The organism is Flavobacterium sp. AG291, from assembly GCF_003350375.1.
Taxonomy (GTDB): domain Bacteria; phylum Bacteroidota; class Bacteroidia; order Flavobacteriales; family Flavobacteriaceae; genus Flavobacterium; species Flavobacterium suzhouense.
Map to the genome: position 1 here is coordinate 1 of NZ_QQAR01000001.1, position 57671 is coordinate 57671.

The window sequence follows — 57671 nt, forward strand, 5'->3', positions numbered from 1 at the left end:
AAATATGGGCATAAAAACCCAGACCGCAGCATAGTTTACTTTTGCTTCCTTCTCATTCATAAATTTAAGATTTATCTAAAAACAAATCTAAAGGACCGTAGCGTAGCGAAGTGGAGAAATATTTTACAGAAGACTGGTATTATGGTTGTTTTTTACAACTAAAACTTGTAGCTTTTTTATAAAGTCAGGTTTAATAGGTAGAAATCGATCAATTTCAAACTTAAAGCTTTTAATTTTATCTCCATCATAATACCTAACCTTGTAGATATGTAAAATGAATTCTTTCTCAATAGAGATTACATCAGTAATCAATATCTTTTTTCCTTTTACGACCAAATCGTTTTTATCGATATAAACTACCTCGCGTTTTGTGAAATAAGCTATGCATGCAAAAATGAGCGGTATAATAAATATAAAAGGAGGGAAGTTTTTTGTAAATGATAAATAAATCATCACAAATACGATTGCTACACAAAAAGCGGTATATAGTTTACGATATACAGGCCCGAATTTACCAGATATTCTTTTCATTGTTTTTAATTTTTTAGATTGCTTCCTTCCTAGCAATGACTGTAGCATCCGACCTCGGGCATCCGACTTACTCCAGCCATCCCAAAACCTCAATCTTATCTGATGTCGACATCCCTCCCGGATTACATCCCGGTTTACCTTCAGGGATTTCTTTGCCGATGGCTTTATAGTAGTCCATCCATGCTGGGAAAAACTCATTAGTGCCGGGTTGTTTGTAGGTCATAGGAAAAAGCTGAAAGAACGGTTTTCCGCCATTTGCAAACATAAAAGCGTCGTATATCAGTTCTGAGCAATAATAGCTTCCGTTATCGTAAACATACTCATCGTCATAAGGCACGCCAAGCTGTTTAAGGGAAAAGTCAATTGCCTGTGGGATGAGTTTTGTATACTGTTTTTTCATTCGGCCAATGAGCATTGGCTTTTTAGTATTTTTAGAGAATTTCTCAAGGGTAGAAAGGCGCACGGCATTGCCGGCAGCTTCTATAATATAAATGGTATCATTGCGGTGGTATACCATTCCTATATGGCTAAAGTCTTTGCCTTTGTAGCCTTCGGTTACTGCTTCGATAGCGTCACATAACGGACCGCAGTCCATATCCTGAAAGAGCAGGTCACCATCTTTAAGCGTGGTTTTTTGCTGTGCAAAAAGCGATGTAAAGCTTAAAAGAAAAAGAAGGGTAAACTGTCTCATATTGGCGAAAGTTATTTATGCAGAAACTCCGTCTTCAAAATCCTGGGGAGATATGGCATTGGCAACGTCAAATTCACCAATTTTGGTACGTCGTAATATGGTAAGGTGTGCACCCGAATTCAGTGCTTTACCAAAATCATTTGCCAGTGAACGTATGTAAGTTCCCTTGCTGCATACCACCCTGAAATCTACTTCGGGCAGGGCAATTCGGGTAATCTCAAATTCGTATATGGTAGTCTTGCGGAAAGCGATTTCTACTTCTTCGCCGGCACGGGCGTGTTCATAAAGGCGTTTTCCGTCTTTTTTAATGGCTGAGAATACTGGTGGCTGCTGGTCAATTTCACCAAGGAACTGTTTTACAGTTTCGTGTATCAGTTCTTCGGTAATATGTTCGGTAGGGAAAGTAGCGTTTACTTCAGTCTCAAGGTCGAACGAAGGGGTCGTGCTGCCCAGCATAATAGTGCCGGTATATTCTTTAGGCATACCCTGCAGTTCCATAATACGCTTGGTAAACTTACCCGTACATATTATAAGGAGTCCTGTGGCAAGCGGATCTAGTGTTCCGGCATGGCCTACTTTTAATTTCTTCAGGCCTAAGTGTTTCTTTAGTGCCCATTTTACTTTATTTACAGCCTGAAATGAACTCCAGGTCAATGGCTTGTCAATCAGCACAACTTTTCCTTCCAGGAAATCTTCGGGTGTAGCCACAACAGTATTATTTATAGATTGTAAAATATGCCAGTAGCGCAGCTCCGGCAATTATCCTGTACCAACCCCAAGGCTGGAATCCGTATTTTTTGATGATGCCTATAAAACCTTTAATGGCAATTATGGCAACAATAAAGGCAATTATATTGCCTACAAGGAACATTTTAAGATTCTCGCTGTTTTGTGTAAGCAGCTCATAACCTTTAAGTCCTGTCTGGTGATAGGTTTTAACGAATACCGAATATACCGTTACTGCAGCCATGGTAGGCACAGCAAGGAAAAACGAGAATTCGGCAGCGGTTTCGCGGGTAAGTTTTTGCTGCATACCGCCAATGATAGAGGCTGCTGCACGGCTGGTACCCGGCATCATGGCAAGGCATTGCCAAAAACCTATGGTAACCGCTTTTTTTATTGTGATGTCTTCTTCTTTTACTATTTCAGGATTTTTGAAGAAGTTATCAATAAACAATAGTACAATTCCGCCCAGGATAAGCACAATAGCAATAGGAATTGGATCGCCTAATGCGGCGTCTATCATATCGTCAAAAATATAGCCCAGTGCCAGTGCAGGTACTACGGCACAGGCCAGCTTTACATAAAAACCAAGGCGGCTAAAGTCGAAGAATTTTTTCCAGTATAATGCCACTACGGCCAGTATGGCGCCAAACTGTATGGATACCTGAAACAGTTTTACAAAGTCGTCTTCCTGAATGCCATAATAAGAGCTGGCAAAAATCATGTGGGCGGTAGACGATATAGGTAAATATTCGGTTAAGCCTTCAATAATGGCAAGGATGATGCTCTGGATAAAATCCATTCTGTATTAGTTCTATTGTTTAAAATTCTTGATTGATGCGTCTTCAGGAAAAGTTTCTCCTGTAGTGGTTTTTTCTGCCTTCGCAGGATTTTTAAGGATGGCATAGATAGTAATACCAAAGCCGATAAGTACCACTGTTGGTGCAAGCCTGATCCTTCTGAAGTTAAAGATATCCTCGCTGAATACTTTAGGGTCGTTGCTTCCGCCACCACTCATAAGTATAAAGCCTATGGCAATAACAGCAATGCCTATAAGTAGTATTTTGTAGTTTACCTTTTCAAAAAGGAATTCTGATTTTATTTCGTTGTTCGATTTCATCATTTTTTTGTTTAAGGTTTAAGGTTTAAAGTTGCTCACTCATAGCCTTATAATACGTTGTCTTTCGTCTGTTATCTAATATCTATTCTCTCAATACTAGCATCTCACTACTAATAAAGATCATCCGTTCTAAGGTTCAGGAATCGCTGGGTAGCAAAGAACGTGCTTATCATACTGATAATGATACCGAAGCCCAGTACTCCTGAAAGCACAATGGCTGTAGGGATCCAGTCTTCCCAAATGTTAAGCACAGGGAAAAGTTCGTCAAACCAGTGTACAAGATACAATAGTACGGCGATGCTGAATAATGCGCCGATAATTCCAAGTTTTATACCTCTCCATATAAATGGCTTGCGGATGAACGATTTGGTAGCACCTACCATCTGCATGGTTTTAATGGTAAAACGGTGGTTGTAAATAGACAGCCTTAGCGCGCTGTTAATAAGCAGCATGGCAACCACTGCAAGAATTCCGCTGATAACCAGTATCCAAAAGCTTATGTTCTTGATGTTTTCGTTGGCCATGTCTACAAGGGTGTTGTCATAGCTTACATCGCCTACATAAGGGTTAGAGCGCAGTTCTACTTCAACGGCTTTTATTTTTTTAGGCTGTACATATTCGCCTTTAAGGTGCACATCGTATGAATCCAGTAACGGATTGCTGTCCAGCAGCGTTTCATAATCGCCTACAATGTCGGGATTGTTTTTTGCTGCATCTTCTTTGGATACATATTTGCTGTCTTTTATGTATTTTGAATTCGTTAGCTGTACTCCAAAAGCTTCTTTAATGCTGTCGGTAGCTTCTCTCTTAAAATAAATCGTCATAGGTATGTTTTCCTTCACGTGCGAAGAGATCTTTTCTGTGTTTATTACAAACAACCCAAGGGTTCCCAGTAGCGTAAGCACAATGAAAATACACAGTACAACAGAAAAATAAGAAGAGATTAGGCGTCTTTTCTGGAACTTTTCAAAAGATGTGGACATAGGTTAGATTTTAGCCGTAAAAATAAAGAAACTATTTTGTTTATAGACAGAACTTATGATGACTTTTTCATTTATACATAAAAGTAAGCACAACTTCTTAGTTTATAACGGGCAAAGTTTTGACTTTCGTACAATAAGCGTAAATTTGTGCTCTTCTGAGTGGCAAAGTTACAAAGTGGCAGAGATGCAAAGTTTTTAAAACAGACATAAGCCTAAGTTACTAAGGCCCTAAGCAACTAAGAACCTTTTTAAGAAAAATGAGATACAATCCGAACGAAATTGAAGCCAGATGGCAAAAATACTGGGCTGAGAACGGTACATTCCGTGCCGAGGACGTAAGTGATAAACCTAAATATTATGTGCTGGATATGTTTCCGTACCCATCTGGGGCGGGGCTTCACGTAGGTCACCCGCTGGGTTACATAGCATCTGATATTTATGCACGCTACAAACGCCACACGGGTTTTAACGTACTGCACCCGCAGGGATACGATAGCTTTGGCCTTCCGGCAGAGCAGTATGCTATCCAGACCGGGCAGCACCCTGCCATCACTACTGAAGCCAACATTTCGCGTTACCGCGGACAGCTGGACAGGATAGGCTTTTCGTTTGACTGGGATCGTGAGGTGCGAACATCTAACCCGGAATATTATAAATGGACACAATGGATATTTATCCAGTTGTTCAACTCATGGTACAACTTAGATACTGATAAGGCGGAAGATATCGCTACGCTTATCGCTGCTTTTGAAGCTGATGGCAATGCTAAAGTACATGCGGTTAGCGACGATAATATTGCTGTTTTCAGTGCTGATGAGTGGAAAGGTTATGATGCAAAAAAACAATCGGAGATATTGTTGCAATACAGGCTTACCTACCTTGCTGAGACCGAAGTAAACTGGTGTCCGGCATTAGGAACGGTATTGGCTAACGATGAGATTATAAACGGAGTTTCTGAAAGAGGAGGACATCCGGTTATCCGTAAAAAAATGACGCAGTGGAGCATGCGTATTTCTGCATATGCAGAAAGGCTGCTTCAGGGTCTTGAAGGTATCGACTGGACAGAATCGCTTAAAGAGAGCCAGCGTAACTGGATAGGGAAATCGGTAGGTGCATCGGTGACGTTTAAAGTGCTTACGCCGGGTGAGGCTGAAGATGCTCATAAAGCAACTAAAGGACTTGGTGTAAGAAAGTTTATTGAGGATATGCTTAGTGAAGTTGGCGACGATGATAATCGCCACACTATCGAGGTATTTACTACACGTCCTGATACTATTTTCGGAGTTACATTTATGACGCTTGCTCCTGAACATGAGCTGGTAGCTAAAATTACAACTCCTGAGCAAAAAGCAGCTGTTGATGCCTATGTTGAAGCTACTGCTAAACGTAGCGAGCGTGAGCGTATGGCTGATGTAAAAACCATTTCGGGAGTATTTACAGGAGCTTATGCAGAACATCCGTTTACTAAAGAGCCAATTCCGGTATGGATAGGTGACTATGTGCTTGCCGGTTATGGTACAGGAGCCGTTATGGCGGTACCTGCGGGCGATCAGCGTGATTATGATTTTGCAAAACATTTCGATATTGAGATAAAAGATATTTTTGACGGAGCTGATATTTCTGAAGAGGCTTACGGATCTAAAGACAACGTAAAGCTTAAGAATTCAGATTTCCTGAATGGTTTCGATTATAAAAAAGCGACGAAGAAAGTTATTGAGTCGCTTGAGGATTTAGGGCAGGGACGTGGCAAGACCAACTACCGCCTTCGCGATGCGGTTTTCAGCCGTCAGCGTTATTGGGGTGAGCCATTCCCGGTGTATTATTTAAATGGTATGCCGCAAATGATCGGTACCGAGCATTTGCCGGTGCGCCTTCCTGATGTAGAGAAATACCTTCCTACTGAAGACGGGCAGCCACCATTAGGTAATGCTAAAGAATGGGGATGGGATACAGCTGCTAACAAAGTAGTGGCTACCGACCTAATTGATAATGTAACCGTGTTCCCACTTGAACTTAACACCATGCCGGGTTGGGCAGGTAGCTCATGGTATTGGTTGCGTTATATGGATCCGCATAACGATGCGGCATTCATTGATCCTAAAGCAGAGGCCTACTGGCAGAATGTAGATTTATATATTGGTGGTAGCGAGCACGCTACAGGCCACTTGTTATATAGTCGTTTCTGGAATAAATTCCTTAAAGACAGGGGGTATATTAATCAGGAAGAGCCATTCAAAAAATTGATCAACCAGGGGATGATTCTTGGTATGAGTGCGTTTGCTATCCGTATCAACTTTGAGGGTGAATTGAACAAGATCGTTCCGCCGATATTCATTTCTTCAAAAAGATACTATGCTGAAAGGGAAGAAGCACACGCCGCTTACCGTGGTCAGGTAGATGAGATAATCTCTAAATATACCAATGACGAAGAACTTAAGGCTGCGAAAAAGATATTTACCAATGTTCACGTAGACGTGTCGTTTGTTAATGCATCAGACGAGATGGATATTGAGGCATTTAAAAACTGGAGGCCTGAGTATAATAATGCTATCTTCTTAACCGAGGAAAATGGTAAATATACTGTAAGCCGTGAAGTAGAGAAAATGTCGAAATCTAAATACAATGTAGTTACACCGGATGATATCTGCGACCAGTATGGTGCCGATACACTTCGTTTATACGAAATGTTCCTTGGGCCATTAGAGCAGGCTAAACCTTGGAATACTGCCGGTATTACGGGAGTATCAGGTTTCCTGAAAAAACTATGGAAATTGTATTTTGACGATAACGGACTTATAGTTAACACTAACCCGGGTAGCAAAGAGGCATACAAAACGCTTCATAAGACCATTAAGAAAGTACAGGAAGATATCGAGAACTTCTCATTTAATACTTCGGTAAGTTCATTTATGATTGCGGTTAATGAGCTTACGGCCATGAACTGCCACGAGCGTACGATTCTTGAGCCGCTTGCCATCCTTATATCGCCATATGCGCCGCATATTGCCGAGGAACTTTGGAACAGGTTAGGACATCAGGGTAGTATTGCCCATGTACCATTCCCTAAATTCAATCCTGAATACCTGATAGAAAGCAGTAAAGAATATCCGGTATCTTTTAATGGTAAGACCCGCTTTATGATCGAGCTGCCTATGGATATGAGTGCTGCAGATATTGAAAAAGCTATCCTTGCCGATGAGCGTACAGCACAGCAGCTAAACGGCGGTGCTCCTAAAAAGGTAATCGTAGTACCGGGCAGGATCATTAATATTGTGATGTAGATTTAAAGTGGCAAAGCGACAGAGTAACAAAGTCGCAAAGTCGAGTTGCTTATATGGATATAGAACCGCAGTTTAGGCTGCGGTTTTTTTGTCCTCACCCCTGGCCCCTCTCCACACGAGCGTAGCGAACAGGGGAAGCAAAGGAGAGTGGCTAGAGGTGAGGTATGGTTAAGGTTTATCATAATTCATAATTTATTGTTATTCCTTGTCCCAATTTTACAATTAAGGTGAATTTTTTCCTGCTAAATTTGCGGAATAAAATAGTTCCGCAAGAGCCAAAACCCCTATATTTACAGGTGATTATGCAAAATTTTGGCATACTCTTTGGTTTTTCGAAAACAAATCAATTAAAATCAATCATAATGAAAAAATTAGTATTTGCTGCTATTGCTCTTTTGGGCATGCAACTATCGGTAAGCGCACAAGACACACCAACTCCGCCAACTCCACCTGAGCCTCCAAGACCTTATGCCCAAAGGTATGACGACGATAATCCGGGTAAAGGAATCTATGTTTCTTTTGGTGTTGCAGGAAACGATGGTTTTAAAATGAATTATAGGCTAAAAGCTCAGGGATTGCCGGAGCTTAACTCGACAGCCTTTGAGTCGACTGTAGGTTTTTATCTGATGTTTAAAAAACTGTCTTTCGATTTTGAATTCGTGGGTAGCTATTCTGATAAAAAGGATGCTGTAAACAGGGTGCGTAACTTTAATACAGGAGTTAACTTCCGCGGGCACTATAATATCCTTACCAGTGATAAATTCTTTGTTACAGGTGGTGCCGATCTTGGTTATTCCTTCAATAATTTTAATATCAATACACGCGACAGGGTTATCGACCTTAACGACCTGAACCCTGCCAACAATCCGGGGCACGTAAACCTTTACAACGACCAGTTTATACTGGGTCCATCGGCAGCGTTTGGTTTTTTACAGAACACTGATTACAAAATGAGGCTGAATGTAGGTTACAACTGGGCGGTTCTTACAGGTAAATGGAGATCGCAGTATGGTAATGTAGAAAATACTTTTAGAGAAAACGGGCAGGGGCATTTTTATGCTAAGCTTACGCTAATGCTCGATTAATTAGCTCATACTATAAGAAACCGGTTAATGCCGGTTTTTTTATTGTTCAATATCTAAGGGAAGTTTTATCTTTATGGCGAATAATAAGTATCTGAAAAAATGAAGAAGATCTTTTTGCTTGTTACAGTTGTATTGCTTGCGTCGTGTTCCGCCGATGATAATAACGTTGTGACTAAAAAGCTGTTATCGTCGTTTACCATAACCGAAAGCGGCAGTATATCAACTACCGAATTTGCTTACGACGCTAACCGTAATATAACGGGAATTACTAAAGATGGCATGACTGAATATTCATTTGCTTATAATAAAGGGAACATGATTATTATTTATGATGGTGCGCTGGATAATCCTGATACTAAGCAGCTGTATAATATACTTAACCAAAACAATCAGCCAACGGATTATATAGACAGCGATGGGAAATCGTGGTTTATTACCTATAACTCAACGACCAAAAAGTACACTTTTGAGGGGTCGGGTATTGAAGTATTGCTTAAAAGCAGGGATATCGCATCTGTAAACGATGCCGATGATGTAGTTTTGGCAACGATGGAATATGACGAAGAAAAGCTAGGCTGTTTATATAATGTGCCTACAAATAATGTTTATTTGTTACCATTGTTTACGGAGCTTTACGGTTATATTTCTGCACAGGCCGTAAAAAAGATAACCTTAAACGGAACGGAATATGCCGTAACTAATACGTATGACGAAGAAGGCTATGTTATTAAAATGGTATTAATGACCGAGGGTGGTGCAACCCGCACTATAGACTATAACTACGTAGAATTGTAGTTGCAAAAAAAAGGAGACTCTTTATGTGAGTACTGCCAAAATTTCAGAGTTAAGCCAATCCTGTAAAGATTGGCTTTCTTTTTGATGTATAGTTAGAAACCAAAATTAAAACATAATGATTGGATATTATATAGTAATAGGATTGATTGCTATTGTAAGCTTTGCCGTTAGTGCAAGGCTCAAGAGCAAGTTTGAGCATTATTCTAAAGTAAATTTACGCAATGGCATGAGCGGGGCAGAGATTGCCGAAAAGATGCTTAGCGACAACGGAATTTATGATGTAAGGGTTATCTCTACTCCGGGTAGGCTAACCGACCACTATAATCCTGCCGATAAGACCGTGAACCTTAGCGAAGCGGTATACAATCAGCGTAATGCTGCTGCGGCTGCCGTTGCTGCCCACGAGGTAGGCCATGCGGTACAGCACGCTACAGCTTACCAAATGCTTAAGTTGCGTTCTCAGTTGGTTCCGGTAGTGAGTTTTTCGTCAGGAATGGCGCCATGGATTATTATAATAGGGCTTGGCATGGGAGCCGCTGCACACATAGGTATAGGGTATTATGTGGCTGTTGCCGGACTTATATTAATGGCTGTAACAACACTGTTTACGCTTGTTACGCTTCCGGTGGAGTATGACGCGAGTAACCGTGCCCTTGCATGGCTTAAGAACAAGAATATGCTGGCTCCGAACGAATATGAAGGTGCGGAAGATTCACTGAAATGGGCAGCAAGAACTTATCTTGTAGCCGCTATAGGAGCAATTGCTACGCTATTGTATTTTGCCCTGCAGGTATTCGGCGGATCAAGGGAGCGTTAAAGCGTTGCCCTTTCTATATATAGAGCGAAAAATCCGCTTCGGCAATGCCGGGCGGATTTTTTTTTATTTGTCTGATTCAACTAACTACGGACGTAACACTGCTTACTGGCTGCTAAACACCTTTACCCAGTCTACATACATTGATGAGGTCTTGATTTCAGATTCGTCGAAATCGTCACCGAACATAGTGCCGCCCACGGCAAGGTTAAGTATAATATTTTGGCTTTTGCCAAAGAAATCAGGAATGTACTGCTGCCCGGTTTCGGATGTATTACGGGTTTCTACCACCTCGCCATCAAGCAGGAAGGTAAGGCTGTTCTTTGCCCAGATCACCTCATAAACATGAAAACCGCTGCTCAGGTCTTTAGGGGTTGTTATTTCTTCAGAGGTAAGGTCGTCATTGGTTTGTGGAGTATCGGGCTGGCTACCGTAGTAATAGTTAGTAGTGTAACCATGCTTGTCACCCGTGGCTTCAAGTATGTCAATTTCGCCATGGGTAGGCCATGGGTTGCCATAACTCCAAAAGGCGGGCCACATTCCGTAAGAGGCGGGTAGCTTTATGCGCGCACTAATACGTATTTTTTGTGATGTAGAGGTATGGGCAACCTCATAAATCGACTCAATTCTTCCTGATGTATAGTCAAAGTCAGACAACTCGCTATCTCCCGGCGTTGCAGGACCTGTTACATCTTCTTTTTTCGAGCGGATTTCGAGTATTCCGTTGGCGAGTATAAGGTTTTGTGACTTGTATAGCTGAAGCTCTTCGTTATAGGCGCCACCCTCCCAAACGTTCCATCCGTTTAATCCCGAATCGAAATTGTCTTCATAGATTTTTGAATAACCATCAGCTTCCAGAGCGGCTTCGTCAAGGTCAAAATCATTTTGCGTATTGTTTTTTACCGCATCTTCACTGCTGCTGCAACCCGTTAAGGCCAGAAGTAATACAGCTATTTTCAGGACATTTTTCATGAAGGAAATTTATAGGTATCGTGCTTTATCCAAATGTAAGCATTAATGTTTTACATACGGATAGCGGCACCATAGGTATTTTTCATTTCGGCCATTACAAACATACTGTGGGTACTGCCTATGCTTGTAACCGACCCAAGCTTGTTGAAAACAAAATCCTGATAATGCTTCATGTCTCTTACGGTTACCTTAAGCAGGAAATCATAATCGCCCGAGATGTTATAGCACTCAATAATCTCGTCTATCGCCAGTATGTCTTTTACAAATTCGTTGCCTATGTTGCGGTCGTGCTGTTTGAGCCTTATGTTGCAAAATACGGTAAAGCCCTGATTAAGCTTTTCGGCATCCAGTATGGCTATATATTTTTTTATGTAGCCATTTTTCTCAAGTCTTTTTACCCTTTCAAATACAGGCGATGGCGAGAGGTTCACCATTTTGGCAAGCTCTTTTGTGGTGTGATTTGAGTTTTCGTGCAGTATATTCAGTAGTTGTAAATCGATGGTGTCAATCCCTTCGGCAGAATAATTTTCTTTCATTAGGTTGTAATGATTGTTTTGATAGGTTTTTGTTTTGTTTTAAAGTCAAAACTAAGATAAATATTCTTATTTTTTTACGTTTGTCAGAACTAAAAACTTCAAAATTAAATTTGTCACAGAAAAATATCAAACTAAAAAATCAATTCTATGCTGACAAATACTTTGGGTTATCCGAGAATAGGAAACCAACGCGAACTTAAAAAAGCCTGTGAAAATTACTGGGCAGGGAAAATAACATTAAATGAACTTCAGGATGTTGCTAAAAGCATAAAGCTTACCAACTGGCAACTGCAAAAAGATGCAGGCATCGATCTTATTCCGTCAAATGATTTTTCGTTGTATGACCAGGTGCTCGACCTTACGCTGACTTTAGGCGCGATACCAACACGCTATGCCGGATTGACCAATGGAAATCTTACCGATCTTTATTTTGCAATGGCAAGAGGAAACCAAAAAGATGGTAACGATGTTACCGCTATGGAAATGACAAAATGGTTTGATACCAATTACCACTATATTGTACCTGAATTTTATAAAGAACAGCAGTTTTCGCTGATGTCTGATAAACCGGTTGATGAGTTTCGTGCGGCTAAAGAGCAGGGTGTTATTACCAAGCCGGTACTTATAGCTCCGGTTTCTTACCTGTTACTGGGTAAAGAAAAAGAGGAGGGATTTAACCGTATATCCCTTTTTGAGAGATTACTTCCTATATATATAGAACTTATAGGAAGACTTGTGGATGCAGGTGCCGAATGGATTCAGATGGATGAGCCTTTTCTGGCTCTGGGAACTGATGTAGAAGCTAAAGCATGTATTCTTAAAACGTATGAAGCTATTCGCGAGGCTTATCCGTCATTAAAAATTTTGTTGGCTACCTATTTCGAAGGGCTTGGCAAAAATGCTGCTTTTGCAGCAACGCTGCCGGTTTGTGCCCTGCATATCGATTTGGTACGCAATCCGGAACAGCTGGATAGCGTGCTGCCGGTTCTGCCTGAAAACATAAGCCTTTCACTTGGTGTTGTCGATGGACGTAACATTTGGAAAAATGATTATCAGGAATCGTTAAAACTTATCACAAAGGCAAAAGATAAGCTTGGCGCCAACCGTGTTATTGTTTCGCCATCGTGCTCGTTACTGCATTCTCCCTGCGACCTTACAGCTGAAACCAATGAAGAGGCACTAACTCCAGAAATTAAGCAATGGCTTGCTTTTGCCCGACAAAAACTGGATGAGGTTGTAGTTTTAAAGCAGCTTGCCAATAGCGAAAACATTACGTTTGCAGCTAATGCCCTTAAGGTTAATATAGCAACAATTGAAGCGAGAAAAACATCAACATTGATACACGATGCTGCCGTAAAGCATAGGGTTGCTGCCATTACCGATGCAGATGCTAATAGAAACAGTAGTTTTAATACCCGTAAGCAGTTTCAGGAAAAAAAGTTGAATCTTCCATTGTTCCCAACGACCACTATTGGTTCGTTTCCGCAAACTAAAGAGGTTCGTTCGTGGAGGGCACAGTTTAAGAATGGCGACATTACCCAAAAACAATACGATGCCTTATTGAAAAAGGAAACCGAAGAGACCATTCGCTTTCAGGAAGAAGCAGGTCTGGATGTTTTGGTACATGGAGAATTTGAACGAAACGATATGGTGGAGTACTTTGGTGAAAAGCTAAGTGGTTTTGCCTTTACTAAAAACGGATGGGTACAAAGCTATGGCAGCCGCTGCGTAAAACCACCGGTTATTTATGGCGATGTAAGCCGTCCTGAACCTATGACGGTATACTGGACAGAATATGCGCAGTCGCTTACGGATAAACCTGTAAAAGGAATGCTTACAGGGCCTGTAACCATATTGCAATGGTCGTTTGTTCGTAACGATCAGCCAAGGGATATTACCTGTACCCAAATAGCAATTGCCATTCGTGATGAGGTAACCGACCTTGAAAAAGCAGGAGTAAAGGTGATACAGATTGATGAGCCGGCTATCCGTGAAGGGCTTCCGCTTAAGAAAGAGGACTGGGCACAATATCTTGACTGGGCGATCAGGGCATTCAGGATATCGGCATCGGGTGTGGCAGATGCAACACAGATACATACCCACATGTGTTATTCGGAGTTTAATGATATTATAGAAGATATAGCTGCAATGGATGCCGATGTTATAACCATCGAATGTTCGCGTTCGCAAATGGAACTGCTTGATGCCTTTGCCGATTTTAATTACCCGAATGATATTGGTCCCGGAGTATATGACATCCATTCGCCAAGGGTGCCATCTGAGGAAGAAATGATCGTACTGCTTGAAAAAGCACAGGCGGTATTGCCGGCAAACCAGCTATGGGTAAACCCGGACTGCGGACTGAAAACCCGCCATTGGGATGAAACCAAAAAAGCACTGATAGCTATGGTAGGTGCAGCCAAAGCCCTGCGAGAAACAGTAGCGGTTTAGAAAGTGATATAATAGAAAAACCTCCGCTACAAAGGAGGTTTTCTTATTTGTTAAAAAGATTTTAAGCAGGAGTTAGCAACCTGAAACTATAATTGTATCTGTCTTTCGATCTGTTGTTCGAGTGAGATAAACGTCTCTGTGCGCGATACACCGTCAATAGGTTGTATTTTGGTGTTCAGCAGTTGCATAAGATGTTCGTTATCGCGGCATATCATTTTTATGAGTATCGACCAGTTTCCGGTAGTGTAATGACATTCCAGTACCTCAGGGATCTTACGGAGTTCTTTTACCGCTTCAGAGTTGTTGGCTGCTTTTTCAAGATATATACCCACAAAAGCCATAGTGCTGTAGCCCAATACCTTTGTGTTTACGATAAATTTTGAGCCCGATATTACACCGGAATGCTCCAGTTTGCGAAGTCTTTGATGAATGGCGGCTCCCGAGATACCTATTTTTCCGGCAATTTGCAATATGGGTTTGCGGGCATCTTCCATAAGGTACCGTAGGATTTCCTTATCAATGCCGTCTATTTCTATCTGTAGTGAGTTGATCTTCATGGTTTCAGATTGAAATCAAATATAATGATTTTGATTGATGATTGTAATTTAAAAAATAGAACCTCCCTACAAAAAGGAAGGTTCTGCAGTGTTTGAGTTAGTTATTAAGGTCTTTAGCGTACTACATTCATTGGGTTGTAACCCATGTAGCTGCTCTGTTTTTCATGAAAAACAACCCCAAATTCTTCAAGCTCCTTAAGTATCGGCAGGTAAACCTCTTTGTTAATCGGTAGCTGTACCCCGGGAGTGGTAATGTTTTTGTTTAGTATGTGCAGTGCGGCAATAGCAACCGGTAATCCTACCGTTTTTGCCATAGCGGTATAGGTTTGGTCTTCGCCAATGCATACCATTGTAGCATCTATTTGTTTGCGTTCGCCGTTTAGTTCGTAGCCTATTTTATGGTACATTACGATCATGTCTTTATCCTCAGGGCTAAGTGTCCAGCTGTCAGACAGTATTTTTTCAAGTATCTGTGCAGGTGTGGCATTGCGAAGGCCGACTATCTTTTTTGAATTAAAAAGATCGAGTTCTACCAGTTTTTCCCATTGAATGTCGTCCTGTTCCAGGTTAAGAACATGGCGCAGCTTCAGTTCTACCGAATCAGTAGGGTGGTAAGGCAGGAATGAGTTAATGAAATCCCTGTAGCTCATGGTTTCTGAGTTTTCCATAACATAAGAATCGTCAGTCATACCCAGTTGCACGAACATGTTCCATGATTTTGAGAAGCCTACACGACGAAGGGTTCCGCGGTATAGTGTAAGTGCATCATCAAGGCCATATACGCTGCGGTATTTAAGAGAGTCTCGGTTTGCATACCCCTCAAAACGGCCATAACCTTCCACTTCCATAAATTCAGTCCTTCTGAAAAGTTTGTTGTAAGGAATGTATTTGTAAGTACCTTCCTGTATAAATTTGGCTGTACCTCCCTGTCCTGCAAGTACTACATTGCGTGGGTTCCAGGTAAACTTATAATTCCACAGGTTGTTGTCGCTCTCAGGGGCAACAAGGCCCCCGCAAAACGACTCGAATAGGAGAATCCTGCCGCCCTGATCGCGTATTTCGTCTAATATTTTCATGGCGCTCATGTGGTCTATACCCGGGTCGAGGCCAATTTCGTTCATAAAAATAAGATTGTTTTCTTTTACCAGCTCATCAAGTTCCTGCATGGCAGGGCTAATGTATGAAGCGGTAACCATATGTTTTTTGTAGGTAATGCAGTCTTTGGCAACCTCAAAGTGAAGATGTGCCGGAAGCATGGATATTACAATGTCTGATTTGCTTATTTCGCTTTTGCGTTGCTGTTCGTTAAAAATGTCAAATGCAATGGCGGTAGCTCGCGGATGCCCTTTGATTTTCTTTTGGGCAAGTTCCAGCGATAAGTCGCCTATTGTTAGATGCAGGTCTTCTGTTTGCGATTTGTCAAGCAGGTAATCTATAAGTGACGAAGCCGAGCGTCCGGCTCCGATGATAAAAATATTTCTCATAGCGGTAGGGTAATATCACACGAAAGTAGTAATATGTTATATTTATCAAAAATTTTAAGCGAAAAAAATTACAGAAAGTTCATAATTTTACCGCATAACACTAATATGATGAATAGAAAAATTATTTTGGTTGCTGCGATATTAGGCGCGATAGCCATTGTTTTAGGGGCTTTTGGAGCTCACGGATTAAAAAAACTTATCGAACCGGAATCAATTGCCGTTTTTGAAACAGGAGTTAAATACCAAATGTACCATGCGCTGTTTTTGTTATTTTTAGGAAATACGGCACTGGTATCTGACAAGGTTAAGAATACTATCCTTTGGTTGGTGATAATAGGAGTTGCTTTTTTTTCAGGATCTATCTATTTTTTGGCGTGCAATAATTTGTTTTCTTTTGATTTTAAGAAAATTGGTATTATTACTCCAATTGGAGGATTACTATTAATAGGCGCGTGGATAACCTTATTTTTACATTTAATTAAACAAAAGCGATAATTTTTTCGGAAATTTATAGGTTGTAAAAAAAATATTTTTACTTTTGTCCTTTGTAACAATGCAACTTATATCTAAAAGTATGGAGAATTACGGCCTTTCTACGAAAACGATTTCGTTAGAGAACTTGGGAATAAAGAATGCTAATGTGAGATATCAGCTGACTCCCGATGAGTTACATGATATCACGATTGAAAAAGGCCAGGGAGTTGAAAGCGATACAGGAGCACTTGCTATCAATACAGGTGAGTTTACAGGAAGATCGCCTCAGGATCGTTTCATCGTTCATGACAGCATTACAGAAGATAAAGTTTGGTGGGGTAACGTAAACATTCCGTTTGACAGTGCAAAATTTGATGCACTTTACGATAAGGTTACGGATTACCTTTCTAATAAAGAAGTTTTTGTGCGCGACAGTTATGTGTGTGCCGATGAAGATTACAGATTGAATGTAAGGGTGGTAACGGAAAATTCATGGTCTAACCTTTTCTGTTATAATATGTTTCTTCGTCCTGAAGAATCAGAGCTTGAAGATTTTAAAGCAGACTGGCACGTTGTATGTGCGCCGGGCTTTATGGCAGATCCTGCTGTAGACGGTACACGTCAGTCTAATTTTGCTATACTTAATTTTACAAGGAAAATCGCTTTAGTAGGCGGTACAGGATATACTGGCGAGATGAAAAAGGGCATCTTCTCTGCTTTGAACTTTATCCTTCCTGTAGATAAGAATACCCTGCCTATGCACTGTAGTGCTAATGTAGGTGAAAATGGAGACACAGCTATTTTCTTTGGCCTTTCAGGTACAGGGAAAACAACACTTTCTGCCGATCCTGCACGAAAGCTTATTGGAGACGATGAGCATGGCTGGACAAGCAATAACTCTGTGTTTAACTTTGAAGGTGGCTGTTATGCTAAGGTAATTAACCTTACCGAAGAAAACGAGCCCGATATCTTCAGGGCTATTAAAAGAGGTGCGCTTCTTGAGAATGTAATTTTTAAACCGGGCACTAACGAGGTAGATTTTGAGGATATTTCTATAACTCCTAATACACGTGTTAGCTATCCAATTACACATATTGATAACATACAGCCGGGCTCAGTAGGGCATAACCCTAAGAATATTTTCTTCCTGAGTGCTGACTCGTTTGGTATCCTGCCTCCAATCTCTAAACTGACTCCGGGACAGGCTGCCTACTACTTTATCTCTGGTTATACGGCTAAAGTTGCCGGTACAGAGGCGGGTATAAACGAGCCGCAACCAAACTTCTCAGCTTGTTTCGGTGCGCCATTCATGCCGCTTCACCCTGCTAAATATGCAGAAATGCTTAGCAGCAAAATGAAAGAAGCAGGAGTAAATGTATGGCTTATTAATACAGGATGGACTGGTGGTCCTTATGGTACAGGCCAGCGTATGAAACTGAAGCTTACAAGAGCGATGATTACCGCAGCGCTAAACGGTGAGCTTAATAATGTAGAATACAAAAACCATGAGGTGTTTGGTCTTGCCATTCCTCAAACATGTCCTAATGTTCCTGATGAGGTTCTTAACCCGAGGGATACATGGGAAAACAAAGAAGCTTATGATGCAAAAGCCCTTGAACTGGCTGCAGCATTTAAAAATAATTTTGCCAAATTCGAAGAGTTTGCAAATGAAGAAATTATGTCCGGCGGACCGTTGGCATAATGTGAATTTTAGAATAGATGTTTTTTGGAAAGAAGGCTGCCTCAGAGATGGGGCAGTTTTTTTTATTTCTCACCGAGAGTAAGAATGAGTCTTTCCTTTCTTTGGGTGTGGCTGAAAGCCAAGGTGGTTTGATTTGAAAAGATATGGAGTTTGTGTTTTTATCCTTAACGGCTAAAAAAGTGGAGGATGATACTGATTTGAAAAAATCCGATATAAAAAAAAGCCGCTCATTGAGCGGCTTTCCTGTATTGTAAAGTAAAGTTCTATTTTTCCTTAGTTTCTTTATTAGCTTTAATAATGTATTTTTCAAGAGCCATTGTCATAGACGGGGTGTCCGGTGTCGGAGCCATGATGTCTACTCTAAGGCCATGGTCAAGAGCTTCTTTTTGTGTAGAGCTTCCAAATACGGCAATACGTGTATTGTTTTGCTGGAAGTCAGGGAAGTTCTTGAAAAGCGATTTGATTCCTGTTGGTGTAAAGAATGCAAGTACGTCATAATATACATCTTTAAGGTCGCTAAGGTCGCTCATTACGGTTTTGTAAAAAGTTCCCGGAGTCCAGTCTACCTTAAGGTTGTTAAGAGTAGGAGGTATATCGTGGTTTAGCTGATCTGACGACGGCAGCAGGAATTTTTCGTCTTTATATTTTTTGATAAGCGGAGCCATATCAGCAAAATCTTTCTGGCCTACATATATTTTACGTTTGCGGTACACTACATATTTTTGCAGGTAAAATGCAATAGCTTCACTCTGGCAGAAATACTTAAGTGTTTCCGGTACTTTGTATCGCATTTCTTCTGCTACCCGAAAAAAATGATCTACCGCAAATTTGCTGGTAAGAATGATAGCAGTGTAGTTGTTAAGGTCAATTTTTTGTGCCCTTACGTCTTTAGCGGTTACACCCTCTACGTGAATAAATGACCTAAAATCAACTTTTACTTTTAATTTTTGCTGAATTTCAAAGTATGGTGAATTTTCTACTTTAGGTTCCGGCTGGGAAACCAAAATTGTTTTCACTTTCATATTTAATTGTAATACTTAACTGTTTGTAAACCAATAATACATGAAATAATAGGGCGCTATTTCAAGTGTGCAAAGATACAAAATAAAATAGAATAACTTGCCGAGGATTAAATTTTGATAAATCCTTAATGAAACAAGGTAAGACGCGATACTGGCGGCGATTATTAGGCCAATAATTACATAAATGACAATTGCGTGCTGTGAGTTGTTGTAAAATAAGAAAATATTTACAGGTAAAAGCAATAATCCGATGTAGGTTCTGTAATTTACTTTGTGCAAATTGAAAAGCTCATTAAACTCCTCTATATTAAAGGCTGTGGCTATAATTTTTTCGATAAGGTATTTGGCAAGTATGAAAACACCTATAAGTGTAAACAGCTGTATAAAAAACACCCAGCTTGTTTTTTTGGAAGGGTCATCATCGTTATAACTCAGTAAAAACTGAATAAGAAAAGTAAACGATACCACCTGGATAAAAAAGAATGAGATGGTAAACCAACTCAGCATATTTCCACTGTCTTTATATATTTTAGTATACTTATCTGAAACCGCCAGTTTTATGAATTCGGCAAAACGGTTCTCAAATACGCTTCTGTTTATGGCGATAAGTGCAAAGCAGGTAACAAATACCAATGTCGCCCAATCTTTGGTGCCAATTAATCTTTCGTGGTATACCAGGTCCATCATGCTGCAAAATTAGCATTTTTTGCATTCTCTTATTTTAATTATAATTTAAATATGGTGTCAGACCGTTAGAAATACATTATTTTTGCACTAAAATTCAAAGGTACCTCATGAGCAAAGGCATAGTTATAGTTCCTACTTATAACGAAATTGACAATATTGAAGCTATTATCAGGGCGATTTTTCTGCTTGATACTGCCTTTGATGTACTTATAGTAGATGATAACTCGCCTGATGGTACTGCTAAAAAGGTGGCTGAGCTTCAAAATGAATATGCAGGAAGGCTTTTTCTTGAAGTGAGGGCTGGTAAATCCGGACTAGGTACTGCTTACGTACATGGCTTTAAGTGGGCTATTTCACAAAAGTATGACTACATCTTTGAGATGGATGCTGATTTTTCGCATAACCCTAATGACCTTGAAAAGTTATATGAGGCTTGTGTGAAAGGAGCCGATGTAGCCATAGGTTCCCGTTATGTAACGGGTGTAAATGTGGTAAACTGGCCGCTAAACAGGGTGTTGATGTCGTATTATGCGTCAGCTTATGTGCGTGCCATTACCGGGATGACAATACGCGATGCAACCGCGGGCTTTATATGCTATAAACGCAAGGTGCTTGAGAGCGTAAATCTGGACAGGATTAAATTTGTGGGCTATGCCTTTCAGATTGAAATGAAATACCGTGCTTATGCTAACGGTTTTAATATAGTAGAAGTGCCTATTATCTTTACTGACAGGACAAAAGGTGAATCTAAAATGAGCAATGCTATCATAAAAGAAGCTATCTTTGGGGTAGTAGCGCTGCGAATAAAAAAAATGCTTAACAGACTATAGAAGAGAATTGATGAACAGGATTTTAATTAAGAATGCGAAGATTGTAAACGAAGGATCTATTTTTGAGGGTGATCTTTTAATTGAGGATAAATTCATTAAAGAGATTGCCGAGAAAATAAGCCCGAAATCTTCAGATGTGCAGATTATTGATGCTGAAGGGAACTTTCTTATACCGGGTGCGATAGACGACCAGGTGCATTTCCGTGAGCCGGGCCTTACCCACAAAGGGACTATTGAGACTGAATCGCGTGCTGCCGTTGCCGGTGGTATCACATCTTTTATAGAACAGCCTAACACCGTGCCTAATGCGGTTACTCAGGAACTGTTAGAGCAAAAATACCAAAGGGCATCTGAGGTTTCGTACGCTAACTACTCGTTTATGATGGGTGGTACAAATGATAACCTTGAAGAAGTTCTTAAAACAAATCCAAAGAATGTTGCCGGAATTAAGCTTTTCCTTGGGTCATCTACAGGAAATATGCTGGTTGACGATGAGCAGGTGCTTGAAAAGATATTTTCGAGTACTAAGATGCTTATTGCAACGCATTGTGAGGATGAGGCTACCATTCGCGAAAATCTTGAAAAATACAAAGCTGAGTATGGCGACGATATTCCTGTGAAATTCCACCCGCTTATCCGTAGTGCTGAAGCTTGTTACATATCATCGTCACGAGCTATTGAGCTGGCAAAAAAAACAGGCGCAAGGCTGCACGTATTCCATGTGTCTACAGGAATAGAAACAGAGTTGTTTACTAATAAGATTCCTCTGGAGGATAAAATGATCACTGCCGAGGTGTGTGTACATCACCTATGGTTTAGTGATGCTGATTATGAGAAAAAAGGGGCGCTTATAAAATGGAACCCTGCTGTTAAAACAGCTGAAGACCGTGATGCTTTATGGACTGCTCTTCTGGATGACAGAATTGACGTTATCGCTACAGATCACGCTCCTCATACACTAGACGAAAAGAAAAACCCATATACAAGTTCACCTTCGGGAGGGCCGCTGGTGCAGCATGCTGTAGTAGCAATGTTTGAGGCTTATCACCAAAATAAAATATCGGTAGAGAAGATTGTTGAGAAGATGGCGCATAACCCTGCCAAGATATTTAAAATCGAGAAAAGAGGTTTTATCAGGGAAGGTTACTATGCCGATCTTGTTATCGTAAACCCCGGCTTACCATGGAATGTGAAAAAAGAGAATATCCTTTACAAATGTGGCTGGTCTCCGTTTGAGGGGGTAAACTTCAAATCGAGAATTACTCATACTTTCGTAAACGGTTCGCTTGTATACAACAACTTTAAGGTAAAAGATATTCGCTGTGGCGAAAGACTTTTGTTTGACAGATAAAAAAACGGTCTTTTAGTATATATGAAAAGAATTACATTGTTATTGGCGGCTGTTATGGTGGTTTCCTGTGGAAAGGGGACTGTAGAAAAACCAAAACACCTGCTGTCTGAAGACGAAATGGCCAATATTATATATGATATCAATATGGTCCAGGCTTTGCGTTCAATGCAGTCTCAGGCAATGCCGGATAATGATGTGGTTGCAAAGCAATATATATACAAAAAATATAAGATAGATAGCCTTGACCTGGCGCAAAACAACGCGTGGTATGCTGCTGATATGGAGAATTATGAAAAGATCCATAAAAAAGCATCCGAGAGGGTTCAGAAAGAAATGGACGCACTTAAGCCATCAAAAGACACTGTTTTACCTTCAAAACAATTTAAGCAGGGTTCGGCTAAAGTTAACCTTAAAGCGAAGCGCGATAGTCTTCGGCAAGCTGCTTTAGAAAAACAGAAGGCGGTACAAAAGTAAAATCCAGTGTTTCCTTAATCTTACTGTTGTCATACGTTTCACGATTGTGTGATGAACGTGCCATGCTTTGCGTAAGTCTTCTTTTTTGCCTTAAAAGTTTTGACAGGAACCAGTCCAGTCTCCATCCAATAGAAGTAATTATAGGTGTTGCCTGTATAGATGGGTGTTTTGCTTTCAGGTTGTCAGCAATACTATTCATAATATCTTTATACGACATATTTTCAGCAATAAGTGTATATCTTTCACCGTTGATGCTGGTAGCCATAAGTTGTGTCATAGCCTTTACTACATCTTCTACAGCGATAATACCGCAGCTGCCTTCGGCATAAAAAGACTGTCCGTTACTTATGGTTTTAAAAATAACGCCACTGCCGGATTCCCAAAAGCCTTTTCCGAAAATAATCCCCGGATTTACTATAACCACATTCAGGCCTTCCTGCCAGGCGCGCCAAACTTCCATTTCGGCGCCATATTTACTAATGGCATAGTCGCTGTGACGAACTTCAGGATTCCAGTCGGTTTCTTCGGTAATAATTTCATTCTCTTTAGGGTCGCCCAATGCAGCAATAGAACTTACATGGCAAAACTTTTTTACGCCAAAATCGAATGCACAGTTTACCATGTTAGCAGTGCCTTCTATATTTACCTTACGTAAAAGTTCTTCGTCGCTTGGTTCAAACGAAACACAGGCAGCGCAATGGTATACGGTTTCTATGCCCTGAAAAGCATCTCCAAGAGAAGGGATATCAGTAATGTCGCCAATTAGCCACTCGATTGTATTAAAATGCGGGTTGGAATTTGCGGCAAAAAGGGTACGGGTTTTTGCCAGTGATTTTTCACTGCGATAGAGTGCGCGCACCTGTTGCCCGCTTTTTGTAAGCTCGAGCAGCAAATGGGCTCCTACTAATCCTGTTCCTCCGGTTACTAATATCATTACGGCAAAAATACACTAAGTGTAAGATTAAATGATATAATTGATGTCAATTAATGTAAAAAAATCATATTGTATTGTATTTTTGCATCTCATTAAAATAAACGTATGAAAAATTTTGTAGAAGAACTAAGATGGAGGGGCATGGTGCACGACATGATGCCGGGAACTGAAGAGCAACTGAACAGAGAAATGACCACTGCCTATATAGGCTTTGATCCAACTTCTGACTCATTGCATATCGGTAGCCTTGTGCCTATCATTATTCTTGTTCACCTGCAAAAATGCGGACACAAGCCTATTGCACTTGTGGGTGGTGCTACAGGTATGATTGGCGACCCTTCGGGTAAATCAGATGAGCGAAACCTGCTTGATGAAGCTGCACTTAACAAAAACGTAGAGGGTATTAAAGGAGTGCTTTCGCGTTTCCTTGATTTTAATTCTACCGAGGCTAATGCGCCGGTATTGGTAAACAACTACGACTGGATGAAGGAATTCTCATTCATCGGATTTGCGCGTGATGTAGGTAAACGTATTACGGTAAACTACATGATGGCTAAGGATTCGGTTAAGAAGCGTCTTTCGGGTGAGGCAGGAAACGGTATGTCGTTTACTGAGTTTACTTACCAGCTTATCCAGGGATACGATTTTTACCATCTTCACAAAACGCTTGGGGCTAAACTTCAGTTAGGTGGTAGCGACCAGTGGGGTAACATTACCACGGGTACGGAGCTTATTCGTCGTATGAACAACGAAGAGAGTCAGAAAGAAGCTTTTGCTATGACGTGCCCGCTTATTACTAAAGCTGACGGTTCTAAATTCGGAAAATCCGAAGGCGGTAACGTATGGCTTGATGCAGATAAGACATCGGTTTACAAATTCTACCAATTTTGGTTAAATACATCAGATGCTGATGCAGAAAAATATATCAAGATATTTACTTTTCTTCCTAAAGAAGAGATTGAAGTGCTTATCGCACAGCATGCTGAAGCTCCTCATTTAAGGGTTCTTCAGAAAAAACTTGCTGCCGAAGTAACAACTTTTGTACACTCTAAAGAGGATATGGAAGATTCGGTTAAAAAATCGGAGTTCGTTTTCTCTAATTATAATAAAGAGGATCTTGCAGGGCTTAACGATGAGTTCTTTACTGATATCTTTGGAGAGTTCTTTACTCCGGCTATCAAAAAAACAGATCTTGGCGTTGAGGCTAATATTGTAAACATCCTGGCAGATTCAACTAATATCTTTACTTCGCGTGGTGAAGCGAGAAAAGCGCTTATTGCTAATGCGGTTGCTATCAATAAAGAAAAAGTAACTGAAACGTATACGCTATCAGAATCGGATATTATCCTTGGGAAATACATTCTTGTATCGCACGGAAAGAAAAAGAATTTTGTGATTCCTGTTGAAGGGTAATCAAAGATCAATATAAAATGAAAGGAGCTTTAAGGCTCCTTTTTTTATGATTTGTTTTCTAGAGTTTCGTCATTGCGAGGCGGTACGACGAAGCAATCTATGATTTATTCTTTACTGAAAGAGATTGCCACGCTCCATTGTATTCCGCTCGCAATGACCCGGAAGTCGAAAAATCTAACAATCTAACGATTCTTTAGTAAACCATCAGGTTACAGCCTCTTATATCTGAGTTATCAAAACGTCCCAGTACTTCAAACGACTGGTTAGGATATTTCTTGCCAAGGTCCTGCGTAGCGATAAACGAACAGGAATTGATATTGGCCAGGTCAATAACGTTGATGCCGCCTGTTTTTCCGGTTTCGATATAGCTAAGGGCATCTTCGGTATCACGGATAAGGATGTCCATCCACGGCGGACATTCGAAGATACCATCGCCAAGCGAATAGGCCTGAGAAAGTAGTTCGGTCATTCCATATTCAGAATGGATTTTGCTTACTCCAAAGCCGTTGCACAGTACTTCGTGCAGTTCTTCACGAATCATTTCTTTACGGCGGCCTTTCATGCCTCCCGTTTCCATGATAATGGTGTTCTTAAGATTGAAACTTTGCTTTTCTACAAGGTCTAGCAAGGCATAGGTAACGCCTATAAGCAATACGTTTTGTCCGGCATTATCAAGAGTAGTGAGTTTTGTTATAAGTTCATCATGGTTGTTGAGATAAAAGCCGCTGTCAGGATTGTTGGAGCCTTCGATCAGGTCTTCTACCATGTAAATGAGCGAAGATCCCTCGCGTTCCAGATAGGAGGGAAGTAGTGCCAGTACGGCATAATCTTCTATATTGCCATAAAATTGTGAAAATGCCTGGCGGAAACTCTGCTCGTAATAGTTCAGGTTGGTAACAAGATGTCGGCTGGTAACCATTCCGGTAGTTCCGCTGCTTGTAAAGGTTTCCTGAACCGGATCGGTACTGCTTAGTACTTCGTGACTCTTAAAGAACTGTATGGGCAGGAATGGTATTTCCTGAATGGATTTTACATTCTGTTTGTCCTTTTTCAGGAAGCTGCAAAAATCGCGATACACCGTATTGTTGTCGTATTGATGGCGAAATACTTTTAGTGTAATCTTTTCGAACTCTTTTTTTGACGATATGGTAAATATGTCTTGTGCGGTTACCAATGGAATAAATGTTTTTGTAAAAATACAAAATAAAAAAGCACCGCTATTGCGGTGCCTGTTATTATATTTTAAAGGTGTTATTCGACCATTAATTTTCGTGTTGCAGATGCATCTCCTTCTTTTACTTTTACAAAGTACATTCCTCGAGAAAGGGAAGAGATGTTAAGTTCTTTAGCTCCACCGTTTAGGGTTACCTGCATTACTCTGTTTCCAACCGTGTTGTAAATCTCTATTTCTTTAGAGATGCTTGGTTTAGCAGTAGTAACATAAATCCTGTCTGCTTTGGCAGGATTTGGGTAAATGTTAAGTCCTTCTATAGGCTCTTTACCGGCTACAGAAGTCCCTCTGCTTTCCTGAGCTACGGCGCTAAGAGAAAACAGGCAGGTGAGTAGTAAGGCAATATAAAAGTATTTTTTTGTCATATGGTGTAATATTGTGTAAATATACAAAAGATGTTTCAAATATTATACCAAAATGGAATTTTTGTTAAAATAGCAGAAAGATATGTTTTTGAAGGGTTTAGGTGCTGGTTTTTGGTAATTTAAGGTGCTAAAAATTAGCGTAATAAAAAAAACGCCCGCAGGCTTGCGGGCGTTTAAAATAATTTCAGGTCTGAAATTATGTATAGAGATGTACTTTATTAATTAGAAAGCATATCCAGTCCATCCGAATGCTGAAGTATCAGCACCACCAGAAGTACCAGCAGTTACGTTGATTGAAGCAGCATTAACACCTGGCTTAAGGTCTGTTAGGTTAAGGATAGCACCGCTAGCGTTAAAAGTTACCGAAGTACTAGCCATAGCGTCACCTAAAGAGTCAGTACAGTCAACTAGATCGTCAGGAGCAACTGTAGCAGATGCAGACCAAACAACTAGAGTGTTAGAGATGTTAGCACCACTACCTCTTCTGATTTTGATAACGTCTGAAAGAGCAACAGGAGCGTTGTTTACGATTGTAAGACCAGAGATAGTTGGGTTAGACTGACCAGCCTGAGTTGGGTTAAGACCGTCCAGGTTACCATCAGCTTCGATACCTCTTGGGTCAGAAGATACAGCAGTGTAAGCAGCTTCTCTAACAGCATAAGCGTTAGTGATAGTGCCAGTATATCCTTGAGTCCAGTCGATCATATCATCTTTAGCGTTAACTACAAGAAGGTTAGTTACGTTTACTGAACCACCGAAGAATTCGATAGCATCGTCGTCACCATTGTAGATAGCAAGGTTAGAGATTGAAGTACCTTTACCTACACCGTAGCAAGTAAGACCGTTAAATTCTTTTTCACCGTTGATACGAGCACCAGAATATCTGATTACAACGTGGTTAAGAGTACCAGAGTTATCGTTAGCATCATCACCACCGTAGAAATGGTCAACAACTTCAGTTACAGCTGTACCACCACCGCTAATAGGCGCTTTACCACAAAGGATAACTCCACCCCAGTCACCTGGCTCAGGTGTAGCAGCATTAGATGTAAAAGTAATAGGAGCAGCTTCAGTTCCCTGAGCGTCAAGTTTAGCGCCTTGTTCAACAATAACGTAAACGTCAGTTCCACCAGCAGCAGCTTTGATAGTAGTACCAGCAGCAAGCTTAAGCGTGTAAGGCTGTCTTACGATAAGACCACTTGTAAGAACATATTCACCAGCAGGAAGCTCGATGTTAGCACCGATAATACCTTTAAGGTTAGTAGCGTCAAAATCAGGATCTTCTAAAGAAGTGATTACACCGTCAGCAACACCCGGGTTAACTGCAGGTTTAGAATCATCGTCTCCACAAGCTACGAAGAAGCTTGCTACTAAAGAAAGCATAAGAACTTTTTTCATTGTGTTCATAGTTTTGAAAATTAAAGTCAATTAAAAGTTTAAAATTTATATAGTTATTGTATTTACTTATTATAGTGTCCAGTTAAGGCCGAACGATACAAACATACCTTTGCGATAGTTGCTTATAATAGATTCTGTAGGTACACCATTTATGGTAGTGTCTTGCGTTAGTCTGTATCTTGGGTTAAGTAAGTTTTTAACTCCCAGGCTAAGCTGTAGCTTTTTGTCTTTGATGTCAAATTTATTAATGAAATCAAGGGTTGGCACGCTTTTCTCTATTATGTTTTCGTTACTATTTGTACCTACTGAGTAAACTTTGTCAGCAAAGTATGAGAAAACAAGAGTTGATAATAAAGCTGTTTTGTCATCGCTTACATTGTAGCTAAGGTCAGTATTGATAAGTAGCGGAGATGCACCCTGCATTTTTCCTTTATCATGTGTAAACTGTACTGTGAATTTGTCAGTGTCAACATCATTCTGAACCTGCTCAGTATATAGGTATGAAGCATTAAGTCCGAATGTCAAGTCTTTTTTGCGGGTATCGCTTCCTAATCTGAAGATGTTTTTTCTTACTTCTAATTCAGCACCTGCTACAAAAGCTTTGTCTGTGTTAACATAAGAAAGGTCGTTAGCAGCAGAAAGGATTCTCATACGGCTGATAGGGTCTTTGATGTATTTGTATAAACCACCGATTGAGATAATTTCATTGTCAGACATATACCAGTCATATTTAAGGTCAACGTTATAATCTGTTGATGGTAATAGGTTCGGGTTACCCATTTCTGAGATGTTTACATCTTCATAAAGGAAAGCTGCTGTTTCTTTAAACTGAGGCATTGTATATGTCTGGCTCGCTGCGAAACGGATAGCATTTTTCTCATTTAGAGAATATTTCAGGTTAAGGCTTGGTAGGAAATAATCCTTATCAATTGTAGAAGGGTCTATCGCAAGATTGTTTACGCTACTTGAAAGGTTAGTATCCCAGTCAATTTTCTGGCTTACTTTTTCATAACGTACACCTGCCTGAACTGTTAGGTTTTCGCTGAATGGGTATACCATTTGTGCAAAACCTGCATAGATTTGTCTGTCAGCAAGGTAGTAGAAAGGATCTAGTGCGTTAGCGTTTTTACCTCTTGTAGTTACAAGGTCAAAACCTCCATTGTTTTTTCCAAGTGTCAGGTTTTCCTGGTTGAATACTGCGTCCGGGTTGTTCGGGTTTACCGGTACCGGGTTGTTAAAGTCGTAGTTGATCTGAGTGAAATCAAAAGTTCTGTCAGTACTACGCATGTTGAATCCTGCCGTTAATACTTTTTTCAGGTTGCTTTCAGGGTTAAAAGTATATTCTCCTTCAATTTTACCGGCAACATCATTTTCTTCAAGAGTAGAGTACCAGCGGTTGTTAAGTCCTGCTGAGTTACTCGCTACAGTATATCCGTTACCGTTTGTTCCGTTGTAGTCGTAGTCATAAGAATTAGTACGTCTGTCCGGCTGGCTGGATCTGATAGTATTATATGTTACACCTGCGTTTGCTTTTATCTTATCAGTAAATCTGTATTCACCTAATAATTGGTTAACGAACAGGTTGTTGTTGTTTAACTGCTGACGACGGATAAGTGAGTTGTTAGCGTCGTTATTGTCATTGATATTTTTTGCAAAACCGCGATAATCTCCTACAGACTGGTTGTTGTCGTGAATGAAAAGGGTGTTGTATGAAATACTTCTTTGGTTTCCAAATTTGTATTTTACGTTTCCTAAAGCCGATTGAGTCGCTTTATATTCTGATTTTTCAAAATTCATGTCCATTCCTGCACCACCCTGAGGGTTAACCTGACGAGCCTGGCCATGTTTGTAAGTAAAGTCGCTTGAACTTTGTACTGTAGCAAATACTGAAAGTGATTTTTCTCCACCCAGGTCAAATTTACCACCTCCTGCAATGTTGAAGCTTGAATTGATAAGGTTGTTTTTTTGTACAGGGTTAAAGCTGGTTTTAAAGTCGTAGCTTTTAAGGTTTGTAAGCGGAATATCTTTTCCGTTTTCTAAGAAACCAAAGTAATTATAAGCCCCATCAGCTACAAGGAAATTACCTGCGCCTATAGCATTAGTATTATATCCGGTACCTACACCTGCATTAAGGTAGCTTCTTTTATCAACTTCTTTAGAGGAGATATCTATATTAGCACCTGCATTATCTCCATAAATATCAGCACTGAATGTTTTGTTGATATTGATGTTCTTGATAATTGATGAACCAAAGAACTCAAGAGATATGTTTTTATATACCGGATCCTCTGATGGTAATGGTAATCCGTTTAATGTTGTAGAGTTATAACGGTCACCAAGACCACGTACGAATACGTTGTTTACGTCATCTGATTTTGACACCCCTGATGTTTTTACAACAGCTGCAGCAGCGTCACTAATACCTTTACGGCTAAGTTCCTGTGCTCCAATAGCCTGTTTCATCTCGATAGCATTTTGTTGTTCTGCTATAAGAGCTGATTCTTTCTCGCGGCTTACAATTTTTTCGATTACTACGTCCTGTAGTTGTACGCTCGTAGATTCAAGTGCTTTGTTTACTGTTATAGTCTGATTAGCTTTTACAGTAACCTGTACTTCGGCATTGTGGTAGCCTAAAAATGCAAATATTAATGTTTGAGGTCCTTCATTCGCTGTAATAGAGTAGTTACCGTTTTCATCGGCGTTAACAGCTATTTTAGTTCCTTTTACAAGTACGCTGGCAAATGGCAGCGTTTCATTACCCATGTCTTTGTCTGTAATGGTACCTGTAATAGTACCTTTGTTTTGTGCAAAGCCCAGAGTTACAAAAAACAGTGCAATTAATAAAAATCTAAGTTTCATTTCGTGTGTTATAATTTTGCTGCAAAGTAACTGCCGCGATTTGGATGCTGTGTTACATAATCGTTATCACTGAATTTGGTATTTATTATTAAATTGTTAAGGCATTAAATAATTGTTAACACGTTTGATGGTTTTGTATTATCTTTACCTTTGAGCCCGAAAACATAGATGAATTATCATTATGAAGAAAAAAGAGATCAAGATCTTACTGGTTGACGATGAGCAGGATATCCTGGAAATTGTAGGCTACAACCTGACACAGGAGGGTTATCAGGTGTCTACCGCGGTTAATGGAAAAGAAGCAGTAGCTAAAGCAAAAAAAGAACTTCCGCATCTTATTATTATAGATGTAATGATGCCTGAGATGGACGGCATGGAAGCGGTAGAGAACATTAGGAAAATACCTGAGCTTAGCAACGTTATCATTACATTCCTTACTGCACGTAGCGAAGATTATTCACAAGTGGCAGGATTTGATGCAGGTGCAGATGATTATATTGCGAAACCTATCAAGCCGAAATTGCTTGTAAGCAAGGTAAAAGCATTGCTTAGAAGACTTAAGGATGATGAAACCAAAGAAGACGTTCTTAGAGTTGGTAACATCGAGATCAACCGTGAAGAATATAAAATAGTATTGGAAGACAAAGAGATTGTTTTACCAAGAAAAGAGTTTGAACTGTTTTATCTTTTAGCTTCTAAACCGGGTAAAGTATTTAAAAGAGAAGAAATTCTTGATAAGGTTTGGGGTAACGAAGTGGTTGTAGGCGGACGTACAATTGACGTTCACATCAGGAAGCTTCGCGAAAAAATAGGCGATGATTTATTTAAAACCATAAAAGGAGTGGGCTATAAGCTCGAAATTTAGTGGCAATAAACTTTAAAAAAACATATAGGTTTGCCGTAAAATCGGCACTTTATATATCACTTTTCTCAACCGCCTTCATGGCGGTTATGTTGCATTATTTCCAGACGTTAAACTGGAATTTTGTTGTAATATTCTCCATAGCATTATTCATATTTTCATTTTTTGTGCTGCAGTACAGGGTGGAGCGTTTTATTTACCGAAGAGTAAAAAAAATATATGATGATGTGTCGCTCTTAGAATCGAGCAGTTTCAGGAATAAATCCATTACTACCGATATGGCTACTCTTACCCGAGAGGTTGAGAAGTTTGCCCGAGATAAGAAAATTGAGATCGAAACCCTTAAAATCCGCGAGGAATACCGAAGAGAATTCCTGGGAAATGTTTCGCATGAGCTAAAAACACCTTTGTTTACTGTTCAGGGGTATATCCTTACGCTGCTTGACGGCGCCATGAATGATAAGGAACTGCGAAAAAAATACCTTCAGCGTGCTGAAAAAGGAGTTGAAAGACTAATCTACATAGTGCAGGATCTTGATATGATCACCAAACTTGAGGTAGGTGACCTTAATCTTAGTTTTACCCGTTTTAATATTGTAGATGTTATACAAAACGTATTTGACCTTCTTGAGATGAAAGCCGATGCCAAGGGTATAATGCTGATGTTCGACATGAAGTACTATAAGCCTATAATGGTATATGGTGATCAGGAGAAAATACAGCAGGTGATAACCAATCTGGTTGTAAACTCTATTAAATATGGTAAAGAGAACGGAACGACTGAGGTGGCTATCGAAGATCTGGTAAACAACAAGATAATCGTTCGTATCAAAGATAACGGTGAGGGAATCGAGAAAAAGAACATCTCACGCCTTTTTGAACGTTTCTTCCGTGTAGATAAGAGTGGTGCCCGTACCGAAGGTGGTTCTGGTCTTGGGCTTGCTATCGTAAAACACATAATAGAAGCCCACGACGAAAAAATATATGTAGAGAGTGAATACGGGAAAGGATCAGAATTCTCATTTACCCTCGAAAAGACAAAATAAATCTTTCCATTTCATATCGCCTGCGATATGTTTTAAACCCTTATAGTGATCTGCCTTGCGTAGATCACTTATTTTAAAATCGTTTTGTGTGGCATAAGGCACTAATCCTGATTTCTTTAATTTCTTTGCCAGATATTCCTGTTCATATCTTCCGGGAGTTGGAATAAAAAAGGCCTTTCTTCCCATTTGTGCCAAATCCATTATGGTGCTGTAGCCCGAACGGCAAAGTATCACTTCACTTTGGTTAAAGGCATCTTCAAGGGCAGCGCTATTCATAAAGTTATAAAAGGTAATATTGCCATCCTGAATAACTTCTTCATCGGCTTCTACTACACCTCTTACAAAAAGAGTCTTTCCGGAATAGTTTTTCAGTTCTTCACGTAGTTTTTCTTCCAGCATGCGACGTTGTGGTTCGGTACCGGAGAGTATTACCATAAGGTCGTACTTTTTAGCAATAGGCTTTTTGTGAAGGCGGCTTAGTGGGCCAATATATTTTAGTTTGAGGTTGTTTTCTTCACTATGTCCCAGTTTGCCTGAAAGGTTCGGCGCGTGTTCAACATCGGGAACCCAGCATTCGTTATATTTTTTAATGAACCTGCGATGCAATGGTGTGGTTATCCATGTAGTGGTGCCTGTAAGTACATTAAGCTGATGGGTAAGGAATACCGATGGTATGCTCTTAGACCGTGCGCCAAGCCTGTTGTCTGAAATTATGCCTTGTATGGCATACTCTTTAATGATATTACGAATGATCCTTTTTTCAGTGCGTATGGCTTTTAGCATCTGTGGCAGCAGCCTGATGATTTTAAGTTTAAAGAATACACCTCTCTTGGCATATTCTATATGATAATGTGGTAATTCAAGAGCTGTTAAGTGAGGAAACTCTTTTTTTAGCAATGCGAGCGCAATACCGTCAGATGCGATTATAGGTTCGTATCCGTGGTTTTCGAGTGCTTCAATAACAGGGATGCAGCGCGTAGCATGGCCTAGCCCCCAGTTGAGCGGGGCAACGAGTATTCTCTTTTTATACGACAAAGTGGTGTTTTTTGATAACTATTTAATAAGTGCAATCTAAAATTATTTCCAGTGTCGTATATTTCCATAATTTTACCAAAAATTTAAATTAAGACGTGGGAAGCAAGAACAAACTCAAAAGGTTTAGGGAAAACGAAACATTTGGCAACGTAATGCAGCCTTCAAGAGAAGAGGCGGTAGCAGGTGATTTTGCGTTGAAAGGCAAATGGAATGAATTTTTTAAGAACGATAATCCTATTGTGCTGGAGCTTGGCTGTGGTAAAGGAGAATATTCGGTAGGACTGGCAGAGCGCTATCCTGATACTAACTTTATTGGTATCGATATTAAGGGGGCCCGTTTTTGGAGAGGTGCCAAGACTGCTGTAGAGAATGGTTTGCATAATGTGGCTTTCCTTCGTACGCAGATTGAGCTTATCGAGCACTTTTTTGCCGAAGGCGAAGTAACCGAGATATGGATTACCTTCCCTGATCCTCAGATTAAATACAAACGTACCAAACACAGGCTTACCAACTCGGAGTTTCTTCAGCGTTATAAAAAGATACTTAAAAAAGACGGTTTCATGAACCTTAAGACCGATAGCGAATTCATGCATGGTTATACGCTTGGGTTGCTGCACGGCGAAGGACATGAAGTTATTTATGCGAACCACAACGTTTACCGCAACGAAGGTGCTCCTAAAGTGGTTACGGCGATACAAACGTTTTACGAACAACAATATCTTGAGCAAAATAAGCCTATAACCTACATTAAGTTTAAAATAAAATAAAGGATGAAATTAATAGTACCGGTAGGATTGGGCTTTTTAGTATCGTTTGTTGCTACTCTGTTGCCGGGACTGTTAAACATGACTGCTGCAAAAATCAGCCTGCGCGAAGGTCGTGCCAATGCAAGGTTTTTTAGCTTTGGAGCAGCATTAATTTTATTTGTACAGGCTTATATAGCGGTTACATTTGCCAAACTGATTAACCGTAGTCCGGATATTCTTTTAAATATTCAGGAAGCCGGGGTTTGTATTTTTGGGATACTGACTGTTTATTTTCTCTTTTTTGCCAAAACAAAAAAGAAGCAAGATGATGATGAGTTAGAACGCTTATCAAAAAGAAGAAGTAAAACAGGTAATTTTTTCCTTGGGGCTCTTATTTCTGCACTTAACTTTTTTGCCATTCCTTATTATGTTTTTTTAGGGGTGTCGTTTTCGGCATCTAAAACATTTGAGTTTACCAATCTGCCTATCTTCTTATTTGTGCTTGGTGCCTCATTGGGTGCTTATACAGTATTCTATATTTACATTGCCTTTTTTAAGAGGTTTGAACATAAAACCGATTTCTTAATGCGCAATGTAAACTATCTTATCGGTACCATTACAGGGCTTATTGCCATAGTAACGCTTATCAAGATGTTTCGCAACTAAAGCGGTATAGTATGGCGAAAGATGAAAATTTTTTCGAAAGAGTATATGATGTTGCCCGCCAGATTCCTTATGGTAGAGTAACCAGCTATGGTGCTATTGCAAAATTTCTTGGTGCAGCACGGTCGGCACGAATGGTAGGGTGGGCAATGAATGCCTGTCATGGGCGTGAAGATGTTCCTGCACACAGGGTCGTAAACCGTGTAGGGCTACTTTCGGGGAAACACCATTTTGAAGGTACTAACCTTATGCAACAACTTTTAGAAAGCGAAGGTATAAAGGTAAAAGACAACAAAATTGTGAATTTTGATAAATACTTCTGGGATCCGGCAAAAGAACTAGAATTTTAGATTGTTGGATTGTTAGACTGTTGGATATTTCGATGGTTGCTTTGTTGTTTTGAGCGTAGCGTAGCGCAGTTGAAAAATCTAAAAGATTTCTCCTTTCGGCGAAATGACAAAAAACTAACGGTTAAATCGTTAAATCCTCAAAAGGATTACCCCATAAAACTTTACCATATAAACTTTTCATACTATCTTTGCAATTTGAAATCAGTCTTAATAAGAGACTGTTAGCATAATATAAATCATGAAGTTAGACAGAAAAGAGATACTAAGCGCTCTTGAAACCATTACACTTGCCGGAGAAGGCCAGAACATGGTAGAAAGTGGTGCTGTTAGAAACGTACTTACGTTTGGAGATGAAGTTGTGGTGGAGCTTGTAATGACAACTCCTGCAATGCATATTCGTAAAAGGGCTGAGGCCGATATCATAAAAACTATACAGGAAAAAATACATGCCGATGCTAAGGTGAAAGTAAACGTAAAAGTTGAAGCACCTGAAAAACCTGAAATTAAAGGTAAAGCTATACCGGGAATCAGCAATATTATTGCTGTGTCATCGGGTAAAGGTGGTGTTGGAAAATCTACAGTAACGGCAAATCTTGCTGTTACCCTTTCTAAAATGGGCTTTAAGGTAGGTGTTCTTGATGCCGATATCTATGGTCCTTCAATGCCTATAATGTTTGATGTTGAGCGTGAGCGCCCAATATCTGTAGAAGTTGACGGAAAATCTAAAATGAAACCTATTACCAGTTATGGTGTAGAGATACTTTCGATTGGTTTCTTTACAAGTCCTGAACAGGCAGTAATCTGGAGAGGCCCAATGGCTTCAAAAGCATTAAACCAGATGATTTTTGATGCTGATTGGGGTGAGCTTGACTTTATGTTACTTGACCTTCCTCCGGGAACAGGAGATATACATCTTTCTATCATGCAGTCGCTTCCTATTACAGGAGCTGTTGTGGTTAGTACGCCGCAGGCAGTAGCTTTGGCAGATGCTAAAAAAGGTGTGGCAATGTTCCAGCAGGAGAGTATTAATGTTCCTGTGTTGGGAATCATTGAGAATATGGCTTACTTTACACCGGATGAGCTTCCGGATAATAAATATTACATCTTTGGTAAAGAAGGGGCTAAAAACCTTGCCGAAGACCTTGATGTACCATTCTTAGGAGAAATTCCTATTGTACAAAGCATTCGTGAGGCTGGTGACTATGGACGTCCGGCGGCACTACAAACAGCTACTCCGATTGAAGCAGCGTTTGAAGAGCTTGCGCGTAATGTGGTACAGGAAACGGTAAACAGAAATGACAACCTTCCGCCTACAGAGGCAATAAAAATAACGACTATGGCCGGCTGTTCGGCTGTTAAAAAGAAATAACAATGACGACAGAAGAAATTACACTTAATGTGGAAAAGGCACTGGATGAGATCCGTCCGTTCCTTGAGTCAGACGGAGGTAATATTACACTAATAGGCATAGAGGACGATAAGCATGTTAAAGTGCGCCTTGAAGGTGCCTGTGTAGGCTGCAGTGTAAACCAGATGACACTTAAGGCCGGTGTGGAAACTACAATTAAAAAATATGTACCGCAGATAGAAACCGTGGTTAACGTTGCCTAATCTATAGTGTGCAGCAGCTTAGCATAAGCTGATATTTATCATAAATAAAACAAACAGTTTTAAAGAGATTTGTGCTTTAAAACTGTTTATCTTATTAACTCAAAATGATTACAACCGATATACTTATTATAGGCGCAGGGCCCACAGGTCTTTTTGCCGTATTTGAAGCCGGACTTCTTAAATTAAAATGTCACATTATAGACGGGCTTCCGCAGCCGGGAGGTCAGCTAACCGAGCTGTATCCTAAAAAACCTATTTTTGATATCCCTGGTTATCCGTCGGTACTTGCCGGTGACCTTGTAGATAACCTGATGGAACAAATTAAGCAGTTTCAGCCTGGTTTTACACTTAATGAAAAGGCAGAAACCATCAAGAAACTGGAAGATGGAACTTTTATAGTGACTACTAATAAAGGGACTGAACACCATGCTAAAGCGATAGCTATTGCAGGTGGTCTTGGCAGTTTTGAGCCTCGTAAGCCATTAATCGAAGATATCGAATTTTACGAAGACAAAGGTGTTGAGTATTTCGTGAAAGATCCTGAACTTTTCCGTGACAAGAAGATCGTAATTGCAGGAGGTGGAGACTCAGCACTTGACTGGAGTATTTTTCTTGCCGATGTTGCTTCTCACGTTACACTTATCCACAGAAGGAATGAGTTTAGGGGAGCGCTTGATTCTGTTGAGAAAGTACAGGAACTTAAAAAAGCGGGTAAGATACAACTGATCACTCCTGCAGAGGTTACAGGTATTCACGGGGCAGAAAAAGTAGAAGCCCTTGATGTAGAAATTGATGGTGCACACCAACGTATAGAAACGGATTACTTCATTCCGCTTTTTGGTCTTACACCAAAACTGGGTGCAATAGCCAATTGGGGACTCGAAATAGAAAAGAATGCTATAAAAGTTAATAATGCCCTGGATTATCAAACCAATGTAGAAGGCATTTATGCGATTGGTGACATTAATACGTATCCGGGTAAACTAAAACTTATCCTTTGTGGTTTTCACGAGGCGACATTAATGTGTCAGAGCGTTTATAATAAGCTGAATCCGGGTAAAAAGTATGTGCTTAAATATACAACCGTAAGCGGTGTAGATGGTTTTGACGGTACACGCAAAGAAGCCGAAAAACAGGTGGTAAAAGCGATAGAGTAATAGTTGAAGGTTTGAATGTTGAATGTTTAAAAGTTTTTACAGGAACTTTATAACTTTCAACATTACAACGTTAAGAACTAAAAAATGGATATTACAATAAAAATTACAGACAGGGATGGGGTTGTCCACGAAGTGCAGGCGCCTACTGATATGTCTATGAATATAATGGAGCTGGTAAGATCGTATGAGTTGGCTCCTGAAGGTACTGTAGGTATTTGCGGAGGTATGGCAATGTGCGCTTCCTGCCAATGCTACATTTTAAATGATGTGGCTTTGCCCGAAATGAGTGCCGACGAGGATGCTATGCTTAGCGAAGCCTTTAATGTTAAGCCCAACAGCCGCCTTGGTTGTCAGATAAACTTAACACCCGAACTGGAAGGGCTCGAGCTGGAGCTTGCTCCTGAATAATATACAGCGCTCCTTTTAGGGGCGCTATTTTTTTAGGAAAACTTTTGCATTTTTCGGAAATAAAAATATCTTTGGAGATATAATGATGATAAATGCCGATGGATATAAATTACTCGCCGGGACTTCATAAACTGCTTACACTTCGCGTAGAAAACAGCGCGAAACTTACTTCTTTGCAGGGCTTTGAATCCGTTACCACTACTATTATTGATAAATATGACCTTGAAAAGGTTGGGTTTTCTTCCCATGTTTTTGATAATGGAAGTTTTACTGCCGCAGTCTGTTTAAAGGAGTCGCATATTTGCATACACACATGGCCTGAATTTTCACAACTCACCATAGATATTTACCTGTGCAATTACCTTAGGGATAATAGCCATAAGGTAAAGCGGCTGGCAGCTGATTATATTGCCTATTTTGAAGCAGGAGTGTTGAACGATTTTGAAATTAACCGATAGTATGCAGATAAAGTGTATTAAATGCGGCACTGTAACCGAAGCAGCAGGAGTAGATTTTAAAGTTGTAAACTTTGGTTGCCCCAATTGCAAAAAAGTTACTTCCTATGAAAAGGTGCCGGAAGGTGCTATTGTAGACGATCTTAGTAATAACCGGCCTGCTCCTGCATTGTCTGTGGGGCAAAAGGGTATGCTTAAAGGTAAGGAGTATACCGTTACCGCAATTATTGTCAAAAAAGTAGATCCTATTTACTTCTGGACAGAATATATACTCACTTCTGCGGATAATGAATGGCTTTATCTGTCAGAAACCGAAGGGCACTGGATACTGCTTCATGAAGTTGAAGACCGCTATGATGTAGAAGATTACCCTCAAACGCTGGTGTATGATGATATACACATGAATATTTATGATCATTCGAACACGAGGATTATAAGTGCGCAGGGATTTTTTAGCTATGAGCTGCCTAACGGAAGGGTAAAAATGATTGAATACATCAATCCGCCTTATATATTCTCTATAGAAATAGACAGAAATGAAGCTTCTTTTTTTGGAGAACATATTTCTAAAGGTGATGTGAAAAAGGCTTTTAATGTAAAGTCCATGCCTTATAAAGCAGGTGTTGGGATTGTGCAGCCTTATTTGATCAATATAAGGAAAATGGCAATTACCTTTTGTTGTGTTGCTATACTTATTCTTGTGAGCCACTTAATTATTTATTCCGGCAGACAGAGTACAACAGTGGTAAAAGAAGCGCTTAGTTTTAGTGAATCCGGTGGTAAAGATTTTGTGACTAAGTCTTTTACATTGGAGGGGGGATCTGCACCGCTTACCATATCGGTACATTCGGATGTAAATAACTCGTGGGCATCGGTTCAGGTGGCATTGATTAATGAAAAGACCAATGATGAAGAATATGCTAATAAGGACATAGAGTATTACTACGGCTATGAAGGTGGTGAACACTGGACTGAAGGTGATACTAATGAGAATTTTAATATATGCGGTGTAAGAGCAGGAACATATCATTTGGTTATAACACCTCAAAAAGCCCCTGAAGACTCGAATAATAATTATATTTCGGTGCAGGCAGAGTGGAACAAACCATCGGTTTGGAATATGGTTATACCTATAATTGTTATGCTGGCAATTACAATTGGATGTTATTATCTGGGTGTTTATTTTGAACAAAGGAGATGGGCTGACAGTAGTTATTCTCCTTACTCATCAACTTAATAATTATGGATAAAGAAAAGATAATCGCTTTTTTAAAGCAGAATTATATAGCATTGGCAATTGGCATTTTTTTCTATCTGGTATACCTGCAGTTTACTTTTGCAGGTAACAGGATTTGTGATTGCGAATCGACAGAGAAATATAAGCCGGCTTCGGGCTCAGGAGGACGTGTGGGGGTTAACAGATTTTATCATAAATAATAAAAAATATATTATGGAACATTTACTATGGCAAATTACAGGTTCGGTACTTTTTTCGTTTTTAGGACTTGCAGTACTTCTGATAGCCTATTATATTGTGGAAAAGCTAACGCCTGAAAACACCTGGAAAGAAATTGTTGAGAACAAAAATGTAGCCTTGGCTATTGTTTTTGGTGCATTTATAATAGGAATCGCGATTATTATCAGCGGAGCAATACATGGTTAAAAAGTTACTTAAGTTTGAGGTATTGCTTTTGCTTGCCGTTTTTACCATTGCCACCTGCGGCCTCGTTTATGAGCTGGTGGCGGGTACATTAGCGAGTTATCTCCTCGGGGATTCAGTAAAGCAGTTCTCATTTATTATTGGGGTTTATCTGTTCTCAATGGGGATAGGCTCTTATTTTTCAAAATTCATCAGAAAAAATCTTCTCAATACATTTGTTGAGATTGAGATACTTGTCGGGTTTATTGGCGGGCTAAGTTCTGTACTCCTGTTTGTGCTGTTTGAGAGTGTCTATTATTTTCAGTTCATATTATACTTTTTGGTATTCATAACTGGCTGCCTTGTCGGGCTTGAAATCCCGTTGTTAATGAACATCCTTAAAGACAGGGTTAAATTCCGCGATCTTGTATCGAATGTATTTACGTTCGATTATATCGGGGCATTACTGGCATCAATATTATTTCCTTTGGTTCTTGTACCACAATTGGGAATTATGAGAACATCACTGTTCTTTGGGATGATAAACATAAGTATCGCTATAGTGCTTTGCGTGGTGCTGAAAAAAGAACTGAAAAAACAGGGATTATTACAGGCTAAGGCAATACTTTCGTTTATAATACTGGTGGTGGTGTTTATTTTTTCGGAGCAGATTTTGTCATATTCAGAATCTAAGTTGTATGGTGAAAATATTGTTTATACGCACGCAACGCCATACCAGCGGATTGTGCTTACACATAACAAAAGTGATTACAGGCTTTATCTGAACAATAACCTGCAGTTTAGCTCAAAAGACGAATACCGTTATCATGAGGCATTGGTTCATCCGGCAATGTCAGTGGCAAAAAAGGTAGACAATGTTTTGGTTATGGGTGGAGGCGATGGCCTGGCGGTTCGCGAAATCCTGAAGTATAAAGACGTAAAAAGCATTACGCTGGTGGATCTTGATGAGGGAATGACAAAATTGTTTGAAACCAATAAGATACTGACAGATTTTAATGGTAACTCGTTAACAAACCCAAAAGTAACAGTAATAAACAGCGATGCCTATATATGGGCTAAAACTTGTAAAAAACAGTTTGACGTCGCCATTATTGATTTTCCCGACCCTTCCAATTATAGCCTTGGGAAATTATATTCACTTAACTTTTACAGGACACTACAGCATATATTAACACCTGATGCTATAGTAACAATACAGACTACCTCGCCTTATTTTGCACCTAAATCGTTTTGGTGTATCAATAAGACTGTCGCCCAAATATTGCCAAAAACAGATGCTTATCATGTTTATGTGCCTTCGTTTGGTGAATGGGGTTATACAATTGCTTCTAACAATCCGTCGGCTGGTTTTAATAATGTAAGACGAAAGGTAGAAGGACTTAGGTTTTATAATTATGACTATAGTAAACTGAATGTCTTTTCTAAAGATATGGTTGCTGATGATATAGAAATTAACAGGCTTGATAACCAAATACTAGTGCGCTATTTTGATGAAGAATGGGGCAAATTATAATAGGCGTAACTTCTTAAAAAGTATTGCAGGAGCATTGCTTTTGGTGCCGGCAGTTCAGGCTTGCCGGAAAAAGGCTATATCGCTCATTGTAAAGCTTACCGGAACCGCTCATATTTTGGGTCACAGACTTTGGGCTAAAGATTTTCCTAAATCGATTAAAGAAATAGAAATACCTTATCTGATTGTTGGTGGAGGTATTTCGGGATTAAGTGCTGCCCGTCAGCTCACCCGCAAAGGAATAGATGATTTTTTGCTTTTAGAACTTGAAAATCATACCGGGGGCAATTCTTCATCCGGAGAAAATAAGTATTCAAAATATCCTCTGGGAGCGCACTATCTACCGCTTCCGAACTTTCATGATAAGGAACTTTTGGTTTTTTTAAACGAGGAAAACATTATTACCGGATATGATAGTAATGGTTTTCCTGAATTTGATGAGGAACAGCTTACGTTTACTCCTCAGGAACGTCTGTTTTATAAAAACTCATGGCAGGAAGGTCTGGTTCCTAAGTATGGATTAGGCTCTGTTGCCAATAAGGAATTCTGGAGCTTTTTTGTAATGATGGAGGATTACAGACAGGCTAAAGGTGTCGATGGGAAATATAGTTTTGATATTCCTATATCAAATACTACTAACGATCCTAAGCTTATGCTGCTTGATCTAATGACAATGAAAGAATGGTTGATGCAGGCAAATTTTACAACTTCAGAATTGTTTGAATATGTAGATTATTGTTGCCGTGACGATTTTGGATTAGGGATAGATTATGTTTCGGCTTGGGCCGGTATTCATTACTTTGCTGCCCGAAAGCACAATGCAGGTGATAAGTATAAAGACAATGTGCTAACATGGCCGGAAGGAAATGCAAGGCTGGCGACACATCTTAAAAAATATTCCAAAGGCAAAACACTGGTAAATCATATTGTTTATGATGTTGCTTTAGCGGAAGGGAAAGCACTGGTGACAGTTTTTGATGCCTCAAAGAATGAGTCGATAACTATAAGAGCAGGAAAAGTAATTATGGCAACGCCGCAGTTTGTAAATGCTTATTTGTTGCCGGAGAGAAAAAAACTTTCTCAAAAGTTCACTTATGCACCGTGGCTGTTGGCAACGCTGACATTAACAGAACTGCCGGATGATTTTAGCCAGCCATTAAGCTGGGATAATGTTATCTTCAAAGGAAAGGGACTCGGTTATATTTACGATCAGCACCAGTCTGTAAAACAGTTGCAGGACAGGGTGGTGATTACCTACTATCACAGTTTTTCTTCTGCAGATACCAAAAAGACCAGAAAATCGGTTTATAAGAACTCAAAAGAGTATTGGAAAGATTTTGTAATTTCTGATTTAAAGACTGCCCATCCGGGTATTGAGGCTTTTATTGAGCAAATTGATATTCATATAGTAGGACACGGAATGATGAGTCCTGTACCTGAGTTTATTTTTGGGGAAGCTAAGGCTTTGTCTGCAAAAAGTATTGATAACACTATTTACTTTGCTCATAGTGACCTGTCGGGGATTTCTATATTTGAAGAGGCCTTTCATCAGGGTATAAATGCTGTAAACAAAATGCTGAATGAAACAACCCTGGATAGATAAAGCTAAAACCGACAGTCTGTTTATATTGTCGCCTCCTTTTGTAATATTGGCAATAGTATTCTTTTGTCAGGGATGGTTACATACTCTTGAAGCGCATTATTCTTTTTATAGCTGGCTTTTCTTCGTGGTATTTATAGATGTGGCCCATGTGTATGCTACACTTTTTAAGACCTACCTTGTGCCTAAAGCTTTTCAGGAACGAAAAAAACTGCTACTTACGCTTCCGGTAATCTGTTTTTTTATAGGTATGATATTATTTATGCTTGGTAGTAAAGTATTTTGGGTAACGCTTGCTTATGTTGCAGTATTTCACTTCATACGCCAGCAATACGGCTTTATGAGGCTTTATTCACGATTTGAAACTAAAACAAGACTTGGTGCTTTTCTGGATAATCTTACTATTTATACAGCTACCGGTTATCCTATGCTATACTGGTTTATGAGTCCTCAGCGCAATTTTACATGGTTTATGAAAGATGAATTCTTTACCTATAAAAATGATGAGTTACTTGATGTTGCCGGATATCTTTATTTCATTATCCTTGGAATACATGTTTTAAGATTAGGATGGATGTATTTTAAAACCATGCAGTTTAACATTCCTAAGAATTTAATTATAACAGGGACAGTACTATCATGGTATTTTGGTATTGTATATTTTAATAATGATCTTGTTTTTACCATGCTCAATATAGTTTCGCATGGTATCCCTTATATGGCGCTTATTTATCTTAAAGAAATAAAACAGGGTAAATCAGAAACTAGAGGGGTTATTCATTATCTGAATACTTATAAAGGTGTTTTTATGTATACCGGAATATTGATAGCATTAGCTTTTTCGGAAGAATACCTTTGGGAAGTAATGGTTTGGAATGAGCAGTTTACGTTGGCTGATTCAGCAGGTTTTGAAAACTGGCATTTTTTACTGGTTCCTTTTCTAGTAGTGCCTCAGTTTACACATTATCTTCTGGATGGTTTTATATGGAAAACAAAAAAGGCACCCTGAAAACAGAATGCCTTTGTATATTTAAGAAGTTTTATAATTAGTTCTTAATGAACTTGATAGTTTTCGACTCACTTCCTTTGAATATTTTGATGATATAAATACCATTAGCGTAACCAGATGTGTTTACAGTAAGGTTAGACTCGTTGCTTACTTTTACGTTAGCTACAGTTTGACCTAAAGTGTTATAGATAACATAGCTATCAGGAAATTCTCCGTTAGCGACAGAAATGTTTAACTCATTTTGTGCAGGATTAGGATATACTGTTGTTTCGCGCAGTGCATCAAAGTCAGCAGTTGTAAGAAGACCGCAAACTCCTGATGTAAGTAACGAAGCTCTTCTGTCAGCACTTTCAAGAACGGTACGCATTCTTGTCTTCTGATCATTGGTGAAGATGTTCATACAGATATCGTTTGAATAATCCATATAGTTGTTAATCATATCAAGTCCGTCTTGATTTGGACAAGAGTCAATACCAAACTGGCATCCATAGTTTGCCTGTGCCGAAAATGGAGTGTCATTACAATAGTCAGTATTATTGATACAGTTACTACCATCACCCCATATGTGTCTTAGTCCTAAATAGTGGCCAACTTCGTGTGTAGTAGTTCTACCCTGATTATATGATGAATTATAGCTTCCTTGTGGATAGTAGGTTGAAGATCCGAAACATTGATAGCTTATAATAACGCCGTCAGTGAATGCAAAGCCAGACTGGTCTAAACCAGGTAGTCCTGATCCCTGAGGGAACTGTGCATATCCTAAAACATCACTAAGATCACCACCAAAACGACAAACCCAAATGTTAAGGTATTTTTCAGGATCCCATTGTGTTTGGGGTTTTAGGTTAGATTCAACCTGAGCTCTTTCCCAACTTGAAACTCCTAAATTTGTTCTGGTAATACCCGTTGTCGGCTGACCAGTTTCGTTTATCTGAGCAAGACAGAATTCGATTTGAGTATCGGCACCTACAAGATCTTCATTATATCCCGGAGTGTTAAATGCTCTTCTGTAATCTTCATTTAGAACTCTGATTTGAGAAAGTATTTGCGCATCTGTGATGTTTTCGCCAGATCCAATAGCATCGCCGTTATGAATGATGTGAACTACAACAGGAATTGTTACTACTGCATTTGAAGATTTTTGACCTGATGCGTTTAATTTCCTTTCAGTGATTTTGTTGTTAATCCAAGATTCAAACTGGGAATCTTTTGCTCTGTTTGGATTGTTTTCCTGAAGGAATTTTTCATACTCGGTAGAAATACAACGTATAATTCCGTTTTCAGGATTTGCATTCTCAGTTATGCTTTTGCCAAATGTTTTGGGAGCATTTTGAGCATTTATGAACATTGGTAATGAAAAGCATAAAGCCAATGTTACATTTTTAAATGTTAAATTTTTTTTCATGTAGTTAATAGAGGTATTCATTTTTTTAGCGCCGCAAGATATTCAAATTCAGTGGTATTGAAAAATTTTAATAGTTAAATATTAATATTCTGTTAAGAATAGATGTCAAAACTTTTCAAAGGTTGCGTAAAAGCAAAAGAATAAACTAAAAAAATGTATAAATTGAGGTAAACCGTCAAAAAACGTCGGTGAACCGGTAAAGAAAATTAAAAATATTTGTTGACTTCTTCTTTATAAGTGTCTCCTATAGGTATAACGAAGTCTTCAATCTGAATAGTTTTATTGTAAAAAGATTTTACTTTTTTTACAGGAACTATATACGATCGGTGGACTCTTATAAATAAGGCGGCCGGAAGTTTTTCAAGAATATTCTTCATTGAAAGCCTGGCAGTAATAGTTGTTTTGTTTTTTAGATGTATGCGGATGTAGTCATCTAATCCTTCGATTAGCATGATGTCGTCAAATTCGATACGATTTAGTTTATAATCGGCACGAATAAGAAGGTGTGTATGGTCTAAAGTGTTTTTTTTGCTCAGCATTTCTTTTTTTGCTTTTTCTACAGCCTGTATGAAGCGTTCGTAGGAAAAAGGTTTTAAAAGATAGTCTAAAGCATTTATATTAAAGCCTTCTACAGCATATTCACTAAAAGCTGTGGTAAAGATTACCATAACATCAGTATCGAGTTGTCTGTAAAAATCTATCCCGTTTTTCCCAGGCATCTGTATGTCAAGAAATAGGAGGTCTACCGGAAACTTTTTTATATGTTTTACCGCTTCATCCGTTTTGGTGAAGGTTTTGTCTAGTTCAATGAAGTCTGTTTGTTTGCAAAAGTGCTCTATAATCTTAAGCGCAAGTGGCTCGTCATCAATAGCTATAGCCTTTATCATAGCAGAGTTAGGGATAAGTTAACGGTAAAGGTGTGCTCTTCATCAAAGATAAGCAATTTATGTTTATCAGGATACAGGTAGTCCAGTCGTTTGACGGTATTTTCTAACCCTTGTTCGCTTTTTTCTTCTGATGACAGCTGTAAATTAACTTTATCGTTCTTAACCATAAGTGTTAACTCATGTGCAGTTATGTCTATATTTATGGCTATATAGGACTCTCTTTCGGGGTTTAAGCCATATTTGAATGCATTTTCAATAAATGGTATGAGTATAAGGGGAGATATACTTTTTCCTATTGGGTTGCCTGTTACTATGAATGAGAATGAATTTTCACCATCCATTCGTAATTGCTGAAGATTGATGTAATTTTTTATATAATCCATTTCCTTTTCAAGCGAAACGGTTTCTCTGCTGCTTTCAGTTACCACATAACGCATCATGGATGATAGCTTAAGAATAGCTTCGGGAGCCGAATCGGATTTTTCCAGTGCAAGTGCATATACGCTATTAAGTGTATTGAATAGAAAATGGGGATTTATTTGTGCTTTAAGATATGAGATTTCGGTTTTAAGGTTCTCGTTTTGCATCGATGTCATACGTTGATTGACCCTTAAAAGAAAACTTAGCGAGAATATTATCAAAAAGTTGAACAAAGGCCCACTCGGTAACATAGGCATTATGTCCGGCATCATAGGATGTCCATGTGATGGGGGTGGAGGTATTGAGCCTGAAGCAAATTTTAAATGTTCTGACTCAATAATAAGTTGTGGCAGGAAATTAATAATCAGGAAGCAAACTATCAATATTACACAATATAGTGGTTGTTTTTTTGTAAAGTAAAACTTTGGTAAAAAATAAAGATAGTTGGCATAAAAAAAGCCAAGCAATAAAAGATGGCTAATAAAATTTCGCTGAAAAGGGGCAATATTATAAAGATGTACAGGAGTATTAAAGTCGGGAGACGAAAATACCGGAATACTAATAAAAAGGACGCTTCCTAATATGTATAGTAAGTAGTTTTGAAGCTTTTTATCTGTGGTTCGCATAAGCTTCAAATGTAGAAATAAGTTAACGTCTAATCTAAATTATGCGGTAAACGCGTTTTTTTCAGCGGTAAATCTCTGTAAAAAATAAGGCCTCAATCAATAAAGAATGAGGCCTTGTTTCATTTAAAGCAATGACTTATTTTTTAATGAACTGAAGCGTAGTTGAATCCTGTCCTTTAGCCAGTTTTACAAAGTATACTCCATTAGCATATTTAGTAACATCCAGTGAATGAACTGTAGATGTAATGTTTCCACTGTCCATAACCTGTCCAAGAGTGTTGTATATTATATAGTTGTCAGGAGTTCCTGCCTCATCAGCAACAGCAATGTTTAATGTGTTGTTGGTAGGGTTAGGATACAGCTTAATACCATTTGAAGCAATTACATCCTCAAGTCCGGCTGTAGGAGTTTTAAGTTTAAAAGTTTTCTGATCCTGATCAGCAAAGCTTCCGCCCTGAGCAATTATTTCTCCTTCAAGAGTCTCAATTTTATAAGAGCCTTCTCCAAATTCACAACACATGCCGTCTCCGCCAAAGTCTATAATAACAAATGCATAACAATCTTCAACTGTGATAGGTACATTTGTTATATGGGTTTCATTATCACCATACCAGTTACTTTGACCAAGATTGTTAGGGTTGATGTTTCCTGCAATGATGTCATCCTGAGCTCCTTCTCTTACAAGAGCCCATAGTGTCTCATCTCCAAAACCATCAGTTACTATTGTAATTTTAATACTTGTAGTTGTATGTGATCCTGATATTGTAAAATCAATCGACTTATTGTCATTTGATGTTGCTGTATCAGTTACGCCATTAACAGTTGTGATATCAGCGTTGAAAGTATGCCCGCCTACAGGTAATGTAGCTTCAGGAATTGAAATGGTGACTGACGCATTAGCGGCAAGATTTCCTTCCCAGTTGTATGTAGTAGGGTTTTGGTTGTCTACGCTGTATACTATTACGGCAGAAGTAAGAGTAGCCGATCCGGTATTTGTTAATACCAGTTCCGGTGCAAATGTGCTGCTACCACACTCGCTGTCAGAACCGTTTTGAATTTCAAGCGATCCGTCATTTTCAAGTACGATACCCGGTACACATCCCGTAGATGTTATAAGTGAGTGTCTTCTTGGAGAATTAAGCAGTACTGCCTGCATTCTGTCTTTTTGATCTTGTGTAAATACATTAACACACGCATCATCACTATAATCCATATAGTTTTCAATCATATCGTTACCAGGGTTGTCAGGGCAAGAGTCAAGACCTATCTGGCAACCATAGTTGGCTTGAAGAGCTGTAGGGGTGTCGTCACAGTAATCTGTTGCGGTTTCACAGCTGTCACTGTCTCCCCAGATGTGACGTAGTCCAAAGAAGTGGCCTATTTCATGTGTTGCACTTCTTCCAAGATTTCTGTTTTCACTGTATTGTCCGGCAGGGAATTTTTCTTCAGAACCTACATAAAGGTGGCCTAAAGCAACACCATCAGTATTTGCAGCCGAAGGAAGTCCATCAAAGTCTATGCCTTCAAGGCCTGAATTAGTAGGGAACTGCGCATATCCTGCCAAACCGAATAGTTCATCAAATACCCAAATGTTAAGGTATTTGTTAGGGTCCCATTGCGTTTGTGCTTTAATTACCTCTGCTTGTTCCATTGTCCAGCCATTACCATCCCCAAGGTTATAACGAACTATACCTGTAGATAATATCCCGTCAGGATCTTGTTTTGCAAGGCAGAAGTTGATTTCCATGTCGGCTCCAACAAGGTTGGTGTTGTATCCGTTAGAGTCTTCCATTCTTCTGAAGTCCTCATTAAGAACATCGATCTGAGAAATTATCTGTCCGTCAGCAATATTTTCATCAACACCTACCGGACTTCCGTTATGGATGACATGAAATACAACCGGAATAGTTACCACCTCATTTGAAGTGTTTCCGCTTTTTTGAATTCTTTTTCTTTTTATTTCGGCTGCCTTAGGAGCTATCCATTGCTCAAATTCATCTTTGCTGTCAAGATTCGGATTCTTTTTGTGCAAAAGATTTTCATATTGCACTGTTCCACAAGGTTGTGTTTCAATTGCAGGGAGACCAAATTTTTTTGCTTCTTTATGCTTTTGCTGAGCGTTTGCTGTTAAGGCAAACATACCTGCAATGATAAGCATTGAAGCTTTAAAGGTAATTTTTTTCATTTGCTTTTTTTAAAATAGTTGTGATTTTAGAACGATCAAGTTCTGATTTTGTTACAAAACAAGTTAAAAATAGTTAAATTATAAAGTTGCAGACTGTTAAAAAAGCATAAGCTTAACTCTTTTAGATGATATTGCAAATTTTAATAAAAGAAATAATCCTGAATTGTAAAATTGGGACATAAATAAAAAAATCCCGGCTAAGCCGGGATTCGGTGATTTTTATTGAAATATAGTGTTATATCGAAGCCATGTCGTGCTGCATGATGTTTTCTTCAAGCGCATCCCAAAGGCCTATCCTTTTTTCAAGAGCAAGTACTGATACTTCTTCTACTTCTTTCCATTTTTGGGAATCTGTTCCACATAGCTCGGTAATCATCTGCATTGCCATCGGGCCATGCTCATCGGCATCAAGTTCTATGTGTCTTTCGAAATAATAAATAAGCTTATCCAGGTTAGTTTCCGGGAAATTCTGCTGGAAATTTTTCAGGATCTCCGTAAACATTGCCGGAATAAGATCTTCACGGCCAAAAGTAAATGCAGCAGCAATTTCATGAGGTTTACCCTGCTCAATTACCCTGAATGTAAAATCAATAAACGACTTGATGTTATCGTGAAGGGTGCTTTGCTTTATAGAAACAAATATATTTTGTGTGCTCTCAACGTTTTCAAGGAAAGCTGCTATTGTAAGTGTATCGGCGCCACATGCATTCATGGCGTCAATATACATTTCATAGTGGCTTTGTCTTTTACCGTCTATGGTCAGATCGGTCTCTTCGGCAAGAACTATTTCGTTTATAAGGTAACGTATTTCAGGATTACCTACCGGCAGCCACGGTGTAGTGGTACACGTTAGTTTAGCCTGCAATGCTTTTAGTAGCGACATAAAATCCCAAACGGCATATACATGGCCTTCAAGAAAATGTCTAAGATCTTCAATGGTTTTTACTTTTCCATACAGCGAGTGTTGCAACAGTTTTTCCTTTTGGGGTTGGATGATACTGTTAATAGTAGCGGTGTTCATAGCATTGTTTTTTACAAAATTATAAAAGCTTTGGGAGAAGCATATTCTTTTTGTATCAATTTTATCAATACAAAAATAATGCCTTATTATGCAAGCATGCTTTTTCTTATAACGCCAAATATCTGTAAATTATTGAGTTTGGTGTTTGAACTAACTTACGATTTTGCGGGCGAAAAGGTTTTCTGTTGAAAACTTTTTTCAAAAAGAACCCGGGCTGTAATTACAGTCCGGGTAGCATTATATTGAGTGGTAAGGTCTTGTCTTATTTAAAAGCAGCGTGGCCTGTAATATCCATACCTGTGATAAGCAGGTGAATATCGTGTGTACCTTCGTAAGTGATAACGCTCTCTAAGTTCATCATGTGGCGCATGATAGAGTATTCTCCTGTAATACCCATACCTCCAAGAATCTGACGAGCCTCACGTGCTATGTTTATGGCCATGTCTACGTTGTTACGCTTCGCCATAGATATTTGTGCTGATGTTGCTTTGCCTTCATTTCTAAGTACACCAAGCCTCCATGTAAGCAATTGCGCTTTGGTAATCTCAGTGATCATTTCGGCAAGTTTCTTTTGCTGAAGCTGGGTAGCAGCAATAGGTTTGTCAAACTGTACGCGCTCTTTAGCATAACGAAGCGCAGTGTCGTAACAGTCCATAGCAGCGCCAATAGCTCCCCATGCAATACCATAACGTGCAGAATCAAGACAGCCAAGTGGTGCGCCTAATCCAGATTTGTTAGGTAGCAGGTTCTCTTTAGGAACTTTTACGTTGTCAAATATAAGCTCGCCTGTAGCCGAAGCTCTTAATGACCATTTATTGTGTGTTTCAGGTGTTGTGAAACCTTCCATGCCGCGCTCTACGATAAGTCCGTGAATACGGCCTGTTTCGTCTTTAGCCCATACAACGGCGATGTCTGCAAACGGAGCGTTAGAGATCCACATTTTGGCACCATTTAAAAGATAATGGTCACCCATATCTTTAAAGTTGGTAATCATACCGCCCGGGTTAGAACCAAAATCCGGCTCTGTAAGTCCGAAACAGCCCATAAACTCACCCGAAGCAAGTTTCGGAAGGTATTTCATGCGTTGCTCTTCATTACCATATTTCCATATAGGATACATAACAAGAGACGATTGTACTGATGCGGTAGAACGAACACCGCTGTCGCCGCGCTCTATTTCCTGCATGATAAGTCCGTAAGAAATCTGGTCAAGGCCAGCGCCTCCATATTCTTCCGGGATATAAGGGCCAAAAGCACCAATTTCCGCAAGTCCGTTAATGATCTGGTTAGGGAATTCAGCTTTTTGGGCATAGTCTTCAATAATAGGGGATACCTCGCGCTTAACCCACTCGCGGGCAGCGTCACGTACCATTTTATGCTCGTCAGACAAAAGTTCGTCTAAAAGGTAGTAATCAGGAGCCTGAAATAAATCCGGTTTCATTTGCTTTAGTTTTTACAGCAGCAAATGTAAAGAAGTATTATAACAATACCGCAATAAAATGTTGTAATTTTTTAAGCTAAATCGTTTTCGGGTAAATTAAAAAAAGAAGTCTTGCAAAAGCTTTTTTTTAGTAAATTGTCACTGTTTAATACAAAACCATCCAGCTACTTATGAAAAAATTACTTTTAACTTTGGCATTACTGCTTACTGGGTTAATAACTTATTCGCAGGATAATCTGGTCGTAAGTGCGGATAATCTTGTAAATGAAGTTTTGGTGGCTAAAAATGATGGTTTTCTTTTAGGCGAGCTGGATGTTAAGTCAAAAAAGAACAGGCCTGTTGGAAAAGATGCTTACTATTTTGAAAATGTTACTCAGGGAAAAGGCTTCCTTTTAGAATCGTTTCTCTTTAAAGTAGACCATGCAAAATACAGGACAAAACTACAGGTTCATTTATATAAAAAGAAAGATTTTGTTCAGGAGGTTTATACTGATGAAGGTACTGTTTCATATCCTTCATATGTTCCGGGCGATGAAATCAAGACCCGGGATATTATAGTTTATGTTGATCCTGGTCAGAACGGACTGGTGGAAGTTGATTTGCTTCAGTATGATGTTGCGATACCTGTGGAAGGGGTTTTTGTGAGCCTTGAATTGGTAAATTATCTTGATGAAAATGGTGTTGAAATATTACGACCGAAGTTTAAAACAAATGAATTAACTACGATTGGTTTTCATCCCTCGACTACTGATAATTATTGTGGAAGAGCAGGTATATATGGTACGGATACTGAGTTTTGGATAAACAATAACAAAAGCTTAAAGACTGATTTTAAACATTCTTTCAAAAAAGAAGTTCCTCAAAAAATGCTGGTTGCACCTAATTTCGGATTGAAAATAGGAGTCAAATAATTACATCTTCAGGTAAAAATCTTTGGTAAGCGAAATATACTCATCGGTATATTTATGACGGGCTGTTTCTATAATAAGCTCGTCAGTGGTTATTTTTTTTTCTGTTCTGCTTAGAGCAATCAGGCTTCTTTTTATCTCGGTTTCAGGTGTTCCTTTTACTCTTGTAATTTTAAAGGGATAAAGTTGTTCTTCCTTTGCCAGTGCTATGAATTTCTCTTCTTCTTTAAAAGGAATAACCACAGCCAGTACGCCAATTTCTGACAATAGTATTTCAGAGGCCTGAATGAGATCTTCAAAGGGAAGTGAATTGTTATGGCGTGCCATATCGCGTTGTTCATCGCCTGAAAAATACCCATCGGTATAAAAAGGAGGATTGGAAACAATGAGGTCATATTCATCTTCCGGCTCTTCCATAAATTCATCAAGGCTGGCGTGGTAGCAAAACAATCTGTCGCCCCATGGAGAATTCTCAAAATTGTCTACTGCCTGCTCGTGCGCATCCGCGTCAATTTCAAGTCCGTCAATCTGTTCGGCATGGCAACGTTGTGCCAGCATCAGGGCAATAAGACCTGTACCGGCTCCAATATCCAGTATGCTAAAAGGGTTGTGGTCTACAGGTGTCCATGCGCCAAGCAATACGCCATCCGTACCTACTTTCATAGCGCATTTATCCTGCTGAACTGTAAATTGCTTGAATTTGAACATTTCTTAGTATTGAGATGTTAGATTTGAGATAATAGAGAACGGAAAAAGATAAAAAAATACATGAGAGGACAGCCAGCAACTGACAACCGTCAACCAACAACTAAAACTAACTGTTAAGGTAAAGGTCAACCAATCCTTCAGGAGTGTTCAGGATTACTTTTTTGTTTTCGCGGTCTATTTTCACGATAAAATCATCAATCATAGGGACAAGTATCTCTATTTCTCCCTTTTTGATCTCAAAAAGGGCCTGTGCTGAATTGTCGTTTACGCCAACAATTTCTCCGATATTGCCAAGACGCTCGTCTTCGGCCTGAAAGCCTATGATTTCATGGAAATAAAAACGGTTGCCATCCAGTTTTGGAAGGGCAGAAAGTGGAAGATAAACAGCTTTTCCCATAATGCCGTCGGCATCGTCTTCGTTGTCGATGTCTTCAAAACGTGTTCTTAGGAAATCGCCTTTGTGTAGGGAAGAGGTGACAATAAAAAATGGAACCAGGTGTTTGTTTATTTCAACAAACACTGATTCCATGTTTTCATACAACTCAGGCTCGTCAGTATCTAACCAGATAAGGACTTCACCTTTGTAGCTAAATTTTTTAGCGATTTTACCTAAGTAGAAACAATCTTCTTTACGCATGTATCGCTAAGGAATAATTAAGCTTGAGTTTCTTCGTTGTTTTCTTCTGTAGCTTCAACGTCAGCAACTTCTTCGTTACCTTCAGCAGTAGCTTCTTCTGCAGATGCAGCAGCAGCGGCATCAGCCTCAGCTTGCTTAGCAGCAGCGATACGATCTTCGTTAACTTTTTTCTCAGCAGCAAGTGCAGCAGCTTTCGCGTCTTCTTTAGCTGTAGAAAGACCAGCTTTCTTAGCATCAACTTTCCCTGCTTTTTCTTCTAACCATTTAGCTAGTTTAGCGTCAGCCTGCTCTTGTGTAAGCGCACCTTTACGTACACCTCCGTCTAGGTGGTGTTTAAGTAAAGCACCTTTGTAAGAAAGGATTGCTCTTGCAGTGTCAGTTGGCTGAGCACCATTATGTAACCACTGTACAGCGCTATCAAGGTTGATGTCGATAGTTGCAGGGTTAGTGTTTGGATTGTAAGTTCCTATTTTCTCAAGGAATTTACCATCTCTTTTTGAGCGGCTATCCGCTGCTACTACCCAGTAAAAAGGTTTTCCTTTTTTACCGTGTCTTTGTAATCTGATTTTTACAGGCATAATCTATTTGATTAAAGTGAGGTACCCGACCTCGTTAAAATTAGGGTGCAAATATATAAAAACTTTACTATACCAATGGCTTAAAACGTATATTTTATGATTTATTATCCTGCTGTTAATTGAAATTTTATATTTTTATTGTGATTTATTTCATTTTGATTAGGATATATTCCATAAAAAACTATTTTTGTCCTTGTAAAATTTGAACTACTCCTTTCTAACTATCGAATAATGAAAAAATTTTTATCACTTTTAGTATTAGTGACTGCCCTGGTGTCGTGTGAAGAAGATATCAAATTCAACAATCCTGCAGTACAGGGTGTGAAAGATAATGAGCTTTGGAAAGCAACAACCTATGATGCTAAAAAAACAGGTAATACTATTATTATAAATGCTCATAGAGGAGGTGATTTTGAAACTTTGACGTTGACGCTTACTGCAGCTGCTCCTGGTTCAGTACATAATTTAGGGTTAGATAATCTTAATACTGCCGGTTACAGCTATAATATAGATGGTATTTCTGAGACCTTTACTACGGGTGCAGGAGTAGGGAATGGTCGTGTTACTATTATGGGTGAAGATGATAATAACATCAACGGAACAGGAGGAAAAGGATTTATATCGGGTAGTTTTTATTTTAATGCTTACACTTCAGACGAATCTAATGTTGTAAACTTTCAGCAGGGAGTATTCTACAGAGTACCGCTTACTGTTGAGCCATAATAAAGATAAGATTAAAAATATTTGAACCGCCTTAGGGCGGTTTTTTTATGTTCCTTAAAAGTAAAGTCTTTCTTAAAGTTTTATTAAAAAAAAATAATAAGTTGTTTTATAAGTAAATAAGTTTACATTTGTAAGGAGTATAAACACCGAACAAATTTTTTTTTATGAACATATTCGTAGGTAGCCTTCCATTTAGTTTAGAGGAGGCAGATTTAAGAGAGTCTTTTGAGGCTTATGGCGCTGTAGAGTCAGTAAAGATTATTACAGATAAATTTACAGGCAGAAGTAAAGGTTTTGGCTTCGTTGAGATGTCAAACGATGATGAGGCTCAAAAAGCGATCGATGAGCTTAATGGTGCTACTGTGTCAGGCAGAACTATTGTTGTAAACAAGTCTGAACCAAGACCGGAAGGCGAGAGAAAAAGCTTTAACAACAACCGTGGTGGTTTCAACAGAGACAACAACCGTGGTGGAGGCTTTAACAGAGACAACAACCGTGGCGGTGGTGATTACAACCGCGGAGGTCGTTACTAAGAAAAGAGATATTTACAGTTTTAAGTACAGTATATATTTTATCCCGGCTCACGAGCCGGGATTTTTTTTGCTCAAACGGTATAGTTTATATTATGTCTTTTTTTAATAAAAAGTTGTCTTTTTGTTGTTTGCAGACTAACTAAGAATTGCCTGAAATTTGCATCATATTTAATATATGATTTTATGTGTCTGCATAAATTGCTAAACCTTGGTAGGTTTACCGGTGCTATGATGGTGGTGTCTGTAAGTGCTGTTGCTCAGGAACATCCTGTTTATTTGCTGAATCTTGATGATGCGCTTCGCCTTGCTGAAAAGAATAATGCAAAAATTATCAGGTCCGGAATCGAGAGTGAAATCGGTGAGGAGATGGTAAAAGAAACCAAAGAGCAGCGATTACCTGAAATCGATTTTAACTCCTCTTATGCCAGAGTTAGCAATATAACCGAATTTACCCGCGGTAATTTTGGAAACAGTAAAATTACCCCTATTATTCCTCAGATGTATGGCAGTGGCCTAACCGGTAGTGTTCCTTTGTATAAAGGAGGGGCTATTAATGCTGCTGTGCGTAAATCTGAAATTGAAAACAAAATGACACAGCTTAATTATCAAAAGACTATTAAGGATGTTCATCTTGAAGTTGCCTCGTTATATCTTGGAGTATATAAGCTGATGGAGACCAAAAAGCTTATCGCTGAAAATATTGAAGAGGAAAAAAAGAGGGTTA

At 39.3% G+C, this 57671-nt stretch carries 58 protein-coding genes (1 of these 58 running past the window's edge); 31 read left to right on the plus strand and 27 right to left on the minus strand.

From position 1 onward, the window contains the following. Window positions 1-123: 123 nt before the first annotated feature. The 6 genes from DEU42_RS00005 to DEU42_RS00030 all read right to left on the minus strand — a co-directional run bounded on the left by DEU42_RS00005 (window position 124) and on the right by DEU42_RS00030 (window position 4048). Window positions 124-531, minus strand: a complete 408-nt coding sequence (locus DEU42_RS00005) for a hypothetical protein (RefSeq protein ID WP_147278025.1) — start codon at window positions 529-531, stop codon at window positions 124-126. A gap of 67 nt (window positions 532-598) precedes the next feature. Next, window positions 599-1222 (minus strand): YiiX/YebB-like N1pC/P60 family cysteine hydrolase, encoded by a 624-nt coding sequence (locus tag DEU42_RS00010; RefSeq protein WP_114756229.1) that lies wholly within the window; start codon window positions 1220-1222, stop codon window positions 599-601. A 15-nt stretch (window positions 1223-1237) separates the two neighbouring features. Then, a complete protein-coding gene (gene truB / locus DEU42_RS00015; RefSeq protein WP_114756230.1) occupies window positions 1238-1930 on the minus strand; it encodes a tRNA pseudouridine(55) synthase TruB in 693 nt (230 codons plus the stop codon). A gap of 7 nt (window positions 1931-1937) precedes the next feature. Continuing rightward, complete coding sequence (locus DEU42_RS00020) at window positions 1938-2747, minus strand: undecaprenyl-diphosphate phosphatase (protein WP_114756231.1); 810 nt, start codon at window positions 2745-2747, stop codon at window positions 1938-1940. A gap of 12 nt (window positions 2748-2759) precedes the next feature. Then, window positions 2760-3065, minus strand: coding sequence for a DUF3098 domain-containing protein (locus DEU42_RS00025; protein WP_114756232.1), 306 nt, complete (start codon window positions 3063-3065; stop codon window positions 2760-2762). A gap of 110 nt (window positions 3066-3175) precedes the next feature. Beyond that, entirely contained in the window at window positions 3176-4048 is an 873-nt protein-coding gene (locus DEU42_RS00030) for a cell division protein FtsX (protein ID WP_114756233.1), read from the minus strand. A gap of 257 nt (window positions 4049-4305) precedes the next feature. On the opposite strand from DEU42_RS00030, the gene DEU42_RS00035 reads away from it, so the two are divergent. The 4 genes from DEU42_RS00035 to DEU42_RS00050 all read left to right on the plus strand — a co-directional run bounded on the left by DEU42_RS00035 (window position 4306) and on the right by DEU42_RS00050 (window position 10026). Continuing rightward, a complete protein-coding gene (locus tag DEU42_RS00035) occupies window positions 4306-7329 on the plus strand; it encodes a leucine--tRNA ligase (RefSeq protein WP_114756234.1) in 3024 nt (1007 codons plus the stop codon). A gap of 362 nt (window positions 7330-7691) precedes the next feature. Continuing rightward, on the plus strand, window positions 7692-8414 hold the full coding sequence (locus DEU42_RS00040; RefSeq protein WP_147278026.1) for a hypothetical protein: 723 nt from the start codon (window positions 7692-7694) through the stop codon (window positions 8412-8414). A 99-nt stretch (window positions 8415-8513) separates the two neighbouring features. After that, entirely contained in the window at window positions 8514-9209 is a 696-nt protein-coding gene (locus tag DEU42_RS00045; protein ID WP_114756236.1) for a hypothetical protein, read from the plus strand. A gap of 115 nt (window positions 9210-9324) precedes the next feature. Beyond that, complete coding sequence (locus DEU42_RS00050; RefSeq protein ID WP_114756237.1) at window positions 9325-10026, plus strand: zinc metallopeptidase; 702 nt, start codon at window positions 9325-9327, stop codon at window positions 10024-10026. Window positions 10027-10128: 102 nt separating this feature from the next. Here the strand turns inward: DEU42_RS00050 and DEU42_RS00055 are convergent, their stop codons facing one another. After that, window positions 10129-10995: a family 16 glycosylhydrolase gene (locus tag DEU42_RS00055; RefSeq protein ID WP_114756238.1), complete on the minus strand. Its 867-nt coding sequence runs from the start codon at window positions 10993-10995 to the stop codon at window positions 10129-10131. Window positions 10996-11045: 50 nt separating this feature from the next. After that, window positions 11046-11531: an Lrp/AsnC family transcriptional regulator gene (locus DEU42_RS00060; protein ID WP_114756239.1), complete on the minus strand. Its 486-nt coding sequence runs from the start codon at window positions 11529-11531 to the stop codon at window positions 11046-11048. Window positions 11532-11678: 147 nt separating this feature from the next. On the opposite strand from DEU42_RS00060, the gene metE reads away from it, so the two are divergent. Then, complete coding sequence (metE, locus tag DEU42_RS00065; protein ID WP_114756240.1) at window positions 11679-13982, plus strand: 5-methyltetrahydropteroyltriglutamate--homocysteine S-methyltransferase; 2304 nt, start codon at window positions 11679-11681, stop codon at window positions 13980-13982. A gap of 86 nt (window positions 13983-14068) precedes the next feature. Here the strand turns inward: metE and DEU42_RS00070 are convergent, their stop codons facing one another. Together DEU42_RS00070 and DEU42_RS00075 are read right to left on the minus strand one after the other, a co-directional pair. Then, the gene (locus tag DEU42_RS00070) at window positions 14069-14539 is read right to left on the minus strand and encodes an Lrp/AsnC family transcriptional regulator (RefSeq protein ID WP_114756241.1); all 471 of its coding nucleotides are present in this window, start codon (window positions 14537-14539) and stop codon (window positions 14069-14071) included. Window positions 14540-14652: 113 nt separating this feature from the next. Continuing rightward, window positions 14653-16023: a saccharopine dehydrogenase family protein gene (locus tag DEU42_RS00075; protein ID WP_114756242.1), complete on the minus strand. Its 1371-nt coding sequence runs from the start codon at window positions 16021-16023 to the stop codon at window positions 14653-14655. Between the two features lie 108 nt (window positions 16024-16131). Here DEU42_RS00075 and DEU42_RS00080 point away from each other — a divergent pair, with 108 nt between their 5' ends. Both DEU42_RS00080 and pckA read left to right on the plus strand, forming a co-directional pair. Continuing rightward, a complete protein-coding gene (locus tag DEU42_RS00080; protein ID WP_114756243.1) occupies window positions 16132-16518 on the plus strand; it encodes a DUF423 domain-containing protein in 387 nt (128 codons plus the stop codon). A gap of 79 nt (window positions 16519-16597) precedes the next feature. Further along, window positions 16598-18199, plus strand: a complete 1602-nt coding sequence (gene pckA / locus DEU42_RS00085; RefSeq protein WP_114756595.1) for a phosphoenolpyruvate carboxykinase (ATP) — start codon at window positions 16598-16600, stop codon at window positions 18197-18199. Between the two features lie 263 nt (window positions 18200-18462). Here the strand turns inward: pckA and DEU42_RS00090 are convergent, their stop codons facing one another. After that, window positions 18463-19221, minus strand: a complete 759-nt coding sequence (locus DEU42_RS00090; RefSeq protein WP_114756244.1) for a uroporphyrinogen-III synthase — start codon at window positions 19219-19221, stop codon at window positions 18463-18465. A gap of 15 nt (window positions 19222-19236) precedes the next feature. Next, the gene (locus DEU42_RS00095) at window positions 19237-19908 is read right to left on the minus strand and encodes a DUF4271 domain-containing protein (protein ID WP_114756245.1); all 672 of its coding nucleotides are present in this window, start codon (window positions 19906-19908) and stop codon (window positions 19237-19239) included. A 107-nt stretch (window positions 19909-20015) separates the two neighbouring features. On the opposite strand from DEU42_RS00095, the gene DEU42_RS00100 reads away from it, so the two are divergent. From DEU42_RS00100 to DEU42_RS00110, 3 genes are read left to right on the plus strand one after another with little or no spacing between them, the layout of a single operon-like run. Beyond that, window positions 20016-20738, plus strand: coding sequence for a polyprenol monophosphomannose synthase (locus DEU42_RS00100; protein ID WP_114756246.1), 723 nt, complete (start codon window positions 20016-20018; stop codon window positions 20736-20738). A gap of 10 nt (window positions 20739-20748) precedes the next feature. After that, window positions 20749-22089 carry a dihydroorotase gene (locus tag DEU42_RS00105; RefSeq protein ID WP_114756247.1) on the plus strand — a complete coding sequence of 447 codons (1341 nt, stop codon included), beginning with the start codon at window positions 20749-20751 and terminating at the stop codon, window positions 22087-22089. Window positions 22090-22110: 21 nt separating this feature from the next. Then, entirely contained in the window at window positions 22111-22563 is a 453-nt protein-coding gene (locus DEU42_RS00110) for a DUF4296 domain-containing protein (protein ID WP_114756248.1), read from the plus strand. Here DEU42_RS00110 and DEU42_RS00115 read toward each other — a convergent pair. Continuing rightward, window positions 22499-23497: an NAD-dependent epimerase/dehydratase family protein gene (locus DEU42_RS00115; RefSeq protein ID WP_114756249.1), complete on the minus strand. Its 999-nt coding sequence runs from the start codon at window positions 23495-23497 to the stop codon at window positions 22499-22501. The two genes, DEU42_RS00110 and DEU42_RS00115, sit on opposite strands and share 65 nt — an antisense overlap. Before the next feature lie 105 nt (window positions 23498-23602). On the opposite strand from DEU42_RS00115, the gene tyrS reads away from it, so the two are divergent. Beyond that, window positions 23603-24910 (plus strand): tyrosine--tRNA ligase, encoded by a 1308-nt coding sequence (gene tyrS, locus DEU42_RS00120; protein WP_114756250.1) that lies wholly within the window; start codon window positions 23603-23605, stop codon window positions 24908-24910. A gap of 193 nt (window positions 24911-25103) precedes the next feature. Here tyrS and DEU42_RS00125 read toward each other — a convergent pair whose 3' ends face one another. The 4 genes from DEU42_RS00125 to DEU42_RS00140 all read right to left on the minus strand — a co-directional run bounded on the left by DEU42_RS00125 (window position 25104) and on the right by DEU42_RS00140 (window position 30763). Beyond that, window positions 25104-26084, minus strand: a complete 981-nt coding sequence (locus DEU42_RS00125) for an acyl transferase (protein WP_114756251.1) — start codon at window positions 26082-26084, stop codon at window positions 25104-25106. A gap of 77 nt (window positions 26085-26161) precedes the next feature. Further along, window positions 26162-26506 carry a T9SS type A sorting domain-containing protein gene (locus tag DEU42_RS00130; protein ID WP_114756252.1) on the minus strand — a complete coding sequence of 115 codons (345 nt, stop codon included), beginning with the start codon at window positions 26504-26506 and terminating at the stop codon, window positions 26162-26164. A 222-nt stretch (window positions 26507-26728) separates the two neighbouring features. Continuing rightward, window positions 26729-27904 carry a hypothetical protein gene (locus DEU42_RS00135; protein WP_114756253.1) on the minus strand — a complete coding sequence of 392 codons (1176 nt, stop codon included), beginning with the start codon at window positions 27902-27904 and terminating at the stop codon, window positions 26729-26731. 69 nt (window positions 27905-27973) lie between these two features. Continuing rightward, window positions 27974-30763, minus strand: a complete 2790-nt coding sequence (locus DEU42_RS00140; RefSeq protein WP_114756254.1) for a TonB-dependent receptor — start codon at window positions 30761-30763, stop codon at window positions 27974-27976. A 181-nt stretch (window positions 30764-30944) separates the two neighbouring features. Here DEU42_RS00140 and DEU42_RS00145 point away from each other — a divergent pair, with 181 nt between their 5' ends. Together DEU42_RS00145 and DEU42_RS00150 are read left to right on the plus strand one after the other, a co-directional pair. Next, window positions 30945-31628: a response regulator transcription factor gene (locus tag DEU42_RS00145; protein ID WP_114756255.1), complete on the plus strand. Its 684-nt coding sequence runs from the start codon at window positions 30945-30947 to the stop codon at window positions 31626-31628. Next, window positions 31628-32671 (plus strand): sensor histidine kinase, encoded by a 1044-nt coding sequence (locus DEU42_RS00150; protein ID WP_114756256.1) that lies wholly within the window; start codon window positions 31628-31630, stop codon window positions 32669-32671. Before DEU42_RS00145 ends, DEU42_RS00150 begins: the two co-directional genes overlap by 1 nt. Here DEU42_RS00150 and DEU42_RS00155 read toward each other — a convergent pair. Further along, window positions 32645-33706, minus strand: coding sequence for a glycosyltransferase (locus tag DEU42_RS00155; protein WP_114756257.1), 1062 nt, complete (start codon window positions 33704-33706; stop codon window positions 32645-32647). The genes DEU42_RS00150 and DEU42_RS00155 overlap by 27 nt on opposite strands. Window positions 33707-33801: 95 nt before the next feature. On the opposite strand from DEU42_RS00155, the gene trmB reads away from it, so the two are divergent. The 14 genes from trmB (at window position 33802) to DEU42_RS00225 (ending at window position 44875) form a co-directional block, all read left to right on the plus strand. Continuing rightward, window positions 33802-34473: a tRNA (guanosine(46)-N7)-methyltransferase TrmB gene (gene trmB, locus DEU42_RS00160; protein ID WP_114756258.1), complete on the plus strand. Its 672-nt coding sequence runs from the start codon at window positions 33802-33804 to the stop codon at window positions 34471-34473. Between the two features lie 3 nt (window positions 34474-34476). Beyond that, window positions 34477-35118 (plus strand): LysE family transporter, encoded by a 642-nt coding sequence (locus DEU42_RS00165; RefSeq protein WP_114756259.1) that lies wholly within the window; start codon window positions 34477-34479, stop codon window positions 35116-35118. 11 nt (window positions 35119-35129) lie between these two features. Then, window positions 35130-35465: an MGMT family protein gene (locus DEU42_RS00170; protein WP_114756260.1), complete on the plus strand. Its 336-nt coding sequence runs from the start codon at window positions 35130-35132 to the stop codon at window positions 35463-35465. Window positions 35466-35703: 238 nt separating this feature from the next. Then, the gene (locus DEU42_RS00175; protein ID WP_199509026.1) at window positions 35704-36834 is read left to right on the plus strand and encodes an Mrp/NBP35 family ATP-binding protein; all 1131 of its coding nucleotides are present in this window, start codon (window positions 35704-35706) and stop codon (window positions 36832-36834) included. A gap of 2 nt (window positions 36835-36836) precedes the next feature. Continuing rightward, window positions 36837-37076, plus strand: coding sequence for a NifU family protein (locus tag DEU42_RS00180; RefSeq protein ID WP_114756262.1), 240 nt, complete (start codon window positions 36837-36839; stop codon window positions 37074-37076). Window positions 37077-37180: 104 nt separating this feature from the next. Then, window positions 37181-38233, plus strand: a complete 1053-nt coding sequence (locus tag DEU42_RS00185; protein ID WP_114756263.1) for an NAD(P)/FAD-dependent oxidoreductase — start codon at window positions 37181-37183, stop codon at window positions 38231-38233. A gap of 84 nt (window positions 38234-38317) precedes the next feature. Next, the gene (locus tag DEU42_RS00190) at window positions 38318-38641 is read left to right on the plus strand and encodes a 2Fe-2S iron-sulfur cluster-binding protein (protein WP_114756264.1); all 324 of its coding nucleotides are present in this window, start codon (window positions 38318-38320) and stop codon (window positions 38639-38641) included. Window positions 38642-38739: 98 nt separating this feature from the next. Then, the gene (locus DEU42_RS00195) at window positions 38740-39099 is read left to right on the plus strand and encodes an S-adenosylmethionine decarboxylase family protein (RefSeq protein ID WP_114756596.1); all 360 of its coding nucleotides are present in this window, start codon (window positions 38740-38742) and stop codon (window positions 39097-39099) included. Window position 39100: 1 nt separating this feature from the next. Further along, a complete protein-coding gene (locus tag DEU42_RS00200) occupies window positions 39101-40333 on the plus strand; it encodes a DUF4178 domain-containing protein (RefSeq protein WP_114756265.1) in 1233 nt (410 codons plus the stop codon). 5 nt (window positions 40334-40338) lie between these two features. Further along, entirely contained in the window at window positions 40339-40533 is a 195-nt protein-coding gene (locus DEU42_RS00205; protein WP_114756266.1) for a hypothetical protein, read from the plus strand. A 13-nt stretch (window positions 40534-40546) separates the two neighbouring features. Further along, window positions 40547-40759 (plus strand): DUF350 domain-containing protein, encoded by a 213-nt coding sequence (locus tag DEU42_RS00210; RefSeq protein ID WP_114756267.1) that lies wholly within the window; start codon window positions 40547-40549, stop codon window positions 40757-40759. Further along, window positions 40752-42269 (plus strand): polyamine aminopropyltransferase, encoded by a 1518-nt coding sequence (locus DEU42_RS00215; RefSeq protein ID WP_114756268.1) that lies wholly within the window; start codon window positions 40752-40754, stop codon window positions 42267-42269. Before DEU42_RS00210 ends, DEU42_RS00215 begins: the two co-directional genes overlap by 8 nt. Then, on the plus strand, window positions 42247-43869 hold the full coding sequence (locus DEU42_RS00220; protein ID WP_114756269.1) for an NAD(P)/FAD-dependent oxidoreductase: 1623 nt from the start codon (window positions 42247-42249) through the stop codon (window positions 43867-43869). Before DEU42_RS00215 ends, DEU42_RS00220 begins: the two co-directional genes overlap by 23 nt. Then, the gene (locus tag DEU42_RS00225; protein WP_114756270.1) at window positions 43847-44875 is read left to right on the plus strand and encodes a hypothetical protein; all 1029 of its coding nucleotides are present in this window, start codon (window positions 43847-43849) and stop codon (window positions 44873-44875) included. The genes DEU42_RS00220 and DEU42_RS00225 overlap by 23 nt, the downstream gene beginning before the upstream one ends. A gap of 37 nt (window positions 44876-44912) precedes the next feature. On the opposite strand, the gene DEU42_RS00230 is transcribed toward DEU42_RS00225, so the two are convergent. The 6 genes from DEU42_RS00230 to DEU42_RS00255 all read right to left on the minus strand — a co-directional run bounded on the left by DEU42_RS00230 (window position 44913) and on the right by DEU42_RS00255 (window position 52860). After that, complete coding sequence (locus DEU42_RS00230; RefSeq protein ID WP_158537834.1) at window positions 44913-46280, minus strand: M43 family zinc metalloprotease; 1368 nt, start codon at window positions 46278-46280, stop codon at window positions 44913-44915. Between the two features lie 206 nt (window positions 46281-46486). Next, window positions 46487-47167, minus strand: a complete 681-nt coding sequence (locus tag DEU42_RS00235; RefSeq protein WP_114756272.1) for a LytR/AlgR family response regulator transcription factor — start codon at window positions 47165-47167, stop codon at window positions 46487-46489. Further along, window positions 47164-47763: a sensor histidine kinase gene (locus DEU42_RS17385; RefSeq protein ID WP_233506590.1), complete on the minus strand. Its 600-nt coding sequence runs from the start codon at window positions 47761-47763 to the stop codon at window positions 47164-47166. Before DEU42_RS17385 ends, DEU42_RS00235 begins: the two co-directional genes overlap by 4 nt. 586 nt (window positions 47764-48349) lie before the next feature. Next, window positions 48350-50398, minus strand: coding sequence for a M43 family zinc metalloprotease (locus tag DEU42_RS00245; protein WP_114756274.1), 2049 nt, complete (start codon window positions 50396-50398; stop codon window positions 48350-48352). Window positions 50399-50633: 235 nt separating this feature from the next. After that, complete coding sequence (locus tag DEU42_RS00250) at window positions 50634-51419, minus strand: DUF3050 domain-containing protein (RefSeq protein ID WP_114756275.1); 786 nt, start codon at window positions 51417-51419, stop codon at window positions 50634-50636. 262 nt (window positions 51420-51681) lie between these two features. After that, entirely contained in the window at window positions 51682-52860 is a 1179-nt protein-coding gene (locus DEU42_RS00255; RefSeq protein ID WP_114756276.1) for an acyl-CoA dehydrogenase family protein, read from the minus strand. A 170-nt stretch (window positions 52861-53030) separates the two neighbouring features. Between DEU42_RS00255 and DEU42_RS00260 the strand changes: the two genes are divergently transcribed. Continuing rightward, complete coding sequence (locus DEU42_RS00260) at window positions 53031-53771, plus strand: hypothetical protein (protein WP_114756277.1); 741 nt, start codon at window positions 53031-53033, stop codon at window positions 53769-53771. On the opposite strand, the gene DEU42_RS00265 is transcribed toward DEU42_RS00260, so the two are convergent. The 3 genes from DEU42_RS00265 to DEU42_RS00275 form a co-directional block, all read right to left on the minus strand. Continuing rightward, on the minus strand, window positions 53772-54476 hold the full coding sequence (locus DEU42_RS00265; protein WP_114756278.1) for a tRNA1(Val) (adenine(37)-N6)-methyltransferase: 705 nt from the start codon (window positions 54474-54476) through the stop codon (window positions 53772-53774). A gap of 106 nt (window positions 54477-54582) precedes the next feature. After that, window positions 54583-55113, minus strand: coding sequence for a ribosome maturation factor RimM (rimM, locus tag DEU42_RS00270; RefSeq protein WP_114756279.1), 531 nt, complete (start codon window positions 55111-55113; stop codon window positions 54583-54585). 17 nt (window positions 55114-55130) lie between these two features. After that, window positions 55131-55691, minus strand: a complete 561-nt coding sequence (locus tag DEU42_RS00275; RefSeq protein WP_114756280.1) for a 30S ribosomal protein S16 — start codon at window positions 55689-55691, stop codon at window positions 55131-55133. A gap of 231 nt (window positions 55692-55922) precedes the next feature. Between DEU42_RS00275 and DEU42_RS00280 the strand changes: the two genes are divergently transcribed. The 3 genes from DEU42_RS00280 to DEU42_RS00290 all read left to right on the plus strand — a co-directional run. After that, a complete protein-coding gene (locus DEU42_RS00280; RefSeq protein WP_114756281.1) occupies window positions 55923-56414 on the plus strand; it encodes a DUF6252 family protein in 492 nt (163 codons plus the stop codon). A gap of 164 nt (window positions 56415-56578) precedes the next feature. Continuing rightward, entirely contained in the window at window positions 56579-56947 is a 369-nt protein-coding gene (locus DEU42_RS00285) for an RNA recognition motif domain-containing protein (RefSeq protein ID WP_114756282.1), read from the plus strand. 183 nt (window positions 56948-57130) lie between these two features. After that, window positions 57131-57671, plus strand: the 5' portion of a protein-coding gene (locus DEU42_RS00290; protein ID WP_114756283.1) for a TolC family protein. 809 nt of this gene lie beyond the right edge of the window; the window shows 541 of its 1350 coding nt (coding positions 1-541); its start codon is at window positions 57131-57133; the stop codon falls past the right edge of the window.

Bases quoted from the DNA above. Each gene is read 5' to 3' on its own strand.
- DEU42_RS00200 (WP_114756265.1), top strand. From the start codon at position 39,101: ATGCAGATAAAGTGTATTAAATGCGGCACTGTAACCGAAGCAGCAGGA.
- DEU42_RS00045 (WP_114756236.1), top strand. From the start codon at position 8,514: ATGAAGAAGATCTTTTTGCTTGTTACAGTTGTATTGCTTGCGTCGTGT.
- DEU42_RS00135 (WP_114756253.1), bottom strand. From the start codon at position 27,904: ATGAAAAAAGTTCTTATGCTTTCTTTAGTAGCAAGCTTCTTCGTAGCT.
- DEU42_RS00040 (WP_147278026.1), top strand. From the start codon at position 7,692: ATGAAAAAATTAGTATTTGCTGCTATTGCTCTTTTGGGCATGCAACTA.
- DEU42_RS00275 (WP_114756280.1), bottom strand. From the start codon at position 55,691: ATGCCTGTAAAAATCAGATTACAAAGACACGGTAAAAAAGGAAAACCT.
- DEU42_RS00030 (WP_114756233.1), bottom strand. From the start codon at position 4,048: ATGTCCACATCTTTTGAAAAGTTCCAGAAAAGACGCCTAATCTCTTCT.
- DEU42_RS00225 (WP_114756270.1), top strand. From the start codon at position 43,847: ATGAAACAACCCTGGATAGATAAAGCTAAAACCGACAGTCTGTTTATA.
- DEU42_RS00210 (WP_114756267.1), top strand. From the start codon at position 40,547: ATGGAACATTTACTATGGCAAATTACAGGTTCGGTACTTTTTTCGTTT.
- DEU42_RS00285 (WP_114756282.1), top strand. From the start codon at position 56,579: ATGAACATATTCGTAGGTAGCCTTCCATTTAGTTTAGAGGAGGCAGAT.
- DEU42_RS00145 (WP_114756255.1), top strand. From the start codon at position 30,945: ATGAAGAAAAAAGAGATCAAGATCTTACTGGTTGACGATGAGCAGGAT.
- DEU42_RS00175 (WP_199509026.1), top strand. From the start codon at position 35,704: ATGAAGTTAGACAGAAAAGAGATACTAAGCGCTCTTGAAACCATTACA.
- DEU42_RS00110 (WP_114756248.1), top strand. From the start codon at position 22,111: ATGAAAAGAATTACATTGTTATTGGCGGCTGTTATGGTGGTTTCCTGT.
- DEU42_RS00180 (WP_114756262.1), top strand. From the start codon at position 36,837: ATGACGACAGAAGAAATTACACTTAATGTGGAAAAGGCACTGGATGAG.
- DEU42_RS00005 (WP_147278025.1), bottom strand. From the start codon at position 531: ATGAAAAGAATATCTGGTAAATTCGGGCCTGTATATCGTAAACTATAT.
- DEU42_RS00130 (WP_114756252.1), bottom strand. From the start codon at position 26,506: ATGACAAAAAAATACTTTTATATTGCCTTACTACTCACCTGCCTGTTT.
- DEU42_RS00095 (WP_114756245.1), bottom strand. From the start codon at position 19,908: ATGATGGACCTGGTATACCACGAAAGATTAATTGGCACCAAAGATTGG.
- DEU42_RS00140 (WP_114756254.1), bottom strand. From the start codon at position 30,763: ATGAAACTTAGATTTTTATTAATTGCACTGTTTTTTGTAACTCTGGGC.
- DEU42_RS00190 (WP_114756264.1), top strand. From the start codon at position 38,318: ATGGATATTACAATAAAAATTACAGACAGGGATGGGGTTGTCCACGAA.
- DEU42_RS00035 (WP_114756234.1), top strand. From the start codon at position 4,306: ATGAGATACAATCCGAACGAAATTGAAGCCAGATGGCAAAAATACTGG.
- DEU42_RS00205 (WP_114756266.1), top strand. From the start codon at position 40,339: ATGGATAAAGAAAAGATAATCGCTTTTTTAAAGCAGAATTATATAGCA.
- DEU42_RS00100 (WP_114756246.1), top strand. From the start codon at position 20,016: ATGAGCAAAGGCATAGTTATAGTTCCTACTTATAACGAAATTGACAAT.
- DEU42_RS00265 (WP_114756278.1), bottom strand. From the start codon at position 54,476: ATGTTCAAATTCAAGCAATTTACAGTTCAGCAGGATAAATGCGCTATG.
- DEU42_RS00060 (WP_114756239.1), bottom strand. From the start codon at position 11,531: ATGAAAGAAAATTATTCTGCCGAAGGGATTGACACCATCGATTTACAA.
- DEU42_RS00050 (WP_114756237.1), top strand. From the start codon at position 9,325: ATGATTGGATATTATATAGTAATAGGATTGATTGCTATTGTAAGCTTT.
- DEU42_RS00220 (WP_114756269.1), top strand. From the start codon at position 42,247: ATGAAGAATGGGGCAAATTATAATAGGCGTAACTTCTTAAAAAGTATT.
- pckA (WP_114756595.1), top strand. From the start codon at position 16,598: ATGGAGAATTACGGCCTTTCTACGAAAACGATTTCGTTAGAGAACTTG.
- DEU42_RS00115 (WP_114756249.1), bottom strand. From the start codon at position 23,497: ATGATATTAGTAACCGGAGGAACAGGATTAGTAGGAGCCCATTTGCTG.
- DEU42_RS00075 (WP_114756242.1), bottom strand. From the start codon at position 16,023: ATGAGAAATATTTTTATCATCGGAGCCGGACGCTCGGCTTCGTCACTT.
- DEU42_RS00080 (WP_114756243.1), top strand. From the start codon at position 16,132: ATGAATAGAAAAATTATTTTGGTTGCTGCGATATTAGGCGCGATAGCC.
- DEU42_RS00070 (WP_114756241.1), bottom strand. From the start codon at position 14,539: ATGAAGATCAACTCACTACAGATAGAAATAGACGGCATTGATAAGGAA.
- DEU42_RS00235 (WP_114756272.1), bottom strand. From the start codon at position 47,167: ATGATAAAGGCTATAGCTATTGATGACGAGCCACTTGCGCTTAAGATT.
- DEU42_RS00020 (WP_114756231.1), bottom strand. From the start codon at position 2,747: ATGGATTTTATCCAGAGCATCATCCTTGCCATTATTGAAGGCTTAACC.
- DEU42_RS00170 (WP_114756260.1), top strand. From the start codon at position 35,130: ATGGCGAAAGATGAAAATTTTTTCGAAAGAGTATATGATGTTGCCCGC.
- DEU42_RS00055 (WP_114756238.1), bottom strand. From the start codon at position 10,995: ATGAAAAATGTCCTGAAAATAGCTGTATTACTTCTGGCCTTAACGGGT.
- DEU42_RS00260 (WP_114756277.1), top strand. From the start codon at position 53,031: ATGAAAAAATTACTTTTAACTTTGGCATTACTGCTTACTGGGTTAATA.
- rimM (WP_114756279.1), bottom strand. From the start codon at position 55,113: ATGCGTAAAGAAGATTGTTTCTACTTAGGTAAAATCGCTAAAAAATTT.
- DEU42_RS00230 (WP_158537834.1), bottom strand. From the start codon at position 46,280: ATGAAAAAAAATTTAACATTTAAAAATGTAACATTGGCTTTATGCTTT.
- DEU42_RS17385 (WP_233506590.1), bottom strand. From the start codon at position 47,763: ATGACATCGATGCAAAACGAGAACCTTAAAACCGAAATCTCATATCTT.
- DEU42_RS00185 (WP_114756263.1), top strand. From the start codon at position 37,181: ATGATTACAACCGATATACTTATTATAGGCGCAGGGCCCACAGGTCTT.
- DEU42_RS00105 (WP_114756247.1), top strand. From the start codon at position 20,749: ATGAACAGGATTTTAATTAAGAATGCGAAGATTGTAAACGAAGGATCT.
- DEU42_RS00245 (WP_114756274.1), bottom strand. From the start codon at position 50,398: ATGAAAAAAATTACCTTTAAAGCTTCAATGCTTATCATTGCAGGTATG.
- DEU42_RS00280 (WP_114756281.1), top strand. From the start codon at position 55,923: ATGAAAAAATTTTTATCACTTTTAGTATTAGTGACTGCCCTGGTGTCG.
- DEU42_RS00010 (WP_114756229.1), bottom strand. From the start codon at position 1,222: ATGAGACAGTTTACCCTTCTTTTTCTTTTAAGCTTTACATCGCTTTTT.
- tyrS (WP_114756250.1), top strand. From the start codon at position 23,603: ATGAAAAATTTTGTAGAAGAACTAAGATGGAGGGGCATGGTGCACGAC.
- DEU42_RS00250 (WP_114756275.1), bottom strand. From the start codon at position 51,419: ATGAACACCGCTACTATTAACAGTATCATCCAACCCCAAAAGGAAAAA.
- DEU42_RS00090 (WP_114756244.1), bottom strand. From the start codon at position 19,221: ATGAAAGTGAAAACAATTTTGGTTTCCCAGCCGGAACCTAAAGTAGAA.
- DEU42_RS00195 (WP_114756596.1), top strand. From the start codon at position 38,740: ATGGATATAAATTACTCGCCGGGACTTCATAAACTGCTTACACTTCGC.
- DEU42_RS00025 (WP_114756232.1), bottom strand. From the start codon at position 3,065: ATGAAATCGAACAACGAAATAAAATCAGAATTCCTTTTTGAAAAGGTA.
- DEU42_RS00165 (WP_114756259.1), top strand. From the start codon at position 34,477: ATGAAATTAATAGTACCGGTAGGATTGGGCTTTTTAGTATCGTTTGTT.
- DEU42_RS00255 (WP_114756276.1), bottom strand. From the start codon at position 52,860: ATGAAACCGGATTTATTTCAGGCTCCTGATTACTACCTTTTAGACGAA.
- metE (WP_114756240.1), top strand. From the start codon at position 11,679: ATGCTGACAAATACTTTGGGTTATCCGAGAATAGGAAACCAACGCGAA.
- DEU42_RS00215 (WP_114756268.1), top strand. From the start codon at position 40,752: ATGGTTAAAAAGTTACTTAAGTTTGAGGTATTGCTTTTGCTTGCCGTT.